This window comes from Vibrio sp. Makdt (genome assembly GCF_027587015.1).
Classification (GTDB): domain Bacteria; phylum Pseudomonadota; class Gammaproteobacteria; order Enterobacterales; family Vibrionaceae; genus Vibrio; species Vibrio chagasii_B.
Genome location: NZ_JAPPTH010000018.1, coordinates 1 through 57,671, shown reverse-complemented (window position 1 = coordinate 57,671; position 57,671 = coordinate 1). Strand labels below are relative to the sequence as shown.

Genomic DNA, 57,671 nt, shown 5'->3' with positions numbered 1-57,671 from the left:
CACCGGCACGTGAAAACTTACAAAGCCCTGATGAGCGTGCTCATTTAGATGGACTGTACGAATGTATCATGTGTGCATGTTGTACAACGTCATGCCCATCGTTCTGGTGGAACCCTGACAAGTTCATCGGACCAGCAGGCCTACTTGCCGCGTACCGTTGGCTAATTGATAGCCGAGATACAGCGACAGATGAACGTTTGTCTGATCTTGATGATGCATTTAGCGTTTTTCGTTGCCATGGCATCATGAATTGTGTAAGTGTTTGTCCTAAGGGATTAAATCCGACGAAAGCGATTGGTCACATCAAGACCATGTTAGTGAATCGTTCGGTTTAAGTTACAAAAAAATTGCCGCCCTAGAAGTTTTGGGGCGGCCTTTTAATAGCTCGGCATAGACCGCAGCAAACGTGAAAACTACTGGTTAAGGGAAAATATGCACAACGGCGTGATGAAGGCATGGCTCGAGTCTTCACACTTGGCTGGCGCCAATGCAACGTACGTAGAAGAACTCTATGAACTGTATCTAAGTGACCCCGATTCGGTAAGTGACGAATGGAGAAGTGTTTTTGAAGAATTGCCTGTGCAAGCTTCAGAAGCGGTGGAACAACCACACTCTCGTGTTCGTGAATACTTCCGTCGACTCGCTCAAGAAACAAAGCATTACAGTGTCCAAGTTAGTGATCCAGATGTCGATGCGAAACAAGTAAAAGTTCTGCAACTGATTAATGCTTATCGATTCCGAGGGCATCAAGCAGCAAATCTAGACCCCCTAGGTTTATGGAAGAGAGCGACAGTTGATGAACTGGACCCTTCTTTCCACACTCTTACCGAAGAAGACCTCAATGAGACGTTTAACGTCGGCTCTTACGCGATTGGCCAAGAGACGATGGTGCTTAAAGATTTACACAAATCTCTAAAGCAAACCTATTGTGGTTCAATTGGTGCTGAATACATGCACATGACTAATACAGAGCAAAAACGTTGGATTCAACAACGTTTAGAGTCTGTGTCTGGTCAACCCTCTTTCAACAAAGAAGAAAAGCAAGCTTTCCTAGAAGAGCTAACCGCTGCTGAAGGTCTTGAGCGCTATCTTGGTGCGAAATTCCCAGGCGCGAAACGTTTCTCGTTGGAAGGTGGTGATGCACTTATCCCAATGACGAAAGAGATCATTCGTCACGCTGGTGGACAAGGCATGCGTGAAGTCGTTGTTGGTATGGCTCACCGTGGTCGTCTAAACATGTTGGTTAACGTGCTTGGTAAAAAGCCGCAAGACCTGTTTGACGAGTTCGCGGGTAAGCACGACGAAACGTGGGGTACTGGTGATGTTAAATACCACCAAGGCTTCTCTGCGGATTTCGCGACACCAGGTGGCAACGTTCACTTAGCACTAGCATTTAACCCATCACACTTAGAAATCGTAAACCCAGTGGTTATCGGTTCAGTACGTGCACGTCAAGATCGCCTAGGTGATACTGATGGTAGCCGTGTACTGCCAATCACTATTCACGGTGACTCAGCAATCGCTGGTCAGGGTGTTGTGCAAGAGACGTTTAACATGTCTCAAGCTCGTGGTTTCTGTGTAGGTGGTACGGTTCGTATCGTTGTAAATAACCAAGTTGGTTTTACAACGTCTAACCCTCGCGACACACGCTCTACGATGTACTGTACCGATATCGCTAAGATGGTACAGGCTCCGATTTTCCACGTTAATGCTGATGATCCAGAAGCGGTTGCCTTTGTTGCTCGCTTAGCACTGGATTACCGTAATACTTTCAAACGTGATGTTGTTATCGACCTAGTTTGTTACCGTCGCCACGGTCACAACGAAGCCGATGAGCCGAACGCAACTCAGCCTTTGATGTACCAAAAAATCAAGAAGCACCCAACACCACGTAAGCTTTACGCTGACGTGCTAATGGAGCGCGGTGAGTTTGGTATTGATACGGCAACTCAGCTGGTTAACGAATATCGTGACGCACTTGATCACGGTGAAGTTGTGGTTAAAGAGTGGCGTCCAATGGCACTTCACTCTGTAGACTGGTCTCCTTACCTAGGTCACGACTGGAATATTGATTGGGACAACAAAGTTGATATTGAGCGTCTAAAAGACCTTGGTACTAAGATTTGCCAATACCCAGAGAGCCACAAACTGCAAAGCCGAGTAAATAAACTGTACAACGATCGTACTGCCATGGTGGATGGTGAGAAACAAGTCGATTGGGGTATGGCTGAAACTCTGGCGTATGCAACACTTGTTGATGATGGCAAGCGTATTCGTATCTCCGGCCAAGATTCAGGCCGTGGTACCTTCTTCCACCGTCACTCAGTACTGCACAACCAATCAGACGCAAGCACGTATGTTCCTCTTGCGAACATTCATGATAAGCAGGGTCCATTCCAAGTATTTGACTCGGTATTGTCTGAAGAAGCAGTGTTAGCGTTCGAGTATGGTTACGCAACAGCAGAGCCAAGCGGTCTAACCCTTTGGGAAGCACAATTTGGTGATTTCGCAAACGGTGCGCAAGTGGTTATCGACCAATTTATTTCGTCAGGTGAGCAAAAGTGGGCACGTCTATGTGGCTTGACTATGCTGCTTCCTCACGGCTATGAAGGCCAAGGCCCAGAGCACTCTTCTGCGCGTCTTGAGCGTTACCTTCAATTGTGTGCTGAACAAAATATGCAGGTTGTTGTTCCTTCAACACCGGCTCAGGTTTACCACATGATTCGTCGTCAGGTAGTTCGACCAATGCGTCGTCCTCTGATTGTAATGTCACCTAAGTCATTGCTTCGTCACCCGCTGTGTACGTCTTCTCTAGAAGACCTAGCAGAAGGTACGTTCCAACCAGCTATCGCAGAGATTGACGATATCGCTCCTGAGAACGTAAAACGCGTCGTATTCTGTTCAGGTAAGGTTTACTTCGACCTACTTGACCAAAGACGTAAGAACGAGCAAGACGACGTTGCTATTGTTCGTATTGAGCAGCTATACCCATTCCCTTACGAGGATGTTCGCGCTGCAATTGCACAATACACAAATGTCGTTGATTACGTTTGGTGTCAAGAAGAGCCTCAGAACCAAGGTGCTTGGTACAGCAGCCAACATAACTTCCGAGCTGCTATCCCAGTAGGCGCTGATATTCAATACGCAGGTCGTCCTGCATCAGCATCACCAGCTGTAGGCTATATGTCGGTACACTTGAAACAACAAAAAGCGTTAGTAGATGACGCTCTGACCCTACCAAAGAACTAGAAGTAAAAGGAAAATACAGACATGACAATTGAAATTCTGGTTCCAGATTTACCTGAATCTGTGGCTGATGCAACAGTTGCGACTTGGCACAAAAAACCAGGCGAAGCGGTTGCACGTGATGAAGTCATTGTAGATATCGAAACAGACAAAGTAGTTCTAGAAGTACCTGCGCCTGAAGCGGGTGTTCTGGAAGCTATCATCGAAGACGAGGGTGCTACGGTACTTTCCAAGCAGCTTATTGCTAAGTTGAAGCCTGGCGCGGTTGCAGGTGAGCCAACAACAGATACCACTGAAGACACAGAAGCATCTCCTGACAAACGCCATAAAGCAGCGCTTACAGAAGAGAGCAACGACGCACTGAGCCCAGCTGTTCGTCGTCTTCTTGCTGAACACAACCTACAACCAGCTGACGTGAAAGGCACTGGTGTTGGTGGTCGTATTACTCGTGAAGACATCGACGCACACCTAGCGGCAGCGAAAGCAGCGCCGGCAGCAGTTGCACCAGCGGTTGAAGCGCCAGCGGCGGCTCGTAGCCAGAAGCGCGTGCCTATGACTCGCCTACGTAAGACAGTTGCAAACCGTCTTCTAGAAGCGAAGAACAGCACAGCAATGCTAACGACTTTCAACGAAGTAAACATGAAGCCAATCATGGACCTTCGTAAGCAGTACAAAGATCAATTCGAGAAGCGTCACGACACGCGTCTTGGTTTCATGTCTTTCTACGTGAAAGCGGTAACTGAAGCGCTTAAGCGTTACCCAGAAGTAAACGCATCTATCGACGGTGATGATATCGTTTACCACAACTACTTCGACATCAGCATGGCAGTATCTACGCCACGTGGTCTAGTGACTCCAGTTCTAAAAGACTGTGACACACTAGGTTTCGCTGACATCGAAAAAGGCATCAAAGAGCTAGCGATCAAAGGCCGTGACGGCAAGCTAACTGTTGATGAGCTAATGGGTGGTAACTTCACTATTACAAACGGTGGTGTATTCGGCTCTCTAATGTCTACGCCAATCATCAACCCACCACAAGCGGCTATCTTGGGTATGCACAAAATCCAAGAACGTCCAATGGCAGTTGATGGCAAAGTAGAAATTCTACCAATGATGTACCTAGCGCTTTCTTACGACCACCGTCTAATCGATGGCCGTGAATCAGTTGGCTTCCTAGTGACCATCAAAGAGCTACTAGAAGATCCAGCACGTCTGCTATTAGACGTTTAGTATCGCTAAAACGTCTAGTTAGCCCAGTTAGCTAGACGTAAAAAGTTTCAAAGGCTAGGCTGCTCAACGTCTGGCCTTCACTTGAGCTGTTAAGCCATTACAAAATGGACAGCAGTTGATTTGAGAAGACCCTACAGACGTAACACAGGAAACTGTGTCGTTATGGAAATAATAATCCCTTAAGGGAAAATAAACGGAATATCAAAATGAATTTGCATGAATACCAAGCCAAACAGCTGTTTGCAGAATTCGGTTTGCCTGTACCAGAAGGTTTCGCATGTGATACTGCACAAGAAGCTTTCGAAGCTGCTGGCCGTATCTCAACTGAGAAAAAAGTCGTTAAGTGTCAAGTACACGCTGGTGGCCGCGGTAAAGCGGGTGGCGTAGAGCTACACGACACAAAAGAAGGCGTTAAAGAGTTTGCACAAAAGTGGCTAGGTAAAAACCTAGTGACTTACCAAACAGACGCTAATGGTCAGCCTGTAACTAAGATCCTAGTTGAAGAAGCGTCAAACATCGCTAACGAACTTTACCTAGGTGCTGTTGTTGACCGTGCAACTCGTAAAATTGTATTCATGGCGTCAACTGAAGGCGGTGTGGACATCGAGAAAATCGCTGAAGAAACTCCAGAGTTGATTCACCAATCTGCGATCGATCCTCTAGTAGGCCCTCAAGCTTACCAAGGCCGTGAACTGGCATTCAAACTTGGTCTAGTTGGCGACCAAATCAAACAGTTCGTTAAGATCTTCATGGGTCTTGGTGAAATGTTCGCTCAGTACGATCTAGCTCTACTGGAAATTAACCCACTTGTTATCACTGGTGAAGGCAACCTGCTTTGTCTAGACGGCAAGATCAACATCGACTCAAACGCGATGTACCGTCAACCTAAACTGCGTGAAATGCACGATCCATCTCAAGAAGATGAGCGCGAAGCACACGCAGCACAGTGGGAACTAAACTACGTAGCACTAGATGGTAACGTTGGCTGTATGGTTAACGGTGCAGGCCTTGCGATGGGTACGATGGATATCGTTAACCTACACGGCGGCAAACCAGCAAACTTCCTTGATGTAGGCGGCGGCGCAACTAAAGAGCGTGTAGCTGAAGCATTCAAGATCATCCTTTCTGATGACAATGTTAGCGCAGTACTAGTAAACATCTTCGGTGGCATCGTACGTTGTGACATGATCGCTGAAGGTATTATCGGTGCGGTTAAAGAAGTAGGCGTAACAGTACCTGTTGTTGTTCGTCTAGAAGGTACAAACGCAGACCTAGGTCGCGAAGTACTTGCTAATTCTGACGTTGATATCATTGCAGCTGAATCTCTAACAGATGCTGCTCAGAAAGTTGTTGCTGCTGCGGAGGCGAAATAATGTCTGTATTAATTAACAAAGACACTAAAGTAATCTGTCAGGGTTTCACTGGCGGTCAAGGTACATTCCACTCAGAGCAAGCTATCGCATACGGTACGCAAATGGTTGGTGGTGTATCTCCTGGTAAAGGTGGTCAAACTCACCTTGGTCTTCCTGTATTCAACACTGTACGCGAAGCAGTAGAAGTAACTGGCGCAACAGCAACGGTTATCTACGTACCAGCACCTTTCTGTAAAGACGCAATCCTAGAAGCGATTGATGCAGGTATCGAACTGATCGTAACGATCACTGAAGGTATCCCAACAACAGACATGATCGACGTTAAAGTGAAGCTAGAAGAAACTGGCGTTCGCATGATCGGTCCTAACTGTCCAGGTCTTATCACTCCAGACGAGTGTAAGATTGGTATCATGCCTGGTCACATCCACAAGAAAGGTAAAGTAGGTATCGTATCTCGTTCAGGTACTCTTACTTACGAAGCAGTTAAACAAACAACAGATGAAGGCTTCGGTCAGTCTACATGTGTTGGTATCGGTGGTGACCCAATCCCAGGTTCAAACTTCATTGATATCCTAAAACTGTTCCAAGAAGACCCTGAGACTGAAGCAATCGTAATGATTGGTGAGATCGGTGGTACTGCGGAAGAAGAAGCGGCAGCGTTCATTAAAGCGAACGTAACTAAGCCAGTTGTTTCTTACATTGCAGGTGTTACTGCTCCTCCAGGTAAACGTATGGGCCACGCTGGCGCAATCATCTCTGGCGGTAAAGGTACTGCTGAAGACAAATTCGCAGCACTAGAAGCAGCAGGCGTTAAGACAGTTAAGTCTCTTGCTGACATCGGTAAAGGTCTACGTGAGATTACTGGTTGGTAATCAGCGCGTTAAGCGATGAATAATAGAAAGGCTTGGTCGATGACCAAGCCTTTTTTGTATGCTTTCAATGATACGAGATACGAGATACGAGATACGAGATACGAGATACGAGATACGAGATACGAGATACGAACCGTATGACTACGCTCGGGTTTTCACCATCTGAGATAACATAAACATTGCAGCAGCACTGATCACAACAGATGGGCCTGCTGGTGTGTCGTAGAACCAAGATAGGCTCAACCCACCACATACTGCGATAGAGCCAATAATCGAAGCGAGCAACGCCATTTGTTCAGGTGTACTTGAGAACTTTCTTGCTGTTGCAGCAGGGATAATCAGCAGTGATGTCATGATTAACGCCCCAACAAACTTCATACCAACCGCAATCACGATGCCGACCAGTAGCATTAGAATCAGGCGCATTAAATCAATGTTGATGCCATCAACCGCCGCAAGATCTTCGTTCACTGTTGTTGATAGCAGTGGCCGCCAGAAGATAGCCAACACTAAACCAATAACACCAGCGCCTGCATAGATGAACACTAAATCAGTGGGAGAAACGGCAAGCAGGTCACCGAATAGGTAACTCATTAGATCAACACGAACGTTATCTAAGAAGCTAACAGCAACCAAGCCGAGCGAGAGTGCACTGTGGGCTAATATGCCGAGCAACGTATCGGTCGCGACCAGCTTTTGCTTTTGTAAGGTCACGAGTAATACAGCCAACATTAAGCAGCAAATCAGCAGCGCGAAGTACAAGTTAATATTGAACAGGAAACCAAGCGCTAAACCCATTAAAGAGGCGTGAGCCAATGTGTCGCCAAAGTACGCCATCTTACGCCACACTACGAACGACCCCAGTGGACCAGCAATAAGCGCGATGCCTAAGCCTGCGAGGATAGAAGGTAAAAGAAACTCAAGCATTAGTGGTGATGTCCGTGTTTATGGTTAGAACAGTTGTGCACATCTCCAGATACAGGTTGGCCTGCTAAGTCATGGTGATGATGGTCATGTTGGTGATGATAGAACGCCAAACTTTCTTGAACCGCAGTACCAAATAGAGCGATATAAGAAGGATGTTGCTTAATATCAGCGGGTGCACCAGAGCAGCAGATGTGGTGGTGTAAACAGATCACGTCGTCTGTTTTTGCCATCACCAAATGTAAGTCGTGTGAAACCATAAAGACTGCACAGCCAAAGCGGTGACGAATAGAATCAATCAGTTCGTAGAGATCGATTTGACCTTGTACATCTACGCCTTGTGCAGGTTCATCAAGAACCAATAGGTCTGGCCTTCTCAAGAGAGAACGAGCAATTAGTACGCGTTGGTTTTCACCACCTGATAGCTGATGCATGTTGCTTTTCATCAGATGCTCAGCGCCAACGAGTTTTAGAGCTTCCAAGATCTCTTGTTTACTGAATCTACCGGTGAGCTTAAGGAAACGCTCTACATTGAGAGGCAGAGAATCATTCAGCTTTAGCTTTTGAGGAACATAACCAATTTTTAGTTTTTTTGATTTGGTAATCTTTCCAGAGTATTTGTGTTGGAGCCCAAGTAGTACTTTTACTAGGGTTGATTTTCCCGCACCGTTTGGCCCAATTAGGGTAGTGATTCTGCCACGCTCTAAATTTAGAGAGATATTGTCTAGGACTTTTCGACCGTCAAACTCGACGCTCACAGAATCTAGTTGGATTAAGTTATCCATGAATAGAACTCATTTGCAATTCGCTAATGTTATAATGTAACATTTACCTCAAGCCTAAGCTACTTTTCTATTATCGAGGAATTATGTCACGTTCATCTTATATACTTGCTACTTTGCTTTTAGCGCCAAGTGTTGCAAGTGCCAATACTATTCTAACAAGCTTCAAACCAATTCAAATGATTGTGACAGAATTAACGCAAGGCGTTAGTGAACCGGATGTGTTGATGAACAGCAATGCTTCGCCGCACGATTATGCGCTTAAACCGTCTGATGTCAAAAAAGTTCACGGTGCAGACATGGTTGTTTGGTTTGGTCCTGATTTAGAAGCGTTTCTGACTAAGGTGATTGAATCGAATGATAACGTTATCGAAATCGGTAAAATCCCTGGTATCAACTTACGAGAGTTCGGCCACGATGAGCATGACCATGACGCGCATGAAGGTCACCACCACGGCAGCCACGACCCGCATTTTTGGTTGGGGATCGATCAGGTTGCAGTTGCTGCGAAATACATTTCAGACAAGCTAATTGAAACTGACCCAGACAATGCAATGGCATATCAAGAAAATCTCGATTCATTCCTGATTGAATTGAAAGAGAAGCAGCAGTCTATTCGTGAGCAACTTGCTCCGGTGAAAGACAAAGGCTACTACGTTTTCCACGATGCATATGGTTACTATGAAGAAGAATTTGGCCTAAATAACTTGGGTCATTTCACCGTGAGCCCAGAGCGTAAACCGGGTGCAAAAAGCTTGATTGCGATTAAGAAAACGATAGTACGTGAAAACGTTCAATGTGTATTTTCTGAGCCTCAATTTACACCGGCTGTAATTGAATCAGTGACTCGTGGAAGTAATGCGAAACAAGGTCAATTGGACCCAATTGGCTCTACAGTTGAAGTGAAGAGTGGAAGTTATTTCGATTTTCTTCAGCAACTTACCGATAGCTACACAAGCTGCCTAAACGCAAAGTAATCAATAGTGAGTAACCTTTACTCCACTTTGCTCTCGATATGATTATGAATAATGCCGCTTTTTGCGGCATTTTCGTGACCGCTAAGATAAAACCTTTCAACAAACAATAAACCTTCTTTCTCCTTCGTAGATTTCCGCTAAAATGGAAAGATAATAATAAGCACAAAAAAACTCAGTTTCTGGTCGAGCAAGGTTAAGACATTGCGGTAGCCGAAACTTCATACGTTGTTGCTGTTCAGGATTAGAAGTTGTATCGAATTGTCTTCCGAATGTTCATGCTAATGAGCATTTCATTTAGCGCTCTTGCGTTAAATACATCACCGTCTGTCTTTTATCCTTTGCCTGTTCAAGCGCAAGGGAATTTTCTCGCGGCTAAAAATCTTTATCTAGGCGCAGGTGGTGGGCTTTGGGTTCATGATGTTCATGGAAAAGTGCTTTTTTATGATGGACGAACTCTGCTTCCGAGAAAGGGCAGTTTGTTGCAGTTTTCCTCTGAAAACGTGGCGTTCCTTAATGATGAATTTTGGACGTTTTTTGATAATGAGGTATATCGACATACTCCTGGGCTTGGTAACGAGCTCGCATTTAGTCTTAGCCCTGGTTCAGAGATAACCAATATTGGTGCCTCTGACAATTATATCTGGGTGACCGACGGCAATAATTTCTACACCTATAACACTCAGTCGTTAGAATTTAATACCTATTCACTTCTCAAATTGTACCGATACAACAACAGCAGCGACATTACGATTAATGATGCTGAGTGGGTATTATCAAAATGGGTATTGGCAACCAGTTCCGGCACTTATCTATCGGAAAATCAAGAGTTTACCCATGTTGCTGCCTCCGATAAACACTACATCGAGACCGTGTACTTTTCGAATGCGCGACGTGAATTACTGATTGGTACATTAAATGGTGTTGTGATTGTTGATTTGGCTAATTCTGAGAAAGAGACCAAGATCAATGGCTCGCATGTGCTCTCTGTTGCTGAAACCACGAATCAATATTGGATTGGTACTGAGCACGGCTTGATTAGCTACAACTTTATTACCGGCGAAATCACTCGTTTTGAACAAGCTGCTAACCAAGACTTTTCGTTACCGGGCGAGAAAATTTACTCACTAATTAACGATCATGCTGGTGGGATGTGGGTCGCGACCAACAACGGTATTCGGTATTTTTCTTTGTTTAGTAAGACATTCTCAAGAACGCCACTCACCGGAATGGGCATGCACTCCAGCAGTATGGTGATCAATAAAGTTGAGCCAATTGGTGAGCATCTATCTTGGGTGGCATCTTCGATGGGCCTCTACCTCGTTGATTCTGAAACTGAAGAGAGGCCTAGGCGCGTATATCCCAAACCAGTACAGGACTTTCAGGTTTTTGGTAGGTCAATTTGGTTGGCGACCGAAGAAGGGATTATAAGCTTCAATACCGAGACGTTGGAGTTTGAAGCGCTGAATTTGCCAAGAGCCATTGAAGGCGTCCACATCGAGAATTTTGCTCTTCAAGGTGATAACACCCTTTGGATGACCTCCGGTCAAAGCCTCTATTCATTATCGATCGACCATATGGAGCTTACGGGCTACGGAATGGATTGGTTGGTGGATAAGTTCCTGCCAGCAAAAATTACAGATCTAAATATTGGTTTACAAGGTCGCGTCTACATCGGCACCGACCATGGCTTCTATTCCTTTGTTGATAAACGGATCAGCTTTAGTCGTTCCAGCGAACGATTTGGCAAAGTGGTTGATATAGAAAAAGCCAATGATGGCTCTCAGTGGTTTGCGGGTAGTTATGGCGTTTATCGGATCCCTTACGATGGTTCTATGATAGAAGAGATCGCCTTGGTTGAAGAGAATATCAGTCCGAGTTGTCTGATTAGCGATGAGAATGGTGTGTGGTTGGGGTCTTCAAAAGGACTTAGCTATTATGGACTGGATGGTCAGCTGCACAAGCACATAGGTTCACCATTTGGTTTGATCACCAATGAGTTGGCAGCCGGTGCATGTGAACTCTTTTATAGTGAAGATAATCAATCCTCACGGTTAGTTTTAGGTTCCAAGTATGGTGTGGTGAGTGCATTGTCTAATGAGTTGTTGGTATCTACCACGCCTCATAGCCGAGCATTGCTGAGTAAGATAAGTGTTAACCAAAAGACCGTATCATTGGGTGGGAAGGCCGCGGATTTAGCCGAGATCCCTTATGGTTCATCGATTGGTTTTAAGCTAGGCATTTTGCCTGCTACATTTGCTCCTGCGATGGAGTATCGACTCAACGATGATGAACCTTGGAGTGAGTTTGAAGGTGGCTTATTAACACTCGACCACTTGCTTCCGGGGGATTATACGCTCGAAGTGAAGCCGGTAAAGGATTCACACTATCGTTTTGTCTCAACCAATCAAAGCTTCTCTATAGCGGAACCTTGGTATCTCAGTAATTGGGCTGCTGCGAGCTCTCTTATCTTACTGATTTGTGTGGTGACCATTTTGGTTTTTTGGCGTTCGCGTTACGTCACTTTTGCCAACAGACATCTTAAAGCACAAGTAGCTTTGAAAACTGATCAGTTGAGGCACCAAAGTAGGATACTATTGACGACTAATCAGCAACTTAAGAAGCAGTTATCGGTTAAGAATGCGCTTGTGTCTCATACAGCCGACGAACTCTCTTCAGAGGTTAACCAAGTTGCAGCCATGCTCCCTAATTGGAGTGATGAACAAGGTAAATCGCCGATTCTTGCGTTAAAGAATGGTTTGGCTCAATTGAGTAATCGCCGGCAAGGTGGTGGTGCCGTTGGTTACGATATGATCTTAATCTTGGAGTCGGTGCTTAAGGCGTGGCAAGAAGACTTAGCTAAAGCCGGTATTGAGCTAGAGATAAAAGTAGAGACGAAACATAGACATGTCTCTTTGCTGTATTTTAATCTCGACATCATCTTCAATAGCCTGATCGCGAGCATCATCAAGCGTAACTTTAAGTCGCAGAGTATGGTGGTCATGGTGGAGGAGCTGAAAGAACACCTGGTCGTTACCATCTTAGATCATGGCATGCCTTTCCCTAAGTTAACTTCCAGTATTAGTGACAACAGTGGTAAGTCGACCGACTTAAACATAGAAAAGTTGCCGTTGCTGATGAATCAGAGCGGTGGCGAAATCAATGCCTTTGTGTCGGATTCTCAAAACAAGGTTCAGCTTACTTGGCCAATCGACTATCAGGTATTAGATAATCTCGAAACCAATACAATAGAGCAGATTGAGACTATTAAGCTCGCTAATACCTCACCTGAGCAGTTAAAGCTTAGTGCAGAGCAAGAGTGGAAGAACCGAGTGTCTCAGCTTGTTAGTGAGCACTACGCTGATGCTGAGTTTGGTACTGCTACTGCTGCTAAGTATCTATTTATGTCTGAGAGAAGCTTACAAAGGCGCTTTAAGATGGCTTATAACAAGACCTTTAAAGAACATTTGAATGAGGTTCGCTTGGAGCATGCGTGTGAGCGGTTACTCGCGGGAGAGAAGATATCAGACGTTGCTTTTGACTCTGGCTTTAATGACCCGTCTTATTTCAGCCAAAGGTTCAAACATCACTTTGGTATGTCTCCATCTAAGTTTGCTGAAAACAGTGAAGACTAGAGTGAACAATATTAACCAGCCAGCCTTACGTTAACGACAGATAGTTTTATTGAAGCCTCGACATTCGTGTTGGGGCTTTTTTTATGCTTCTGCGAGATGCGAGATGCGAGATGCGAGATGCGAGATGCGAGATGCGAGATGCGAGATGCGAGATGCGAGATGCGAGATAATTGGGGTATTTACGATTGAGTTGTTTGAGTATGGTTTTGTTGAGGGAGATAAGAAAAAAAATATCGTGGTATAGCCGGGGGGACTATACCACGGGTGCCAATGACACCTTCGCTTGCTGCCGGAGTGATATGGCAAGCCACATCACCTCTGGAATTAAATTAAAGAGAAGGAGTTTCTCTTCGATGGAGTAACTATACGATTAGTGACTTATTTTACTTATAAAATTAACGACAGAAGGCTATGAGAAAAGCGACATTTTTATAAGTTGTTGATATTTAATTATTTGTTGAGTTTTTGATTGTGATGTACTAGTGAGGTAGTTCTCACTGGTTGTTGAAAGTAACGGTTTTGACGTAAACGTTTTTAACGAAATTTACGAGTATGTATTTTCGAAAACATTGATTTCACACAATAGAATTGTGGTCATGTATGTGTATCATGGTGTTAATAACAATCTTTCTCATTATCAGTCACGAAGTTGGGTATATATGAAACTCTCACAACTAGAGCAAGGAAAAGCGGCTTCTATAGTTGCGCTAACTGGTCTAACACCAGACGTTAGAAAAAAACTCATGGTCATGGGTATGTTGCCAAAAACAGAGGTAACACTAATCCGCCGCGCACCGATGGGTGACCCGCTTCAAGTTGAGGTGAGAGGTGTCTCTATCGCCATTCGTGAAAGTATCGCAGAACAAATCGAGGTTAGCTAAATGGATTATCAAGTTCTTACCGTTGGTAACCCGAATAGTGGCAAAACAACGTTATTCAATGCACTAACAGGCGCGAAGCAGCATGTTGGTAACTGGGTAGGTGTAACCGTTGAAAAGAAAACGGGTGTCTATTCACATGCGGGTGACCAATTTCAGCTAACTGACTTGCCTGGTATCTACGCACTAGATAGTGGTAATGATGCAAATAGTATTGATGAATCTATCGCGTCGCGAGCTGTTCTGACTCACCCTGCTGACGTGATCATTAATGTCGTTGATGCAAGCTGCTTAGAACGAAGCTTATACATGACATTGCAATTGCGAGAGTTGGGTCGCCCGATGATCGTTGTATTGAACAAAATGGATGTATTAAAGCGTGAGCGTCAGGTGATTAACCTTAAAGCGCTAGAGAAAGAGCTAGGTTGCCCGGTTCTTAGCTTGTCTGCGAACGATAAAGGCCAAGTGGCTCGTTTCAAAGAACGCCTGCATAAGCTTCTTGTTCAAGGTGTTAGCCTTGATCCTATCTCTATTAACTATGACGAAGCATTAGAAGCACTTATTCCTTCTGTTGAATCACATTTTGATGATGCTGATGTTTCTCACCGCGCGCTTGCAATTCGTGCTCTAGAAAATGACTACTTAGTGCTAAACGGATTAGCTCCGCAAACACGTACTCAAATTGATAATGTGCGTCTTAGCGCCGAGTTTGATATCGACCTTGCGGTAGCAGACGCGAAATACACCTTCTTACACGACTTGTGCAAGCGTGTGCGTCGCAGCGAAGGTAAGCTAAGCCGTAACTTCACAGAGAAAGCTGACCAATTCATTTTGAACAAATGGGTCGGTATTCCTTTCTTCTTTGTCATCATGTATCTAATGTTCATGTTCTCTATCAATATCGGTAGTGCGTTTATCGACTTCTTTGATATTGGTGTTGGTGCAATATTGGTTGATGGTGGACACCACTTATTAGACGGACACCTACCAGTTTGGTTGGTTACTGTTCTTGCAGATGGTATCGGTGGTGGTATTCAAACTGTTGCAACCTTTATTCCGGTTATCGCGGCGCTTTACTTGTTCTTAGCGGTACTTGAAAGTTCAGGCTACATGGCACGTGCTGCTTTTGTACTTGATAAAGTTATGCAAAAGATTGGTCTACCAGGCAAAGCATTTGTACCGTTAGTTCTTGGTTTTGGCTGTAATGTACCGTCAATCATGGCTACTCGTACTCTTGATCAAGAGCGTGAGCGTAAACTGGCTGCCTCTATGGCACCATTTATGTCATGTGGTGCTCGCCTGCCTGTATACGCACTGTTTGCAGCGGCGTTCTTCCCTGGTGCGGGCCAAAACGTAGTATTTGCTTTGTACATCATGGGTATTCTAGCTTCTGTATTTACTGGCCTGTTCCTTAAAAACACTATCTACCCAGGTAGCAGCGATAGCTTGGTGATGGAGATGCCAGACTACGAGTTGCCAACCGTACAAAACGTGATGCTGAAAACATGGCAGAAACTGAAGCGCTTCGTGCTTGGTGCCGGTAAAACGATTGTGGTTGTGGTGGCAATCTTAAGCTTCTTGAACTCTCTAGGTATGGATGGCAGTTTCGGTAACGAAGACAGCGAAAATTCAGTACTTTCTAAGGCAGCTCAAGTTGTGACTCCTGTATTCCAACCAATAGGTATTACCGAAGAAAACTGGCCAGCAACGGTAGGTATCATTACTGGTATCTTCGCGAAAGAAGCGGTAGTGGGTACCTTGAACAGCCTTTACACAACGCCTTCTGATGAAGAAGCTGCTGAGTTTGATTTGGCGGCGAGCTTACAAGAAGCGGTGATGACGATCCCTGAAAACCTATCAGGCTTGAGCTACTCGGATCCTCTAGGTATTGAAGTTGGTGACCTAAGCGATTCAGGCGCTGTTGCTGAAGAGCAAGAGGTTGACTCGTCTATCTTTGGTAACCTGAAAGACAAATTTGTTTCTGGTCACGCTGCGTTTGCTTATTTAATCCTTATCTTGCTTTACACACCTTGTGTGGCAGCAATGGGTGCTTATGTTCGTGAATTTGGTCAAATGTTTGCTCGCTTTATTGCGGTTTGGACAATGGCGCTTGGCTACTTTGGTGCGACTTTCTATTACCAAGCGGCAAACTTTGCAGCGCACCCTGTGACAAGTGCAGTGTGGATGGTTGCGATTGCTGGTGGCTTTGTGATCACCTACCGTGTATTCAAGAAGGTTGGCAGCAAGCAAAAAGCATTAGAGGTGCAAGTAGTATGATTTTAACTGAACTTCATCAGTACATAGATAGCCAAGGTGTCGCAGCTCGTAAAGAGATTGCAGCGAAATTTGGTATGAGTGAAGATGGCGTGGATGCGATGTTGAGCGTGTGGGTCAAGAAGGGCAAAGTATCTCGCTTGGTCGACACTAACAAACATGGTCATACGACGCGTGTTCGCTACACCATCAGCAAACAAGATGGTCTGTCGCTGAATGTGATGATGTAGTTCGGTCAATATCTAATAAAAAACCGCAGCCTATGAGCTGCGGTTTTTTTGTTTGTGTTTACCAACTTAAGACTCTTTGGTTTCACCTAACCCAAGAACTTTAAGGCCGATACTCAGTAACAGTATGGATACTGGAAGAACCAATATGTCCCACCCAATGCTGTCGAAATTGACGAGCACAAGCTCCAAAAATTTCACGAAGAGAATGATGATAATCACTTCAGCCAAAATGTTTTTCAGGTGGCCAATGTTGGGTGTTTTTATCCAGCTAAGTACTTTGCTTTTATTGACTTGTTGGTCACTTTTCGCGGCATGGCTTTTATCCGAGATGAATAAAGTGAACACACCGTGAGAAAAGATGAAGAGTACAAAAGCAATCAAAAACGTATCCAGAGACTTAATTAAGTATGAGATCGCGATGTCTGTGGTGTCTAGGTGTGCCAGTGATTCTGGCGGTACCTGGTTGAGCATAAAGATCGCAAAAGCAGAGTAAGTCTTGGTTGCTCCCATAAAGAATAAGAGTAGGGAAGCAAGCATAGAACAGATGATGGCGATCCAGCTGATATGACGAAATAAGTTGAAGGTTTGTTTCATGATGCTCTCTCTATGTAGTGTGCGAGAGAGTATACGCGGGAGTCTTTGTTGTGATAATGGGGTGTTTTTGTGAATTATTATTACGCATTGGTAATAATGGTAATGCCTAGAGGTTAGGCATCACCTATGTCAGAAGGTTAAGCTTTTTTAAATATAGAGCTGAGTGACAGCACATTTTGAATACGAGTTAGGATGGCTGCTTGCTCTTCTTCACTGCGTTGTTCGCCTGCGGTGTTGCCCCACACTGGGCCAGGCCATGCCACATCATCTTTGAAACGTGCGATATGGTGGATGTGCAGTTGTGGAACCATGTTACCTAGTGCGCCTAGGTTTAGCTTATCCGGTTGGAACGTAGCTTCTAGTGCTTGGCTCACTGCTTGAGATTCATGTAAGAACTGCTGTTGCTCTTTCATTGGTAAGTGATGCAGCTCTTTTAGGTTGGCACGTTTTGGGACCAGAATAACCCAAGGTACAGCGTTGTCTTTGTGCAGTAGCGCAAGACTAAGTGGGAATTCGCCAATAACGGTGGTGTCTTTTGCCAATTGGGGATGAAGTTCGAAGCTCATGATCTTTCCAATTAATTGTTTTACATGAGTATAAGGGCGGAGTTTGAATGTGGCTAGGGCTTACGTTCTCAATAAGCAGATTCCCTATCACGTTCGTGCCTCACTGTAGGGAATGACGGTGGGGAGAGGATGGTACATTGATTTGCTGTGCTTACCTGCTTTAGGAGGTTCCGTATCACGTATCTTCATCACTATAAGGAATGGCTAGTTAGGGATAATGATAACGCGTCTTCGATGCTGTTTTAGATTCACTACCTCTATTTTCGTCATCTCCTAGAGCGACGAAGGAGCGTAGTAGGAGATCTCTTGTTGAGTCGGACTAGGGCGGCTAGCCGTATAAATAATCGAGTAAAACTAAACCTCCAGATAAAACAAAAGGTTGACGCTTTCACGTCAACCTTTCTAATTATCTCGAATCTCGAATCTCGAATCTCGAATCTCGAATCTCGAATCTCGAATCGCTTACATGCGTTCTAGAGTCTCAATGCCTAGAAGTGACAGACCTTGTTTGATTGTCTTCGCTGTTAGGGCAGCAAGCTTCAGACGGCTCTGTTTAACCGCTTCGTCTTCTGCTACTAGGATAGGGCACGCTTCGTAGAAGCTAGAGAACTGACCTGCTAGTTCGAATAGGTAGCTACACATGATGTGTGGTTGACCTTCACGAGCAACAGATTGAACTGCTTCTTCAAACTGCAGAAGCTTCGCGATAAGTGCTTTCTCTTTCTCTTCAGTGATTTTGATTTCACCTTCAAGAGAGTCCATAGAAACGCCAGCTTTCGCAAATACAGAAGCTACACGAGTGTATGCGTATTGCATGTAAGGTGCTGTGTTGCCTTCGAACGCAAGCATGTTGTCCCAATCGAACACGTAGTCAGTCGTACGGTGCTTAGAAAGGTCTGCGTACTTAACCGCTGCCATTGCAACTGTGTTAGCGATCGCTTTCTTCTCGTCTTCTGCTAGCTCTGGGTTCTTAGATTCGATCAGTTGTGCTGCACGAACTTCTGCTTCATCAAGAAGGTCAGCTAGACGAACCGTACCGCCTGCACGAGTCTTGAATGGCTTACCGTCTTTACCTAGCATCATGCCGAACGCGTGGTGCTCAAGAGAAACAGATTCAGGGATGTAACCTGCTTTACGAACGATAGTCCAAGCTTGCATTAGGTGTTGGTGCTGACGAGAGTCGATGAAGTAAAGAACGCGGTCTGCGCCTAGCTCTTCAAAACGGTATTTTGCACAAGCAATATCAGTTGTTGTGTAAAGGAAACCGCCGTCGCGCTTCTGGATGATAACGCCCATTGGGTCACCATCTTTGTTTTTGTATTCGTCTAGGAATACAACTTGTGCGCCGTCATCTTCTTTAGCAAGACCTTGCTCTTTAAGATCAGCAACGATGCCTGGAAGCATGTGGTTGTACATGCTTTCGCCCATTACGTCATCACGCGTTAGTGAAACGTTTAGACGATCGTAGTTGCGTTGGTTTTGAATCATTGTTACGTCAACAAGCTTCTTCCACATCTCTGCGCAGAACTCGTCGCCGCTTTGTAGTTTCACTACGTAGCCACGTGCTTTAACTGCGAACTCTTCGTCTTCGTCGTAAAGCTTTTTAGATTCACGATAGAAGCCTTCAAGGTCAGCAAGTTCCATTGAAACTTCACCTGATTCAGCCTGAACGCGCTCAAGGTTTGCGATAAGCATACCGAATTGAGTACCCCAGTCACCGATGTGGTTTGCACGGATAACTTTGTGGCCTAGGAATTCCAGTGTACGAACAACGGCATCACCGATGATCGTTGAACGCAGGTGACCAACGTGCATTTCTTTTGCAACGTTTGGCGCTGAGTAGTCAGCAACAATGGTTTGTGCTTCAGCTGCCGCAACACCAAGGCGAGAGTCAGCAAGTGCTGCGTCTGCTTGTTTTGCTAGGAAAGCCTCATCTAGGAAGATGTTAAGGAAACCTGGACCTGCGATCTCAACTTTAGAAGCGATACCGTCTAGGTTTAGAACGTCCAATACTTTCTGAGCAAATTCTCGCGGGTTAGTGCCTAGTCGCTTAGCAACGCCCATTACGCCGTTTGCTTGGTAGTCACCAAATTGTGGTTTTGCAGATTGGCGAACAGCAGCAGGAGAGCCTGCAGGTGCGCCAGCGGCTTCTAGAGCCTGAGATACTTTGTCATTAATAAGTGCTTGGATATTCACACGCGTTTCCTTCAATTCAAGGATGATAAGAGTGGCCGTTATTTCGAGGTCATTAAATTTGGTTAATTATGCGTCTAGTTAACGATTTAATGCCGAAATGAACAACAGACACTGTTTAAGTTCACAAAAATGGCAGTAATCATACCAATTTTGTGCGGTTTCTTATAGGTCGAATTGATAGAAAATTAACATTTCCTGAGGGGTTTTTGACAATCAATTTTCGTCATGCAGCGTTTGTGTATTTAGGAATGTGAGATAGGGTGCTTATCGGCTGTCTTTTTGCATACGCAGTGCTTGTTGAACAAGGTAAAACTGATACCATGCAGCCATTATTTGGAGAACGCAGACAATGACAATGAGCCTCAAGCAAGCTGAATTAGAACCGCAACAAATGATTGCCCGCCTTGATACGTTTATGGCGAAAATTGAGAACCTAGGTAACGTACTGGGTTTGGATCTGAGTTTTGCTCAAGCGGATCATATCGCGCTAAGAATCAATGAAACGGAATTAGCGAAAGCGGCACATCAAGCATGGTCTGAATTCGGCTCTACGATTTCACAAGCGATGATCAATGGTCGTCCAATTGTTGTAATTGTTTTTGATGAGCCTTTGCAAAGCCGTGGCTGGAGCATTGAGTGTTTAGAGTTACCATACCCCGCAGAAGGCAAGATTTACCCGAGCCAAGATTGGGAACACGTAGAGTTCGTAATACCGTCTCATGCTCAAACGGCTGACGAGTACTTAGCGGATCTGAAAGACACTTACCCGCAGTTCGCTGCTAACTTTGAAACGCTGGCTGAGCAAGGTGTTAAGATCAAGCTATCTAGCCCGAAAGGAGAGGGTGAGCGTTTGAACAACCCAACCGTTGCATTCAAGCATCAAGGGATTTGTATCAAGCTGCACCCACATTCGCTGAAGAAGATTGTTGAATCCGAGCAGGCATAACCTAAGGTTGTTCTAAGAAGAGATTCCTGATCTCGCCTAGGCTCGTCGGAATGACGAGGTTGCCGGTTAGTGAATGTGTTGGTCTACCAACTGTAGTGAACGCTTGATTTGATATTAAAATTTTCAGATAGAGCGCGGATGTGTGCAGTGGTTGTGCCTTACTATCATTCGGTTTGACTGTATCTCTTCTGAGTCATCGTTTTTACTAGCAAGAGAACACCGTCATTCCCGATAGCGACGAAGGAGCGTAGTCGGTAATCTCACAAAGCTGGTCTGACTATCAGATACAAAAAACGCGTAATGGGGCTATCCTATTACGCGTTTTTTATTGGGTTCTAATCGTTGTTGAACCTACAGAATGACAGTCTTGTTGCCGTAAACAAACACGTGATCATTGATCACCTTGTTTAGCGCCTTACTTAGAACATTCTTCTCTACGTCACGACCTGCTTGCGCCATGTCTTTCGCACTGAAGTTGTGATCGACAGGGATAACGTCTTGCTTAATGATTGGGCCTTCATCCAAATCGTTAGTCACGAAGTGCGCTGTTGCACCAATGATCTTCACGCCGCGCTCATAGGCTTGTTGGTAGGGTTTCGCACCGATAAATGCAGGCAAGAAGCTGTGGTGAATATTGATGATCTTGTGGTTGTACTTTTCAACAAATCCCGGAGTAAGCACTCGCATGTACTTAGCCAAAACAAGGTAATCAGCCTCGTATTGGTCAATCACTTCCAGCATTTTTTGCTCATGCTCTTCACGGTTCAGACCTTCGTGTGAAACATGATGATAAGGGATATCAAAACGCTCGGTTAGGCTTTGTAGAATATCGTAGTTACCGACAACCGCTGCGATTTCAACGTCTAAGCTACCATCGAAGTTCTTCATGAGAATGTCGCCAAGGCAGTGTGCTTCTTTCGTCACGAGAATAACCACACGTTTGCGAGAAGAGTCTACTAGCTTACGTTTCGCGTTTTCTGGCAGGGCTTGATCTAGGTCTGCTAGAAAGGTTTCATCATTGAAATACCCTTCAAGCTCTGTGCGCATAAAGAAGTGACCACTAGTGTTATCTACGAACTCGTTATTGTGAACAATATTGAGTTGGTGCTTGTAACAAATGTTGGTGATCTTTGAGATGAGGCCTGGGGCATCAGTACAATGTGTTAGTAATGTTTTTCTTTCCATTTGCATCTTACTTCCATGAAATATTTTTTATTCTTCAAATTTAATGCAGGCCGTCGAACGGTGAACTGAGCCGCAATATCACCGTTATAATTAATCTATTATCAATTTGGTTTCAACAAATTCTGCTGCACATTTATCGCTTTGATAAATTGTTTGATGTCGAAATATCAGTTTTCAGATAGAAAAACAGGCAGAAGCTTCATTTTTAAAGTTTTGCCGTAGTACGCATTTGAACTTCAACCGAGGCATTTTCGCCTTGGCCAAAAATAGAGGTGATACTTATGGATAAAGAGTTACTAGCAAAAAAACTGTACTGCAAACGCGTGAGTTCATTGGCTGGCAGCACAGAGCTAGATGGAAATGTTCTCGATGAAATGTGGGAAAGCAAAACCCCGCCAAGCGATGCAGTAAAAGCCATACAGCCAAATGATAATGAATTTGAAGGCGCTCCTTGGCTATCTCGCTATCTCCACCGAAAATAACAACTCGATCGCAAACTACAGCAGCAAGCTCTAGTTTCATTCCCGCTCTCTAAATCATTTGAAATAACCCAGACACCTCCGGTGCGAAGTCATTCTTGATTCGCGTCGGCTCACTAAACCTGCCATAATTCGCCTTCACTTTTTCTAAACTTCGTACTCTATGATATCTAAAACGTTTTCTGCTGATGGCGCACTGGGTAAAGCAATCCCAGGCTTTCAACCAAGACAAGCTCAGTTAGACATGGCTGAAGCAGTTTCACAGGCCATTCAGCAACAGAGCCAATTGGTGGTAGAAGCAGGGACGGGTACCGGTAAGACATTTGCTTACCTTGTACCGGCACTGCTTAGTGGCAAGAAAACCATTATTAGTACGGGGTCTAAAAACCTTCAGGAACAGCTGTTCCACCGTGATCTGCCTTTGATGACCGATGCCCTTGGCTTTCATGGTCAAGTTGCTCTGCTCAAGGGCCGTTCAAACTATTTGTGTTTGGATAGGCTGAGCCGCCAAATGATCGAAAGTCATGGTACTCATACGGATCCAACGCTGCTCGCTCAGTTAGTCAAAGTTCGTAGCTGGTCGTCATCCACGCAAACCGGTGATTTGGGTGATTGTGATGATATTGCGGAAGATAGCCCTGTAATCCCAACGATTACCTCGACCAACGACAATTGCTTGGGCAAAGAGTGTCCAAGTTATACTGATTGCTTTGTACTTAAAGCGCGTAAAAAAGCGATGGATTCCGATGTGGTGGTCGTAAACCACCACTTGTTCTTAGCGGATTTGGCGATCAAAGAGACCGGATTCGGTGAGCTTATCCCAGAGGCAGATGTGTTTATCTTCGATGAAGCGCATCAACTTCCCGACATTGCGAGCCAATATTTTGGTCAGTCTGTATCGAGTCGACAAATTCACGAGCTCGCCAAAGACATTGAGATTGGCTATCGCACCGAAGCGAAAGACATGCGCCAATTGCAAAAGGTCGGTGATAGGCTGGTTCAGTCATCATCGGATTTAAGAATCGTGCTCGGTGATACTGGTTTTCGTGGTAACTGGCGCGAGGCACTAAAATCAGAGTCGATCGCCAGAGAATTAGTTCGCCTGCAAGATGCATTGCAGCTGGCCGTCGATGTATTGAAATTAGCACTCGGACGAAGCCAACTATTGGATACCGCTTTTGAGCGTGCAAACATGATTAAGTCACGCATTGAGCGTGTATGTGATGTGTCGATTACTGGTTACTCCTATTGGTATGACACCACACCGCGCCACTTTGCTTTGCACATTACGCCGCTTTCAGTTGCTGACAAATTTCACGAGCAGATTGAGCTGAAGCCGGGCGCTTGGGTATTCACCTCAGCAACCTTGGCGGTATCGGACGATTTCGACCACTTCACTTCGCGACTAGGCTTAAAGCCCTCGGCTCAGTTTTCACTGCCGAGCCCATTCGATTATCCGAATCAAGCGCGTTTATGTGTGCCTCGTTACCTTCCAGAACCGAATAGCCCGGGCTTAGCCGATAAACTGGTTCGTATGCTGACACCGGTAATTGAGCAAAACCAAGGCCGCTGTTTCTTCTTGTGTACTTCGCACAGCATGATGAAAGAGTTGGGCGAGCGATTCCGAGAAACCCTCACGGTTCCAGTTCTATTGCAAGGTGAGACAAGTAAGCAAAAAACCTTAGCCGAGTTCATGGAATTGGGTAATGCCTTGCTGGTGGCGACAGGCGCTTTCTGGGAGGGGATAGATGTTAGGGGCGATGCATTAAGCTGTGTTATCATCGATAAATTGCCCTTTACGGCCCCTGATGACCCTTTACTTAAGGCTCGCATTGAGGACTGTAAGTTGAAAGGGGGTGACCCTTTTGCACAGGTACAATTGCCAGATGCCGTGATTACCTTGAAACAAGGTGTCGGCCGATTGATACGTGATAAGCGTGATAATGGTGCTTTGATTATTTGCGATAACCGATTGGTGACTCGCGATTACGGTGGCATCTTTTTGGCGAGTTTACCGCCTATCCCTCGTACACGTGACTTAGGGGTCATTAAAGAATTCTTAGCTAAAGACCATTCAACCGCTGCCGGGTAACTGGCATTGTTGAGCTTAGCCATTATTTTTAGATTAGATAACGAATATTTGAGACACAAATGAGCGCGAAAATTCTTGCAGTAGATACCGCAACTGAAAACTGTTCAGTTGCATTAGTAATTGGTGACCAGGTGTTCGCTCGTAGCGAAGAGGCACCTCGAGACCATACGAAAAAAATTCTACCTATGGTTGATGAAGTACTGAAAGAAGCGAATATCGCTTTAACCGATATTGATGCTATCGCGTTTGGTCAAGGCCCAGGCAGTTTCACGGGCGTACGTATTGGTATTGGTATTGCTCAAGGCTTGGCTTTTGGTGCAGATTTACCAATGATCGGTGTCTCTACATTAGCAGCGATGGCGCAAGGCAGCTACCGTAAATTTGGTGAAACTCATGTAGCAACCGCTATTGATGCGCGTATGAGTGAAGTTTACTGGGCTCGTTACAGCCGTGAACAAGACGGTCGTTGGACTGCGGTTGATGCTGAGTGTGTTACACCGCCAAGTGAATTGGCTGCGCAGCTTGAAGCTGACTCTGAAACATGGGCAAAAGTGGGTACTGGTTGGGAAGCTTACGCCGAGCATATGGATACACTCGCGATCAACACCAAAGCGTGTGAAGTGCTATTCCCAGAAGCTCAAGATATGGCGTTCCTCGCTCAATTCGCTTACGCAGAGGGTAAAGCGGTTGCTGCGGAAGAGTCTGAGCCAGTTTATCTGCGTGATAAAGTGACGTGGAAGAAGCTGCCAGGTCGCGAGTAATTTTTTACAAGGTTCTGATGCAAATTTGATCTAAATGCGTACTATTTAGATTTGAGAGGGCAGATATTTAGTCATGGTATCAATTAATAACTTACCTCCTTCTTCGATAGGCAATACGTCTAAGCCAAATCGAGTTAAAAAGAAGGAGCAGGCAAAAAAATCTGATGCTAGCACTGCGGTTGGGCAGCCAACCAAAGTGGCCAATGCTGTCTCTCATTCTATTCGTCAAGTTAAAGAGTCTGAGTTACACAAGGCTCAAATCCAGTATGATCTTCCAGAAGGCCGAGGACGTAAGGCTATGGAAGAATACATGGATGTAATGAACCAGGCGAAAAAAGAAGAACTTGCAAAGCTTATCGGTGTCGATATCTACATCTAAAGCGTTTTATGAATGCCTGTTTAAGGACCAGAACCATGCCTAATTACTTATCTAAAATACGCTTAATTGCCCTTTCTATTGGTATCTTGGTGCTTGCAGGGTGTTCATCACTTCCTAGCGAGCTTGAAGCAAAATCAGAGCCTGTTATCAGCGACTACCAGCAATGGGTTGACCAATTACCAGACGCTAAAAGTGTTCGGTTAGGCGGCGTCATTTCTAAAGTGACCAACTTAAAAGACAGAACTCGAATTGAAGTTGCTAACATGCCAATTTCAAGCAATGGTAAGCCAGATCTCGATGCCGAACCGAGTGGGCGCTTTGTTGGTTATATTGAAGGGTACGTTGAGCCGTTAAGCTTTGCTGAAGGCCGTTTGATTACGCTAGTTGGTCAATCAGACGGTAGTGAAGATGGTCAAATCGGCGAGTACCCTTACACCTTCCCAGTGATGAAGGTAGATAACCAACGACTGTGGAACATTACGGAACGTGTCGTTGTTAACGATTTCGCACCAACCTACTATTCGTGCAGAAGCCTACATTGCCGTAGCTTCCAAACTATGCCAAGGCACGGTCGAGTTATACAGGACGTAGAGTAGCTCACTTTGCTAGGCCTAGATTGTACAGTCAGATGGAATGAGATGTTTGATGATTGAAAAGTCATACTCCCTTGCGAGCGGGACGCTTGCCACACAGCAGATGGGCAATCCAGAAACGACCGTTACGACGGTCGTTTTTATTCATGGGTGGTTAGATAATTCTGCGAGTTTTTCTTCTGTTATTGCCAACCTACAAACCAGACTACCCGATTGTCATCTGATTGCGATTGACCTCTTTGGTCATGGTCTTTCGTCGCATAAGTCGGGAAGTTACTACCCATTTCATGACTATATCGATGATTTACATCAGCTTGTGACTAAATTATCGCCAAACAGACTGGTGCTAGTAGGACATTCACTTGGTGCATTGATAGCAAGTTGCTATAGTGCCGCCTTTCCTGAAAAGGTGTCAGGATTAATTCAAATTGAAGGTCACGGACCTCTTTCTGAAGCTCCCCAAGAAACGGTCTCTCGTCTAAGAGATGGGGTACTCAGTCGTCTTCGACAGCGGAGAAAGCCTTCACGTCCTTTAGCAAGCCTAGAGGATGCTATTAAGCTGAGAGCACACGCCAACCAAATCAATGCCGAACTTATAGCTCCTATTGTAGAGCGAGGTATTGCCGAGTTAGACGACTCCTGGCAATGGCGATGCGACCCTAACCTAAAATGTGACTCTTTATATCGAATGTCACAGGCGCATGCTGAAGCGATTATGGCGGCTATTGAATGCCCTCAATTAATAATATTAGGCAATGATGGATTTAGACATTTGCAGCATAATCGCTACAAATCAGCCCATAGTCCTCTAATTATAGAGACTGTTCCCGGCGGACATCATTGTCATTTAGAGAGCCCAGAGCTAGTTTCAGAGCTAATTCTTGGTTTAGTTAACAAAATTTAAACAAGTGTTTGAGCCTTTTAGTGCTCATGCACTAAAGCTGTGCTGTAATACCGCAATGATAAAAAGCGGCGAAGCAGTCGTCAGCTGATAAACGAGGAGTAACATAGTGGATAAACCTTGGCTTTCACGTTATCCAAGTGACGTACCAGAGACGATCAACCCAGATCAGTACCCATCTCTTGTTGAAATGTTTGAACAGTCGGTACAGAAGTACGCAGACCAACCAGCATTTGAGAACATGGGCTCAGTAATGACATTCCGTAAGCTTGAAGAGCGCAGTCGTGCTTTTGCTGCTTACCTGCAGAATGATTTGAAGCTGAAGAAGGGCGATCGCGTTGCACTGATGATGCCAAACTTGCTGCAATACCCAATTGCACTCTTTGGTGTATTGCGCGCTGGTATGATCGCAGTGAACGTCAACCCACTGTACACACCTCGTGAGTTAGAGCATCAGTTGAACGATTCTGGTGCAAAGGCGATCGTTATTGTTTCAAACTTTGCTAGCACGCTAGAAAAAGTGGTCGACAACACTCCAGTTAAACACGTTGTACTTACTAGCCTAGGTCAAATGCTACCTCGTGCAAAAGGTACTATTGTCGACTTCGTTGTGAAATACGTGAAAGGCATGGTTCCTAAGTACGATCTACCGGGTGCTATCTCATTCAGAAAAGCGCTGCACAAAGGCCGTCGTCTTCAATATGTGAAGCCGTTTATGGCAGGTGATGATATTGCATTCCTGCAGTACACTGGTGGTACAACAGGTGTTGCGAAGGGCGCAATCCTAACGCACCGCAATATGATCGCGAACGTACTTCAAGCGAAAGGGGCGTATGGTCCTGTTCTGCAAGAAGGCCGAGAGTTGGTGGTCACAGCACTGCCGCTTTATCACGTGTTTGCACTGACAGTGAACTGCTTGCTGTTTGTGGAGATGGGTGGTCGTAACCTTCTTATCACTAACCCTCGTGATATTCCTGGCTTCATTAAAGAGCTGCAAAAGGTTCCGTTTACTGCAATTACCGGTGTAAACACACTGTTTAATGCACTAGTAAACAACGAAGACTTCCATGAATTAGACTTCAGTAATCTGCGTCTCTCTGTTGGTGGTGGTATGGCAGTTCAACGCGCTGTCGCTGAGCAATGGAAGAAAGCGACAGGCATTCACCTATTGGAAGGCTATGGCTTAACCGAATGTTCACCACTGGTAACAGGTAACCCATACGATCTTAAAGACTACACCGGTGCTATTGGCCTACCTGTACCATCGACAGAAGTTCGAATTGTTGATGATGAAGGCAAGGTTATTGCTAATGACCAAGTAGGTGAGCTGCAAGTTCGTGGTCCTCAAGTGATGCAAGGTTACTGGCAACGTCCAGAAGCGACCAAAGAAGTGATTGACCAAGACGGTTGGTTGTCGACGGGTGACATCGTTAAGTTTGACGATGAAGGCTTGCTGCACATTGTTGACCGTAAGAAAGACATGATTCTTGTGTCTGGCTTTAACGTTTACCCGAATGAGATTGAAGACGTAGTGGCGCTACACGGCCAAGTGCTTGAAGTAGCGGCTATCGGTCAACCTCATGAAGTATCTGGTGAATTGGTTAAGATCTACGTTGTGAAGCGCGACCCTAGCCTGACTAAAGAAGACATTATTGCGCACTGTCGTGAACACCTAACGGGTTACAAAGTGCCTAAACTGGTTGAGTTTAGAGAAGACCTTCCAAAGACCAACGTAGGCAAGATCTTACGTCGTGTACTACGTGAAGAGAATGATGCTGAGCTTGCTAAACGCGCGAGTGAGTAACGAACACAGTTTCACCTGAAACCATTGAAACGCTTAATCTAAGCGAGCGTGATAAAATGGTGTTAGAATGCCGACAGTTAATGTCGGCATTTTTGTATCCGGCGATCAAATAGAAACCAGTGAGAGTTTTTGTGGATTATCAAATCATTACCCAATTGAAAGACCTTGAGCGAGTTTGCCAACAAGCACGTGAAGCCGATGTCGTTATGCTTGATACGGAGTTTGTTCGTACAAGAACCTATTACCCTCAATTAGGCTTGATTCAGTTATTTGACGGCGAAACGCTGTCTCTGATTGACCCTATTGCTCTTGATGAAATGACACCGTTCGTTGGGCTATTGAAAGACGCTTCAGTACTGAAAGTGCTACACGCATGTGGTGAAGATTTAGAAGTATTCCAGAACGCATTTGATTGTACACCAACCCCAATGGTCGATACTCAAATCATGGCGGCGTTCTTAGGGCATGGCTTATCAACAGGCTTTGCTGCTTTGGTTTCAGAGTTTGTTGGTGTGGATTTAGATAAGAGTGAATCTCGTACCGATTGGCTGGCGCGTCCGCTTTCTCAAAAGCAACTCGACTACGCCGCAGCAGACGTTCATTACTTAATGCCTATGTACAATAAGCTTCTTGAGAAAGTGATGGAAGCGGGCTGGTGGGAAGCGGCGCAACAAGAGTCTGACTTACAAGTAGCTAAGCGTATCCGCAAAGTAAACCCAGACACGGCTTACCTTGATATCAAAGGTGCATGGCAACTTAAGCCACAGCAACTTGCTATCTTAAGACCACTTGCAACGTGGCGTTTGAAAGAAGCGATTAAGCGCGATCTCGCATTGAACTTTATCTTTAAAGAACAAGATCTTTGGGCTGTCGCGCGTTTTGCGATGAAGAATCCGAAGCGTATGGAAGAAGAAGGTTTTGATTTCCGCTCTGTACGTCGTCATGGCGCGAAGATCAGCTCAATCGTTAAGCTAGCAGAGCATACGCCAGAAGAAGAGTACCCAGCACCAGTTGAACGCCTGATGGACTACCCGGGCTATAAGCAAGTCTTTAAAGTGTTGAAAGATGAAGTGAAAACCGCCTCGCAACACAGTGGCCTAGCGACTGAATTTTTGGCATCGAAGAAGCAACTAAACCAAATGTTGAGTTGGGTTTGGAAGCACGATCGTAATCCAGAAAAACTGCCGGATGTGATGCAAGGTTGGCGTTTAGATCTGGTTGGCGAGAGGCTGAATAAAGCAATCAAATAGCCTGACTGTGTAATAACAAAACGCAGACACAAAAAAGAGAGCCTAGGCTCTCTTTTTTATTCAATCTGCTGACGAGATAGTGATGATTACTTGTCGTCTTCAGGCAGTTTAACGTTCAGCTCTAATACTGAGATATCGTCATCTTTGTGTTCGAACGTAAGGTCAACCATTGATGGATCCACTTCTACGTACTTAGCAATACACTTCAAGATGTCTTCTTTTAGTTGCGGCAGGTAAGACGGCGCTGGGTCGTCATGGCTGCGTCGTTCTGCAACAATGATTTGCAAACGCTCTTTGGCTAGGTTTGCAGTGGTCTTCTTCTGTGGTCTGAAAAACTCTAGTAATGACATTGCGTATTAGCCCCCGAACAGTCGTTTGAAGATGCCTTTCTTCTGTTCCGTTAAGAAGCGGAAGTCAACTTGGCTACCTAGTAGTCGCTCTACAGTATCATTGTAAGCCATACCTGCGTCGGTTGCTTCGTCAAAGATCACTGGAACACCTTTGTTCGATGCGTTCAGTACCGCTTGGCTTTCAGGGATTACGCCCAGTAGAGAAATGTGTAGGATCTCTTCAACATCTTCCACACTCAACATCTCACCTTGATTTACGCGAGCAGGGTTGTAGCGAGTCAGTAGAAGGTGAGTTTTCACAGGCTCCAAGCCGTCCTCTGAACGACGAGATTTAGAGTCAAGAATACCTAGAATACGGTCTGAGTCGCGTACAGAAGAGACTTCAGGGTTGGTCGTTACAATTGCTTCATCAGCAAAGTACAACGCCATTAGAGCGCCTTGCTCGATACCCGCTGGAGAATCACAGATGATGAAATCAAAGCCCATCTCATCCAGTTCATCAAATACGCGACGAACACCGTCTTTGGTTAGTGCATCTTTATCACGAGTTTGAGAAGCAGGGAGAATGAATAGGTTTTCTGTGCGCTTATCTTTGATCATCGCTTGGTTAAGCGTTGCTTCACCATTGATAACGTTAACGAAGTCGTAAACAACACGACGCTCACAACCCATGATTAAATCAAGGTTACGCAGACCGATATCAAAGTCGATAACTGCGGTTTTCTTTCCTTTTAGAGCCAGACCAGAGGCAATAGCTGCACTAGAGGTCGTTTTGCCTACCCCGCCTTTACCTGACGTTACAACGATAATGCGTGCCATTATTTTTTCCTTTTATTTCTCTTATATTGCGAGGACGTCAACGTGTAATACATCGTTTGCCATACTGAACATGGTTTTCTTCTGCCAGTACTCGCTTTCAATTTGATCGCTGAGCCAGTAATTTCCTGCAATAGAAACCAGCTCGGCTTGTAAATCATTACAAATTATTTTTGCTTCAGTTTGACCACTTGCGCCCGCAATCGCGCGGCCGCGTAACGTGCCATGAATATGGATGCTGCCATCGGCAATTACTTCTGCACCTGCACTTACGTGGCTTAGGATTAATAGGTCGCCATCTTTTGCGTATACCTGCTGACCAGAACGAATTGGGGTTCGAACCACTTTAATTGGTGCCATCTTAGCAGGTGCTTGCGATGGAGACTTACTTGCTGTCATTACTGCAAAGCCAGCTTCCCTCGCGAGGTTTTGCATACGTTTGTCAGAACAGCCAGCGACGCCAACCGGAATCATACCCGCTTGAGAGATACCATCTTTGAGTTTTACGAAGTCGATATCGCCAGCCACTTTACTGATGTTGATAACCACAGGTGCGGCAGCAAAAAAAGTGGGCGCTTGGTCTACCTTCTCTTGAAGAAAAGAGACTGCATTTTCGACTTGATCATCGGATAAGTGCAAAACAGATAGCGTAAAGCTGCTACCTTTTAGATCTGGATTACTAGACATCGAAAAACTACAGGACCTCAATAGCGAATTGGTACAATTTCTTTATGAATAAAATAAAGGGCATTGCCTGAAACTAGGTTTATCATGTTATATTCCCAAACCAAGCACAGCAAGTAATCTTGTTGTCAAATGGACGTTTTGTTCCCAATATTTCCCTAACATAAACTATTGATCTCGCATGTGAGAGTTTTGTAGTCATAATCAATTAAAAAGGTTTGTCATGCTGTGTTCTATATATAAAAGCTCAAAGAAAGAAGGAACATACCTTTATATCCCAAAGAAGGATGATTTTTCACAAGTTCCTGACGCATTGATGCAAATGTTTGGTAAACCTAATTTTGTAATGGTAATTAAAATGGATGGCCGCAAACTGGCTCAAGTGAACATCGATAAAGTGAGAGAATCACTGAACACCGATGGCTTCTTTTTGCAAGTTCCGCCTCCACCAGTAAACGAACTTGAGCTGTACAAAGAGCGCAAAGCTCAGCAAAACAATCAAGACGAAGAGTGATAACTATCTCAATTCAGGGAGGAGTGATCGTTGAGTAAATTTTCGAAAAGCATATTGGCGGTGTCGGCATTACTTTTAGGTAATAGCCTGACCATTGGCTCAGTACAGGCTCAAGAACTGAGCTTTGAGCAATATGTAGAAAAACTAAAGCAACAAGGCCGTGAAGAAGGCATTTCTGAAGCGATCATTGATGAAGCCTTTGATGGTGTAACGTTTAAGCCAAGAGCGGTCAAAGCGGATAAAAACCAACCTGAAAAGAAACTGACTCTGGATGAGTATATTCCACGAGCAGTGCCAGATTGGAAAGTGAAGCAAGCAAGATCACTGTATAAGAAGCATTACAAAGCGTTAAAGCGCATTGGTGATGAATATGGCGTTCAGCCGCGATTCATTGTCGCTTTATGGGGCGTTGAGAGTAACTTCGGTAAATTCACCGGTAATTACAGCGTTATCGATGCTTTAACAACTATGGCTTACGAAGGGCGCAGAGAAGCGTTTTTCCGCAGTGAAGCGATGGCGGCGTTAACTATTCTTGACCAAGGCCATATCACACCAAAAGAGATGAAAGGCTCTTGGGCTGGTGCTATGGGTCAACCTCAGTTTATGCCTAGCTCATTCTTAGCGTATGCCGCTGATGGCAATGGCGATGGTAAGAAAGATATCTGGGGTACGGAAGAAGATGTATTTGCCTCGGCGGCGAATTATCTGAGCCAATCCGGTTGGGACGACAAGTACACTTGGGGCCGTCAGGTTCACGTACCATCAACGGTGTCTATTGATTTGCAAGGTCGTTCTGAAGACAAAGCGAAATACCTAAAAGAGTGGTCTGAATTGGGTATTAAGCGTTATGACGATCGCCCATTGCCTAACCTTGATGAAGACATTAAAGCTTGGTTAATCATGCCAGATGACGAAGCGGGTCGTTCTTACCTCGTTTACAACAACTACAATGTGTTAATGAGGTGGAATCGTTCTTACTACTTTGCTTTGGCTGTTAGCCATCTAGCAGACAGAATCAAGTTTGATTAGTAGACCTAATTGTATTAATCGGTATGGCTTGCTTTGATAGCATTTGTCCTACCATAGGCAGAACGAACTAAAGGACTCTTCGGAGTCCTTTTTGATTTTATTTTTTAGAGTTTTAAGAAGGTGGTCTTGTGCTAACAGATAGAGCTGCACAGATGGTGATATTCCATGCATTAATTAAGCATGATGGCTTTACCAGTGCTGCAAAAAGCTTGAACGTTTCGGTGTCTCATATCAGTAAGCAAGTTGCTTTGCTCGAAGACTCCATTGGAATCAAGCTAGTACAAAGAACCACACGTAGCCTAACGCTAACGGAAGCGGGGGAAGTATTCTATCAGCACTGTGAGCAACTGTTTAACACGGTAAAAGCGGCTCAAATGGATATGGACAGCCAGCGTGATGATATCTCAGGAATACTGCGTGTTGGGCTGTCGCAGTCATTTGGCACCTTACATATCATTCCCGCGATTGATGAGCTCAGACAGTTGTATCCTCAGTTGAGAATCGAAGTCCACCTGTTCGATTACAAAGTAGATATGATTGAAGAGCGTCTAGATCTTTGGATCACCAATAATGAAGACTTGCCAGAAGGGTACATTGCGCAGCGATTAGCTGATAGCCAGTTTGTGGTAGCCGCATCGCCCGATTACCTGATTAAAGCCGGGACACCACACGTACCGTCTGATTTGATTGACCACAACTGTCTTATCTATCGCAGCCGAGAGCGAGACTACACATCGTGGGCGTTTGATAACGGACAAGAGAATCTTAGTGTTAAAGTGGCCGGGGATTACTCGGTGGATTTAGCTGAGGCAGTTCGAGACGCAGCGGTATCCGGGTGGGGCGTGGCTTACTTGGCCACTTACTTAGTGAAGGAAGAGTTCAGAACGGGCAAATTAATCCAAGTCTTGCCGGAATGGAGAGCGAGTCAGCTGATGCCGTTCTATGCTGTGTATCCGAGTCGAAAGAACATGCCGAAGAAGCTTTCTGCGGTGATTGAGTTCATCAAAGATCATATCGGATCGCCAACCTACTGGGATGAAAACCTAAAAACTTGCGTTGAACTGCATCGTTAACTGTTTCCAAATCTATAAATATAATTTCCATATGGAAAAAGTACGCTTTTTAATCAAAGTTAATTATTAAAATTCAATAACTTAATTAAAATCATTACTCAAGAGTGATTACCCCAACATCACATTAACAACCGCCGCTTGCCGCAAACGATTTCCTCTATAGAATGCGTCGCCTTTCCTAACTACAACTTTTAGGTTGACGCACATGGCTTCGCTACTTGGAATTATTACTATTTTAGTTGCCGCTTGGTTACTATCTACGGACAGAAAAAATATTCCACTAAGAACAGTCTCTTTGGCTTTCTTATTACAAATCTCATTCGCGCTATTGGTTCTGTATGTACCAATGGGTAAAGAAGCGTTGAATGCAGCCACAGGTGCGGTATCTAGCTTGATCAACTACGGTCAAGAAGGGATTAACTTCCTATTTGGTGGCCTTACGAACAACGGTTTCGTTTTTGCGATTAATGTTCTGGGCATCATTATCTTTTTCTCTGCGCTTATCTCTGGTTTGTACCACATCGGCTTTATGCCAAAAGTGATCAACCTTATCGGTGGTGCGCTGCAGAAGTTCTTGGGCACAGGGCGTGCTGAATCACTGTCTGCAACTGCAAATATCTTCGTTGGCATGATTGAAGCACCATTGGTGGTTAAGCCTTACCTGAAACACATGACGGACTCGCAACTGTTCGCAGTGATGGTGTGTGGTTTGGCATCTGTAGCGGGTGGCACGCTGGTTGGTTATGCGTCACTAGGTGTAGACCTAAACTACCTGATTGCCGCGGCATTCATGTCTGCACCTGCAGGTTTGTTAATGGCTAAAATCCTAGTTCCGGGCAGTGCTGACGATGTTCAAGAAAACATTGAGTCTGATGTTGAAATTCCACGAGCAACAAACGTAGTTGAGGCAATGGCAGATGGGGCTATGTCTGGACTTCGTATTGCCGTTGCGGTGGGTGCGACACTTCTTGCCTTTATCAGTGTGATTGCAATGCTGAATGGTTTGCTAGGTATTGTTGGTGGTTGGTTTGGCGTAAACCTAAGCTTCGAGCTTATCCTAGGCTATGTGTTCGCACCCGTTGCATGGCTGATCGGTGTGCCGTGGTCTGAGGCTATCGTTGCAGGCTCACTGATCGGTAACAAGATCGTTGTGAACGAGTTTGTCGCTTTCATCCAGTTAATGGACGCGAAAGAGGTACTTAGCGAGCATTCACAAGCGATCGTTACCTTCGCACTGTGTGGTTTTGCCAACATCTCTACCATGGCGATTCTTATCGGTGGCTTAGGTAGCTTGGTACCAGAGCGTCGCTCTTTCATCTCACAATACGGCTTTAAAGCGATTTGTGCAGGTGTGTTTGCTAACCTAATGAGTGCCGCGATTGCTGGTGTGGTACTTTCACTCTAGCTAGATGATAAGTACCGAGTGAGCGAGTCAGTCACTTTATTCCCCTATAGTAAAGTGACTGATTAATCACAATAATATTCGGTCAGCACGAAAAAGAGAGCCTATAGTTTAATGATGTAGGCTTTCTTGTTTTAGCAAATAGGTTTGTATCACAGGGTGTGGCACAAATTATTTAGGGGCATAAATGGATTTGTCGATTACTTCTTCTTTGGCGCTAATTGGACTCTTGTCTTTAGCCTGTCAGCTTCTGGGCTGGCGTTTGCGTCTTCCCGCTATTCTCCCTCTTCTCATTGTCGGCCTGCTATTGGGCCCCGGTTTAAATGTCCTTAACCCAGATGTCATTTTTGGCGAAGTGCTATTTCCGCTGATTTCATTAGGTGTTGCCATCATTCTGTTTGAAGGCGCATTGACGCTTAATTTCAAGGAGATCAGAGGCCATGGTCGCATGGTGACTCATCTAGTGAGTGTCGGAATGCTGATTACATGGGCGTGTATCGTGGTCGGTGCTTATTACTTTGTTAACTTTAGTTGGCCATTAGCAGCGCTATTTGGAGCCTTGGTAGTGGTGACGGGCCCGACAGTGATTGTGCCTATGCTGCGTAGTATTCAGCCCAAAGCTTCTCTTGGCAGCATTTTGCGCTGGGAAGGTATTGTGATTGACCCAATAGGCGCTCTGTTTGCGGTTCTGGTTTACGAATACATTGTCTCTTCAGCCGACCCTACCGGTCACGTGTTGTCTGCGCTTGGGCTGACTCTGGCGATTGGTTTAGGCTTAGGGATCATCGGTGGCCATTTGATTGCCAAGATGCTGCAAGGGCATTGGGTGCCACACTATTTGCGTAATGTGGCAGTGCTGACGTTAATGTTGGCGGCGTTCTCGTTTTCTAATGACTTGAGTGAAGAGTCAGGTTTGTTAACCGTGACCATCATGGGGATCTGGCTTGCCAATGTGAAAGGCTTGGATATCGAAGACATCATCGAATTCAAGGAAACTCTGACTGTGCTGCTCATTTCTGCGCTGTTTATTTTGTTAGCCAGTCGGCTCGATTCGGGCGCGTTTCTGTCGATAGGTTGGGGCGGTATAGGGTTGTTAGCGGTGGTTATGCTGGTGGCTCGTCCGTTAAGTGTGTGGATCAGCGGGATCGGCACGGATCTTAGTTCTGCAGATAAATGGTTTTTGAGCTGGATGGCGCCGCGCGGGATCGTGGCTGCAGCGGTTTCTTCTCTATTTGCGATCAAACTTCAAGAGAAGCAATTGATTGACGGGGCAGATCTGCTGGTGCCCATGGTGTTCTTGGTCATTATCGGAACGGTTGTTATTCAGAGTTTAACCGCAAGTTGGTGGGCGAGAAGGCTAGGTGTCACTCAAGAGAAAGCGCAAGGGGTGATTTTCTTCGGTGCCACCCACTTCGCAAGGCAGTTTGCCAAGGTGCTCGCGACGCACAACATAAATAGTGTGCTTGCGGATACCAACTGGGAGAGCATTCGCTTGGCGCGTATGGATAGCTTGAATGTCTACTTTGGTAACCCCGCTTCCAGTCATGCGGAAAACAATTTGGAACTGGATGGGATAGGGCGAGCGATGATTGTCTCGCCTTACCGTCAAACCAACCCGTTAGTCAGCATGCATTATCAAGACGAGTTTGGTGCCAACAAGGTATTTGAACTTGAGTCACCAGAGAGCAAGCATGAAAGGCATCAAGTGAGCCGGGATGGCAATCGAAGTCTATTTGAGGAAGGCGTGACCTATTCCAAGCTTAATTCGTTAATGGCTCAAGGCAGTCAAATTAAGAGTACAGGGCTGACAGAGGCATTTGATCTGAATGAGTTTAATGCTTTGTATCCTAAAGCGATTTTACTTGGAGTTATCAATGGCGGTGATTTCCGTTTAATTACTCAAGGGGCTGACTTGGAAAAGCTGATATCGACAGAGTGTGAGATCATCAGTTTACTGCCGCCTTCAGAGCCGGTTGAGAAACTCGAGACTCCAGATAAGTAGTAAGTGTTCTTTATCAAAAAAGCCGCAACGTTTTTCACGTTGCGGCTTTCTCATTTAATTTATACTGCGTTACAGATTACTTCGAGTGAAACTGCTCGCAAGCGATCATCGTATTCTCGATTAAGCTCGCCACTGTCATTGGGCCAACACCACCCGGTACAGGAGTGATGAAGCTTGCGCTCTCTTTCGCGACATCGTATTCAACGTCACCGACTAGCTTGCCAGATTCTAAACGGTTGATACCAACATCGACCACAACTGCACCTTTCTTAATCCAAGCACCAGGAATGAAGTTAGGCTTACCTACAGCAACCACAACAACGTCTGCTTGACGTACGTGGCCTTCAAGGTCTTTGGTGAAACGGTGGCATGTCGTCGTCGTACAACCCGCTAGAAGCAGTTCTAGAGTCATTGGGCGGCCTACGATGTTTGAAGCGCCAACAACAACCGCGTGCTTGCCACGTAAATCGATGTTGTAACGGTCAAGCAGCGTGATGATACCTTTTGGCGTACAAGAGCGAAGCTTAGGCATACGTTGAGCCAAACGGCCGACATTGTATGGGTGGAAGCCATCAACGTCTTTCTCTGGTGTGATGCGCTCAAGAACGTGAGTGCTATCGATACCAGCAGGTAGAGGCAGTTGAACCAGAATACCGTCGATCTCTGGATCTTGGTTCAATTGGTCTACTAGGTTTAACAGTTCATCTTCTGTTGCAGTGGCTGGCAAATCGTAAGATTTAGATACGAAGCCAACTTCTTCACACGCTTTACGCTTACTTCCAACGTAAACCTGAGAAGCAGGGTCTTCACCCACTAAAACAACCGCTAGGCCCGGAGCGCGTAATCCAGCTTCAGTACGAGCTTTTACACGTGCAGCAACTTCGGAGCGAACCGTTTGAGAAATTAGCTTTCCATCAATATTTTGAGCAGTCATGAATTTCCTTAGTATTGATATTCAAGTTAGTGGCTGATGTTTTTGGCGCATTATTCCAGAAAATCTTTTTGATTACCATCAAGCAAACGATTGCTTTGCTCTATTTTCCAACACTTATATGTTTGTTGCCCTTTTTTTACTCACTTAGATCAGAATGTTACATAAAGCCGTTGCTTTCATGATTCGAATTCGTATAATTCCTTCCTGTAGCGCGCCCTTAGCTCAGCTGGATAGAGCACGTCCCTTCTAAGGATGTGGTCGTAGGTTCGAATCCTACAGGGCGTGCCATTATTTACGGGGCGTAGCAGGTTAGTACTTGCTACGCCCTTTTTCGTTTTTATCATTTGTGGTCAAGTATATGGTCAAGTAACGATGAACCTGCAGGCTACGACCTGATACGGCATGAAACACACTCAAAGTTACTCCCGGCTATAGGCTTTCCTATCTTCTCCCTTTGCCTCGATGTATTTTTTTAAGTTCTACTAATGCATCCCGCATTCGCAGCCATTTAAGTCAATCCGACTCAAGTTATCGATCATTACACCTGCATGGTGTATACATTAATTATAGATAACTACATGTTTATTAAAAGTTTTTATATTGACTGATCGTTTTTTGTGCTGTATTTTTATTTCAAATAGCGAAACATAGCCAGTATTTGGTACAGATCCATCCTGGAGTCGGTATCAGTAGGTTATGAGAGGTAAAATATGAATGAGCAAACTACTCACGATTGAAGATATTATTTACACCTTTGATATTAGTCGAACTACCTTTTGGAGAATGAGGCAGGATGACACGTTCCCAAAACCGATCATGGTTTCTAAACGCTCTCCCCGTTGGAGCGAGCAAGAGGTATATATGTGGTATGAAGCTAGTAGATAGATTAATGTTGAGGCGGCATAGTCTGTTTTGTAGTTAGCAAGGACGCTAGCTTGTAATCGGTATTCAGAGTATAGGGCAAGCTTCAGATATTTACTTCTCTACTAGCGAGCTCATTCCAATCGCATACCTATATACTATAAAGGGTTAGCTCTCTCTTTTTGTGTCCCCGGTCTGTTATTAAAGAAGGCAGCGCTTTATGCTTGCGGAGTTAACTAGTGCTAGTTGATATTTCTTGGAAGTCGAAGAGAACTGCTTGTTATCCACGCAAACATCTAAGCGTTTGAGTAAATATTTAATCAGTGCTCGTCGGCAACTAATTGTGAGTGGAGAATCATGCATTCCGTAATCGGCTTTTACTATGTGTTGCTGTGCTGTGGTGATATGTGGTGATAGATGTGAGTTTGGAGTGATTTCATTTGTTTCTTCTGTTGTCCAATCTGAACGGCTTCAATGCAAATATCTGATTCATTGAGCAGCTCTGGCTCTCCTCTAAATCGGATGAACACGAAATCTAAGAACATTGTTCTTTATTCAAAATATGCTCGTACATACCAACGGAACCCATCAAATACGATGGTGTGTGGAATGATGTTTCGACCTCGCACTTCAGGGTTATCCATCGAAACATACTCAATATCAACTCTGCGCCTTTCTCGTGCTGCTTGTAGAAGTCTACGAACGATCATAGTGGCAATCTGCCTATTTGGGACTGAAAGGAAAATAGAGTCAGCAAAGCCAAGATCTTTCAAGTTGAAGCCATCTACGTGGTCGCTGTTATACTTGTGCAGCAGCGACAAGTATTCGTTTGGAGTGCCTTTCGTAGACTTTGGCGCAAAATGATCAGTAAGTCGATATCATTTTATACTAAGGTCGTGCACGAGTGGCGGGGTTGGAAACTGTTCTTGATAGGCCTTTGAACCATTAAACGCTGTAATTCGGTATTAGAAAGCTCATTCGTTACGTTGCTACCCAAATTGCCGGGTTGCTTGTGTTTATGCCAGTTAATCAGTGTGTGGCTCATATTCTTACCTAGAAGTATCGCGCTCTTACTATATTTAACGAACGACAACAGCAAAATCAATGCAATCTGTAGGCTATGTATGTTGTTCATTCTCGCTTTGCTCTGCATTTTCTTACTAGGGTATCTCGCCCAAACCACAGGTCTTTGTATGGTGAGAGGAGTAAAAGAGGCGACGAAAGGAGCACCAATGTTCATCTTTGCGATTGTGTTTAGTGGATCGTTGGCTTGGGTATCAATGGGGTTAGGTGCAGTGATTGAGGGGCGCCAGCTGTCTACGGCTTTTTGGCCGAGTTTGTTCTTACTGTTTGGTGGCTTTCTATTTGGTGTTGGCGCGGCAATCAATAGCGGCTGCGGGGGTCTACAGTGAGTAGATTAGCTTTGTTATATATTTCGGGAATTGCACTCTGTTTGTGTATTAAAATCTTGAATGTTAACAATCGGCGCAGTGCTCCGATTGGATATGTTGGCTTGTCACTATGCAGTAGAATTCAGCAGTACGCATACTCCAGTAAACGATTTGGCATAGTATGATCAGAGATGGGTAAGCGATGGTGTTCCTCCTAGCCATATAACCTGTGCTGGTCATATTTAGCCTGATTGCTTTGAAACGATGCCTGTAACACCTCTGATATGTTCTGCGCTATAGCAGGAATGGTGATACGTTTTGTTGTACAATGTTTGTAATGTTATACAAAGCGTATCATTTAAAATGAACCCCTCACAACTAGATAAACTTAAAAAGTTATCAATGTTTACTACCTCAGATGCCGCGAAATTCAACATCACTCGTGCAGCGCTTTCTCGCGCCGTGGAAAAAGGCCATTTAGAAAAACTTCAGAGAGGGCTTTATGGATATGTAGGGCGAGAAGAGTCAGAAATGCAATCTTATGCGGAGGTTAGTGCTAGAGCGAAAAATAGCGTTATTTGCCTTTTGTCGGCTCTTAGATACCACGACCTCACCACCCAAGCGCCATTTCAGGTGTGGATCTGCATTAGTAAAAACGATAGAGCGCCTAGTATTGACTGCCCAAACATACGAATTGTTCGCACCAGAGACATGGCAAATTTTGGAGTTGTCTCAAGACAAGTTGATGGTGTTCCTATTTTGGTGACTGATGTTGAACGGACTATTGTTGATTGTTTTAAGTTCCGTAATAAAATCGGGATTGACGTTGCGATTGAAGCATTTGTGGAAGCAAAACGAGCTAATAAGCTCAATCACGATAAGCTCTGGGAATATGCCAAGTATTACCGAATGACTAATATCATTATGCCCTACCTTGAAGCGCTGAGTTGGAATTAATAAGCTCTTTTTTGCTTCTGAATGCTGATACTAAAATTCCCATGATTTTTCACGCCTTTTTACACTTTTTTTCATCAAGATATTGTCCTCTTTTCCTGTGAATAGGTGGTACATCTGCGCCAATAGGCAGTACTAGTGCGCCAATAGGCAGTGCTAATGCGCCAATAGGCAGTACTAGTGCACCAATAGGCAGTACTAGTGCGCCAATAGGCAGTACTAGTGCGCCAATAGGCAGTACTAGTGCACCAATAAGCAGTGCTAGTGCGCCAATAGACAGTACTAGTGCGCCAATAGGCAGTATTAGTGCGCCAATAGGTATTGCAACTGTGCCTTTCTTAGTCTTTCATTTACTAGATTTTCACTGCAAAGTGGGCTAGGCGGTGGGGCCTGTAAGGGCATTTAGTCAATACGACAAGTTTCAGGCATACCTAACCACATGTCCCGTGCTTTTTGGTTTTCTGTTCACCTTCGCCATAAACCTTAAGACCAATAGCATTAAAGGGCTAGGTGCTGGATTCCTCCTCTTGTTTTAGTCTAAAAAGAGGCCTCAATTTGCTTAGATCTACGATTGATGTAAGTGTAATGCGGGCAACTTAATGAAATGCAGGCAAGTCTAAATATCGAGTCGATAAATCTTTGTAGCGCTCTCAGTGGCATAGAAAAAACTCGCTTCACCCTGAGCGTTGTCGTTATAACTAAATCTCTGAATCGATGAGGCCTCTCACGCTTATTCCATTTTCTTTGTGCTCCCCCATATATCGCTTCGTCATCAAGCCAAAAGGTCAGAGAACCACGGTTAATGATTGGTTGTATTGCTTCCTGGTTGTTTTGTCACGAAGTTGAGGTATTGGGCTACGAGAGGGAGTGGACGGAAGTGAGCAGATAGTAGGTTCAGGATTTAGATCCATTAAATTACGCAACAAAGCAGCTACGCTATCAAAAATTAGTTCCAATTAATTTAAAATAAATTAGAACTACCATGAAATATATTGAAACATCGTGATTTAATATGATTAGATATTTTTAATTTTTCTTGTTTAGTGTGATTTCTTCGGTGTTTACACAATGTGAAATTATTTGTTAATGTAAATAAAAAACAGGTTTAATTATGAATAATTATGTGTCTAGTCAGATGAAGGGATTTAAAAAAACTCAATTTCGTGGTCTTAGAAAACATCACGTAAGAACTATTGTAGATGACAAGAATGTCTATCCGGAGTTGAGTTGTGGAAATGTTCATATTCAAGAGGTTGTTTCGTTCGCTAATTGCGAGAAGAGAATGAAAAAATTGAAGGAATCTGCAGGAAAGCGTACTTGCAATATTGAATTCTCTAAAAATTCCAATGCCTTCGTTGATAATGTTGTTGTTCTTTCTCGAGACCAAGTTCTGGTTGTAAAGTCAAAATATCCATTCAATTGGAAAGAGAAAATTATAGATTGCTGTAAGAAATTGGCAAACTTTATTCATAAGAAATTTGGGCTTTTTCCAATGGCGATTGATCTTCATGTTGATGAGGGCCATTTTAAATCCGAAGAGTTCATTGAAAATTTTCACGTGCATATGACCTTCTTTAATTTTGATTTCGAAAAGTTGGTTCACCCTTTTCGCCTAATGGGTAAGGGAAATATGATGGAGCTTCAAGACCTTACAGGTAGAGCATTTTTTCAGCTAGGGTTTGTCCGTGGTAAATCCAAGGAGTTCACCAGTGCTGAACATAAGGATAAATTAGAGTATTTAGAGGCCCTTGTTGAACGAAAGAAGATGGACTTAGAGTCTCTTAATGCTTCTTATAGCCAAGTTGAAAAAGAGTTAAGTGTTAAACGAACTGAGCTTTCAGACATAGAGTTAAAAATAATAGTTCAAGAGTCTAAATTTAGAAAAGAAGAATGTAGGTTAGTTTCACTAAAAGAAGAAGTAATAGTCGCTAAAGAAGATATTGTTAAGTCAAAAGAATACCTAAATAAAATAAATCGTGACATAAATGAAAATGAATTAAATAAAAAATTAGAGAGTGAGATTGTTTATAATAAAAAGTTAGAAAGATCCAGAATGGAAAATGAATTAACTGTGATTGAAGGTGAACTGATAGAACTGAGAAAGGAATATAGAGAAGTAATTAGATCTAGTAACCCGACAGAAAGAGCTTTGCAGATTAAATTAGGTGTTGAATATGATAAAAATATAGAGTTGACCAAAAAGTTGGATGCTTATGAAGGAAGTGGAAAAGATAGTTTGGAGGATGGTAATAATAGGGAATGCACGAAGAGTATCGCACCGTAAATTAATGACTTTTTAGTATAAAAAACAGATTTCGATCATAAGAGAGTAATTATTATTGTCTCTAAATGGGGATAAATCCACCAGCAATGCTGGTGGATGCAAACAAACTAATGCAGATAGTTTTTTTAAGTATAAGAAGCCTTTAGCCATCAATGACTTTGCTAATGATATCGACAGCAAACTGAGATTTTGAATCCAGATAGAACATCCTTAGCACCCTTTAAAGCTCATTTGATTACTTTAAAAAGTACTCTAAATCAGTCCCGACATTTTCCCTCGGCAGTTAGTGTAATGACAAAGTCGCTTGGTAATTAAGGTCCGACAGAATCGCTTGGTGATCACAAACGGGTAAAGATTCAATCTGAGAAGCTAATTAGATGGTACGCCCCACACCTAAACTACATTCAAACACTGACAGCTCGCCTCATGGGTTCATGGGGCGGATACTTATTACTTGGTATGAAACTTTATTACTCTCCCACACTGACCTTTGCCAATACGTGTAAAGGAGTGAACCATTGGCGAAAGCATGGTGAGCTGCGAAGGGGGGGAAGCACACTCTAAGACTTTGATGAATAGTTGAAGTTTGTCATTGATACACAAGCCGTCTGATCAACGGGACAAGTCAATTTGGTTCACTAGGAATAGTAATGTCTGAATAAACAGGTCGTATGAGGGAAGTAATTGGAGTCAAGTTTGGTAGATTGCCTTTGTGCTAGAACGCCAAACCCTGCAATGAACGTCACCACAATGATAAAATCAAACTGTCCCCACAAAGCGTACAGTACAACGCTCATCGAGCTAGTACTGTGCTACCCAATGGTGATGTGGAGTATGCAGGCGCCGTATACGAGGTCCGTACGTACGTTTCTCTGAGAGGGGGGAGGCGGTAACGCCTCACCCTACTCGATTCCAAAACAGCTTAGCAAATACCGTTAATCAATCTGGCTTTTCTTCGACATTAAACTAAATGTCTTAACCAATCTTCACCGCCAGATACGGTAGTGCCAATCATAAGGAACATAGCCTTGATAAGGTTCAAACTGGCTAGATTTTGGAGAATTTAATGAAATTCGATCAGATTTATAAATCAAAGCAGGATCCCGCCTAGCAAACCCTCTGTATATTAGGCCTCAAGAAGCAAAGCCTTCAACATTCTAAAGAGCATTTTTAAACACCCGGCTCTTGTAAATTCAAAGTGTGCATATACTTTTTGATCGTATCAAGGATACTGTTTTCGTCTAGCATTAAGTCTCGATATAGTTCCTGGTTTGTACCATGTTCTATGAATTTATCTGGAACAGCAATGTGTAACAAATTCGTTTTTAAATTTTCTGACGCCATAAATTCGGACACCGCGCTGCCTGCCCCACCTTTAACACAGCTATCTTCAACCGTTACTATCAACTCGTGTGAGGCCACAAGCTTTTTCAACAAGTCGCTATCTAGTGGTTTGACAAATCTCATGTCTACTAACGTTGCGTCTAGCTCATCTGCTGATTTTTTCGCATTATGTAGAATAGGGCCAAAAGCCAAGATCGCAACTTTTTTACCTTCCCTTAACATTGCAGCAGTACCTAGTGGTATCGGTGTAAGATCGTCAATATTAGTTAAATCATCAGGAGTACTCCCTTTTGGATATCTAACAGCTGCGGGGCCTTTGTGATGGTAGCCAGTGTTAAGTAAACGATAGGTTTCCTTGGCACCAGAAGGTGTCATAATTACGAGCTGTGGTATACACCTTAGTATTGGAATATCATACAACCCATGGTGAGTTGGGCCATCAGCTCCAACTAACCCTGCTCTGTCAATTGCTAACAGTACATCTAACGATTGTATGCATACATCATGAAGTATTTGATCATACGCCCTTTGAAGAAACGTCGAATATATAGCAACAACGGGTTTTAAACCTTCACACGCAATACCTGCTGCGAATGTTACTGCATGTTGCTCTGCAATCCCAACATCAAAGAAGCGTTTTGGGTATAGTTGAGCGAACTGAATTAGATCGGAACCTTCTTTCATTGCAGGGGTTATAGCAGCTAGGCGACTATCTTGGGAAGCTGTTTTACAGCTCCACTTCCCAAATACGTTGGAAAACGTCAAAGCTTTGATGACATTCATGTCTGGTTCGATTTTGTTTACAGTGTGGTATTTTACGGGGTTATTCTCAGCTTCATAAACCCCCTTTCCTTTTACAGTTTTTAAATGTAAAAAATGTGGACCATCAAATTTCTTACATGAATTTAGAGCGTTTACAACAGAGTCAATATCATTTCCATCGACAGGCCCAATATAGTTAAAGCCAAGCTCTTCGAACATAACGCTTGGCACAAACAAACCTTTAGTATGTTCTTCAACGTGCTGTGCGATTTTTGTAGCGGGGTTATTTGAAGATAGGATTTTTTTGCCAGCAGAACGAATTGAATTATATAACTCACTCGAAAGTACCTTGCCGAAGTGTTTAGACAGACCACCGACATTGTTGGATATAGACATTTCATTGTCATTGAGGATCACAATGAAATTTTTCACATCTAGCTCAGAGCAATGGTTTAATGCTTCAAACGCCATACCCGCAGTCAGAGCTCCATCACCAATGATTGCAACCGAATGATTATTGGCCCCTTTTAATTTAAAAGCAGTAGCCATGCCTAAAGCTGCACCAATAGATGTACTCGAATGACCTACACCGAAAGTATCGAATTTGCTTTCTGTTCTTTTTGGAAAAGCTGAAAGGCCATTTATCTGCCGATAAGTCAAAATCTTACGTTTTCTTCCCGTTAGTATTTTATGTGGAAGTGACTGGTGACCAACATCCCAGACTAGCTTATCGTCAGGTGTATTGAATACATAATGCAATGCAACGGTCAACTCAACTACTCCAAGACTTGAGCCAAAATGCCCTCCAGTTTTGCCTAGTACATAACTCATATAGCATCGCATTTCATGCGAGAGCTTCTTTAGATCACTTCTCTTAAGCTCCCTAATATCAGTAGGGTTTTCAATGATATCTAATAATGGAGTTGTTGGGCATTCTGTTGGAAGCAGGCCTTTCATTATTCATATTCCTTTTTAGTTTCAGGATCGATTCACTTTAGATTGTAGCCATCTGCTTAACTTCGAATATCCGAGCTAAAAGATCATATCTTTTAGTTCTAGGTAGAGTCCTTGATGACGCATTGTCTAAAATGTACTAGTAACAAGCAAACAATCCATTTCATTATTATTAAAATGAGATATTTCTGCTCTAAACGACTTATATAAAAGCGGTTATTGTAATACAGAACTGTGTTCTAAGTATGTCACAATATGAGCTGTTCCAATCGGGCTGGAGACCTCGCCGCGTGACATACTGTTTTCAGAATCAATTTAGCCAAGGTACCCAAGTGCATTTTGCCTTCTTGTTCGGTTGTAATCAACCTAGATGTATTTGAAGAGTGCTTCGCGCATACCTTCTCTCCTAATCATGGTACCGTTATCGGGCTTCTTGTATGGAAACGATTGTGATTTAATCCCTCTTCGCTGAAGTAAATATCAAATTCAACCTCTAAATAAGCGGTGTTCTCCTCCTTTTATACCCGTTCAACTTGAAGATGCAGGCTTCAATATCTGAAAATTATCCGTAATTCTGGACACAAGTGAGCCTGCAACTTCTGGTAGCGTCACATCAAAAAACTTTTTGATAGCAGAGGTGAATGCTGCTTTGGAGGAAAAATAAACATTGTTCCTCACATGTTCATCCATTACTTTCCAAAGCCGCTCTATTGGATTTAAGTTTGGGCTGTATGCTGGTCAGTAATGAAGCTCTATATTGAGCACTTTTGCCGCATTTCTCTCCATTTCTGAGCGATGGTAGGCTGCACCATCAAGCACAATATGTACGGTTTGCTCTAGTGGATAATTCTCTTTTTTGAGTTTCCAAAAGAAGCGAACAATGCTCTCGCTATCTATCGCTTCATAAGTATCTGTAATCGTTGTGCTAATGTCTTTCAGTGACAGAGCACCAATTAAATTCACTCGAGTACGGCTACCTGTCGTTTCAATAAGCTTATCCTTTCCTTTTCGGATCCAGCCTTAGCTGAACTTTGTTGATTGAGTCGGATGAACGGCATCCATGAAAAGCACAGGTGCATTATTGAACTTAAGTACCACATTGTAATACTCGATAAACGCTTGTTGCTCTTCAGGTTTTAGCATGTGCGGCACACCTTTGGGCTTTTTGTATGAAAAACCGTGGTGATGTAACCACTTGTTCATGCCTGCAACGGTGTAGCTCACGCCGAATTCCGTCTCGATGTAAGCAACGATTTGACGCGTATGAAAGTAGGTTCTCTCTGTCAAATGCTCGATGAGCTGCATCGTCTGAATTATAGAAAGTCGGCTCTGGCTACCACCATTCTCAGGTTTAAGTTTTTCAGAGAGAACATAATCACTAAGATAGCGGGCAACGGTCGATTCATGAATACGAAGAGCTTGAGACATCATAACCTGACTCCAACCCTCGGAAGCCAGTAAAACGGCTTTTATACGGTCACACACACGACTATCACGCTCAGTGTCGTGCATCTGTTCGAGTTGCTGCTTTTGTTCAGGAGTCAGTACAATTTTCATGGTGCGTAGCATGATCCTGAATTCATGAGAAATCAAGCATCTTCAATGATCACGGGTATAGTAAGCTGCATGGATTGCTTATTGTACATGCAACTCTTGTTACCACCGCTTTCAAGTTTTACTTCTCTAACAGGAGTATTCATCGATATTACGTGCAACCGTAGTTTCATGAATACGACTCAGCTGAGAAATCATCGTACTGTCCTAGCGTTCGGAAACAAGTGGAATCCAAATTTGATTAAGTTCTTGTTTCTTGATGGAGTTATACGGCGGCAGGCTCGAATCAAGTCTATACATGGGATATTACTTACGAGCCTTCAATGGTTCGAGGCCGGCACTATTATCTGTATGCTATAGAGGATATCTACAGCCGAAACATCGTGGGTTATGAGGTGTATGAACGCGAATGTGGTAAATTAGCGTCACAACTCCTGCAACGACCCTTGATGCGAGAAAAGTGCGCCGATGAAGTTCAAAGCGAAGAGGGGTGAGTTAGGTATTACTTCATTATAGAACCGTCCAAGAGTCAGTGATGATAACCTGTATATCGAGTCGTCGTTCCGCTCGATAAAGTATATACCATACTAGCCGACAAAAGGCTTTGAAACTCTCGACAGCAGTCGACGTTGGGCTGAAACCTTCGTGCACTGGTACAATTCACAGTAAACTTAATTATGTCAAGTCTTCACAGCGCGACAATGGAAAAGACAAAGAGATCTTGAGGCGTCGTGTTAAGGTATTATACCAATCTAAGTAAAAATATGATCTAATTGAGGTTGTTACTTTATCGTCAAAGGGATGCGATGGACAACCTCGACAACACTGATTTTAAAAAGCTTGCTAGCCAACAAAAATCTATCCAGATGAAGATGCGATTACTCGCATTGGCACACTTTAAAGATGGCCACTCTCGCACCCAAATCGCCAAGTTCCTTAAAGTCAGTAGAACCAGTGTGAACAAATGGGTACAAGCATTCTTTGAAGAAGGGCTTGAAGGACTGCAAGAGAAACCAAGAACGGGTCGACCAGTATTCCTCAATACTCACAACGTGAACAGCTAAGCCTGTTTATAAAGGCACGTGCCGAAGATTCATCTAGAGGGAGGTTAACAGGTACTGATATTCGTGCTTATATCGTGAAAGAGTTTGGTAAACACTACCACCCAGACTCTATCGACTGTTTGCTTAATCACATGGGCTTCTCTTGGATAACATCACGCTCCAAGCACCCTCGTCAATCCCAGCAAATCGAAGACGATTTTAAAAAAATTCAAAACTGAAACGATCCTTAAGATCCCCGGTTACATGGGGCTTGATAACGTCGATGTCTGGTTTCAAGATGAAGCAAGATTTGGTCAGTAAAACACGACCACTCGACTTTGGGCTAAGCGTGGGTCAAGACCAAGAGCAGTTAAACAGCAGCAGTTTGAATATGCGTATTTGTTTGGCTCAGTATGTCCCGCTAGAGGTATTGGCGAGGCGCTGGTCGTTCCTTGGGTTAACAAGGACATTATTGTTGAGCACCTTAAGAAGATATCCGCGGTGACCGAAAAAGGTCGTCACGCAGTGGTCATTATGGATGGTGCTGGCTGGCATACAAATGACATTGCAGAACAGTTCAGTAATGTCAGTATCATCAAACTCCCGCCATATTCACCAGAGCTAAACCCAATAGAACAAGTGTGGAGTTGGCTTAGACAACACTATCTTGCCAATCAGAGTTTTACCGACTAGCAAGATATTATGTCGAAAGTATGCACTGCATGGAATCGATTCTTGGAGCGTGCTGATAGGGTTACCCAAATGTGTACAAGGGATTGGATTGACCTGATCAGCTAATTTCCCAGATTGGTATTACTCGCTGCAAAACAGCGACACCCTGAACGCTGGCATGATGATGTCAGGAACTGTAAGCCAGTTGGTGACGTACACCTGAATCCAGAAAGAGAAGCTGGTTAATAAGTAACCAAATGATAACAACTATCTTGAAAAACGCCGATAATCACACAAATAAAGTCATCAACATTTCATCTTCTAACGAATAAACCCCATAGAATTGAGCTCCTTTCTTATATGTTGATGTAAGGTCTCGAGTTAACTCTAATGTGATAGTTTTATCGATACAGTTAATATTACTGACCTTAGCTGCCTCAAATCCGAAAAAATTACGCACTTTGGGATATAGAGACTTGTATAAGCTCTCTTTTGCAGAAAATGTGATGAGAAGAGCAATTTCATAATGCAAAGCACAAGTTTTGAGTATTAAACGTTCTTCATTAGTTGTAAAAATATCTGCTGTCTCTCTCATGACGGAAGGCTGTAGCATCTCGATATCTATGCCTGGTGAAACATTACACTCTTGTCTAGAAACTAAAGCAATTGCTTTGTCATTTGTATGGGAAATACTACCACAAAAGCCCAAAGGCCAGATCGGCTCTCGGTCAGGAGCTGTACCAACATTCTTAGCACTCCCTAGCTTCCTAAGAATAAGCTGTGCTGCATATCTAGCAGCAACATACTCTGCTCTACGCTTTATTACAGAGGAACCCAAAACGGCAGGGAATGGGACATTCAGAAGTTCAAATAAGGAATCATCATAATAGTTAGAATCAAACAAAATACAGCAGTAATGTAAACTACGATTTTCCTCAGTAGTACCTATATCTATGAGAGGCATGAAAGGATCTAGAGAATGTTTTGATGAAGATATTAGCATACTGGCAATTTCAGTTGTAACAAAGAGAGTTGTGATGTCTAGTTACTGGAGTTTAAGTATTCATGAATGATTGAATTAAGCATTCTTTGAAAGTGTTGATCTTGGGCACGTAAATACTACACGTATTTGCAAGTATTATGCTGCTGAATCTACTTGCAACTCAATACTACCATTGTAACAGATTTTATTCACGGCAAGATCATTATAAATTGGAACTTTTAAGTGAAGAGGCGATCAGATCAATGAGTAATCACTTATTGTAGCGTTTAAAGTATGACCGACTCTTTTCTCCAACATTTTGAAGTCATTGAAGACTGTAGTTGTCAACTAAAATTGGCCACGGTTTTAGAGTTTTCCCAATATAATATTTCTGATTCGTTGGGAGTTAGGCCACCGTTATACTGATGAGGCCTGAGTTGACAGTAATACCCGATAATATAGCGGGTGATTTCTTGTTGAGCTTCAGCAAAGCTACGATAACCTACTGTTGGCACCCATTCTGTATACAAGCTTCTAAAGAAACGCTCCATCGGCGCATTATCCCAACAGTTTCCTCGGCGAGATAGGCTCTGTTTCATTTGAAAACGCCATAGAAGTTGACGGTATTTTCGACTTGTATAATGGCTACCTTGATCGCTGTGGAACATGACGCCTTTAGGCTTACCACGCGACTCATAAGCCATTGAAAGAGCTTTGCCTGTAAGACTGGAATCAGGTGATAAAGACATCGACCAACCAATCACTTTACGGGCAAAAAGATCAATAACAACCGCTAAATACATCCAGCGATTTCCTATCCAAATATACGTAACAAAACCAACCCAAACTTCATTCGGGGCGGTAACAGCAAACTGTCGGCCCAAGTGATTTGGGATCTCAATATGTTCTTGAGGAGCCTTTCTGTATCGATGCTTTGGCTGTTGGCAACTGACTAAACCAAGAGCTCTCATGAGCTTTGTTGCTCGATAACGGCTGAGTTTTACACCCTGATTTATGACTATACCTGCAATAGTCCGTGCACCCGCAGAGCGATTGCTTGCTGCGTGGGCCTCACTAACCAAACTGCGAAGTTTGACTGTTTCCGCCTTAATCGCCGTTGGACGTTTTAACCAATAGTTATAACTACTTCGATGAACATTGAAGACTTCGCAGGCTTTGTTGCTTAATTCAGATCGAAGACATGCCAGTCCCATTATGCTTGATTCTTAAACAATATACTGAGTTTCAGGCATACCAAGCCCTGTAAGCTTGTTCAGCGCTTTAATCATTGCGTAAGTCTCGCCAACCTGAGCGTTGTAGTTCCTCAGGCTTAATTTTCCACCTAACAACTGTTTCACCCGATACATTGCTGTCTCTGATAGCGAGCGCTTATGATAGCCATACCGCATTTTCCATTTCTTGTTGGAGCCGTAGAGCTTCTGACAACCTACTGCTAAATTGCGAGGGTGTCCTTGTTCCCAGAAGGCAGCCCGTTCTCGTGGCGGGATAAGCGAAACCGCTCGCTTGAACCGTATAGCATCATGGCAATTTCTTGTGTCATAAGCGCCATCACCTGATATCTCAATGATTTTACGACGTGTCTGCTTGAGTAAGTTGGGGAGCACTTCGGCATCGGTTACGTTAGATAAGCTCAGCTCTGCTGCGACTATTTCGTGGGTGCTGGTATCGACTGCGATATGCAGTTTACGCCAGACTCTGCGATTCCCATCAGTACCATGCTTCTTGACCTTCCATTCTCCTTCTCCATAAACCTTGAGGCCAGTGGCATCAATTGCCAGATGTTGTATTGCTCCTCTGGTTTTGGTTTTAAATGAGACTTCAACTTCCTTAGCTCGGCGGCTTATACAGGTGCTGACGGATCCCCTCATAATTTCCCTAGTCCTGCGTTGTGTGTGAGCCTTTGATATTCGAACATTCCCCATTGATATTGGGATTCATTAATTTGATATCGCCGATGATTTCGAACCTCTCTCCCTAGACGAGGTATGGAGAGAACTCGACGGTGTTTAATGCTGTTGGCTTGGAAGTCAAAATGCCATTTGGCCTGTACTGCAATGAGGCCATTCCACCACATCAAGATTTCAGCGAGCAACGCAATAAGAAGCAGGATATCTAATCGCTTAGTACAACGAGTTCTGTTGTGACGAAGTGCGATCCCATAGGCGGTACTCTTTAGATCGCGGAAGGCCTCTTCTATCTGCATACGCTTGGCGTACAGATTGGTAATTTGTACTTCATTTAAGATATGTCTAGGGACATTCGTCGCGAGTAGCCACGGCTCCTTCGCACTGCGCTGGTAGAGATGTGTAGCGGAGTGTTTTTGGCTAGTTCTACTATGGCGCTGGGCTTTTCGGCCTTTTTCTAATCCCTTGTCTCGTCCTGAAATGTGTTTACACGTTGAGGACGAATTATGACTACTTCGAATAATACCTACGTTAAGCGCACTCAGCGTGATTACACACTAGGCTTTAAATTACAGGTCGTCGCCGCTGTAGAAAGAGGCGATATGACCTATAAACAAGCCCAAACCATTTATGGTATCCAAGGCCGTTCAACCGTTTTAACCTGGCTTCGAAAGCACGGTAAGATGAATTGGGCGAAAAATCCAAGGATGAATGTCATGAGCCAATCACCGAAGCCTAAAGAGTCGCCTGCACAGAAAATAAAACGTCTTGAGAAAGAGTTGGAAGACGAAAAAATCAAGAACCTCTTCTTAAATCGAGTGGTTGATATCCTTGATGCTGAGCACGGAACCAGTCTCAGAAAAAAGTATCTAGCCAAGGAGCAAGAAGCCTTCAAAAACAGGAAGGAATAAGTTTAGTTCGAGTATGTAGGCTTTGCGGCATAACAAGGCAGAGTGTTTATCAACGAGAAAAGCGAGCTCATCATCGTCGGTTAGAGCTTAAACCGATTAAAAAAATGGTGTTGGATATTAGGCGTTATATGCCTCGGGTTGGTACGAGGAAGCTCTATTTTTTAATTAAACCCAGACTACAAGAGCAAGGTATCAAGTTAGGCCGAGATGCGCTTTTCAACTACTTACGCGCTGAGCGATTGCTGGTAAGACCTAAGCGTAGTTTTACAAAAACGACCAATAGTCGGCATTGGATGAAGAAACACCCGAACTTATTAAAGGACTACAAGCCATGTAGTCCAGCGAGTGTGTTGGTGAGCGACATAACCTATGTTCAATCTGATGAAAGAGTTCACTACCTATCATTGGTTACGGATGCGTTTAGCCGAAAAATAATGGGCTATGAGCTGAGTAATGAAATGAAAGCGACGGATGTCGTGAAAGCACTAGATATGGCTATCAAAGGACGTCAATATCATCGTTCTTGTATCCATCATTCGGATCGTGGTCTGCAGTATTGCTCAGGTGTATATCAAGATAAATTGAAAATTAGCGGCATAATGCCTTCGATGACAGATGGTTATGACTGCTACCAAAATGCCTTAGCAGAAAGAATAAATGGGATCCTGAAACAAGAGTTCTTACTTGATAGGTGTAAGAATCTTGAGGAGCTTAAACGACTAGTAAAAGAGTCTATCAATATCTATAACAATATGAGGCCGCACCTCAGTCTCATGATGAAAACTCCAAATGAGGTGCATGAAAAAAGCCAACAGCTGGCGCTGTTGGCTTAGTACAAAACTGTCAACGTATTTTAGGACAAGACACCTTATAAAAATAGGCTTCACAAGATATCGGTGATCTCTTTGCTAGTAAGCAGTGGCCAAGATATTTGGGTTTATGGACAGCGGTTGGATAAAAGGTTTTATTTGAGACCCAAGGTTTATGAGGTTGTTTGATTGATACTTCACCTCGGACACGACCTAACCAAAACCAGCCTTTCTCTTGAACTTGTCGGAACCAAGTATTTCGAAAACCCGCATCAGAAACGATGATTGGACTGGTTTTACTGGGTAAAATACTCTGCAATTTATCGAGGAATGTTTGGTGACTTTTCGGTGAATTATATTGGCCATACTCAAAAACTTGTTCAAAGATTGTGATGGCTCGACCATCAAGTGCAACGGATGCTCTTAACGTCATATAACGAAGTTGTTCACGAACATCAGACCAATCCACAAGGATCACCGGGCATGAGTTGGCGCCCGTTATTAAGTAGGCATGCCATTTATAAATTAGGTCTTTTTCACGATGTAGTTGGCGATTTCCAAGCAGTCTATCAACGCGTTTGATCGCATGTTTTACCGTGGTATTAGTTTCCAGTTTGCGACCTAGTTTAGTCAGCGTTAAGTCTGAGCCGTCAAGTACACTTTTTGTAGCAAGTATCAGAGAACTAACGCGTTTTTTGTGAATGGAGGGGCATTGGTTTTGTATGGTTTGTTGTAGAATCTGAATGTGGCGCATTGTTAACCCACTGGTTCGAAATGTGTGTTCAGCGATATTCATTAGATCAAAGACGGCGATGCGCGTCTACCTCATTGTTTTTACGCCTGATTATGAGGGGATTCGTAAGATACAGGTGTAGTGCGGACAAACAAGCGGGATGTTAGCCAGCTTAAATACTGAGTCTAGAAAACCTTGTAGCGCTCTCAATGGCATAGAAAAAACGCGTTTCACCATCAGTGCGGTAGTAATGGCTAAGTCGCTGAATCGGCGAGGTCTACCACGTTTACCTTGTTTGTTTTGCTTCCACTCGGCTATCGCTTCCTCATCAATCCAGAAAGTAAGTGAAGCACGGTTGATTAGGGCTTTGTTGTACTGTTTCCAGTTAGTTGTTTTGTAACGAGGTTTAGGCATGAGGCTGCGATGATCAAAGGGTGTAGCCGATCAGATCGTAGCTTCTTGATTTAGTTCCATCGATTTAAGCAACAAAGCCGACTTCGCATAATGTTTTTACGCTATAGCTCTGCTTGAGTTTTTTGATTATCAAGGATTGTTCAGTGAGTCCGACATCAACAGAGCTGTTGCTTTTTATAATATTTCATTGTGCTCTTCAAGGCGAGCCAGCTTCTTTTTTAATTCCCAACTTTCTATTTGCTCAGGAGTCATAGGCGAAGCTTTTGGTGTTTTCCCTTGTCGTTCTTCTCTAAGTTGGCGAACCCATTTATCTATCGTGGACTTGCCCACATTCATGGCTTGAGCTGCTTCAATCACAGAGTAGTTTTGATCTAGAACTAGTTGCGCTGATTCTAACTTAAATTCTGCGCTGAATTGGCGTCTTGCACGTATTGTCATTATGTCACCTGTTTAGTTAGAGGTGATGATATCACCTCTAACTAAATGAACAAATTCACTATGCCACTACAGTCTAAGCTGGCCGTTTACCCAATAACATATCTAGTAATCTCTTTCTGAACCTGAGAAAAGCTTCTATAGCCCATAACGGGCATCCTTGCTGTATTTAAGCCTAGGAAGAGCCGCTCTATAGGGCTGTTATCTGTGCAGCTAACTCGCCTAGATAAGGTTTATTTTTATTTTATAGGTGGCGGTAATGATGACTCGTATAGTTACTGCCCCGAACATAATCCTCTTTGATTTTTGCCGTGCTGTTGCCATTACATCGACTATTTGGGAGCAGATCACAGAGTTTCGGGATCACTCAATTGGTTTAATAAACAATGACTCAATGAGTATTTACAATTGTTAAAATTGCTTGTAGTGTGTGCATGTATTTGAAGTGCAACTGGGTGAGTATTTTTGGAAATTTATATACATAAAACAAACAACTTTTGTGCAGGTTTTGAGTTGATATCTCAATTATACCCAAAAAAAATAGCGGTTATACACGGTAAAGTGAAGATAAGCTACGAGGAGCTAAATAAAAGAGCTAATAATGTTGTATTTGGCCTGAAAGAACTAGGATTGAAACCTGGTGACAGGGCTGGTGTATGTATTGAAAGAGGAGAG

Annotated in this window: 44 protein-coding genes, 1 tRNA gene and 8 pseudogenes (1 of these 53 running past the window's edge); 32 read left to right on the top strand and 21 right to left on the bottom strand. The window is 43.9% G+C overall.

What is annotated here, in order from left to right; all coding sequences use genetic code 11:
* The 5 genes from OH460_RS19640 to sucD form a co-directional block, all read left to right on the top strand.
* Nucleotides 1-335, top strand: the end of a protein-coding gene (locus OH460_RS19640; protein ID WP_008221173.1) for a succinate dehydrogenase iron-sulfur subunit. Its footprint begins 376 nt before the window's first position; the window shows 335 of its 711 coding nt (coding positions 377-711); the start codon falls outside the window, past its left edge; its stop codon occupies nt 333-335.
* Nucleotides 336-432: 97 nt separating this feature from the next.
* Nucleotides 433-3,249 (top strand): 2-oxoglutarate dehydrogenase E1 component, encoded by a 2,817-nt coding sequence (sucA, locus tag OH460_RS19635; RefSeq protein ID WP_269999229.1) that lies wholly within the window; start codon nt 433-435, stop codon nt 3,247-3,249.
* Nucleotides 3,250-3,270: 21 nt separating this feature from the next.
* On the top strand, nt 3,271-4,476 hold the full coding sequence (gene odhB, locus OH460_RS19630; RefSeq protein WP_269999228.1) for a 2-oxoglutarate dehydrogenase complex dihydrolipoyllysine-residue succinyltransferase: 1,206 nt from the start codon (nt 3,271-3,273) through the stop codon (nt 4,474-4,476).
* Nucleotides 4,477-4,682: 206 nt separating this feature from the next.
* Nucleotides 4,683-5,849 (top strand): ADP-forming succinate--CoA ligase subunit beta, encoded by a 1,167-nt coding sequence (sucC, locus tag OH460_RS19625; RefSeq protein WP_004737918.1) that lies wholly within the window; start codon nt 4,683-4,685, stop codon nt 5,847-5,849.
* Nucleotides 5,849-6,721, top strand: coding sequence for a succinate--CoA ligase subunit alpha (sucD, locus tag OH460_RS19620; RefSeq protein WP_061034155.1), 873 nt, complete (start codon nt 5,849-5,851; stop codon nt 6,719-6,721). The genes sucC and sucD overlap by 1 nt, the downstream gene beginning before the upstream one ends.
* A gap of 141 nt (nt 6,722-6,862) precedes the next feature.
* Here the strand turns inward: sucD and znuB are convergent, their stop codons facing one another.
* Together znuB and znuC are read right to left on the bottom strand one after the other, a co-directional pair.
* Nucleotides 6,863-7,648, bottom strand: a complete 786-nt coding sequence (znuB, locus tag OH460_RS19615; RefSeq protein WP_186171902.1) for a zinc ABC transporter permease subunit ZnuB — start codon at nt 7,646-7,648, stop codon at nt 6,863-6,865.
* Nucleotides 7,648-8,430, bottom strand: a complete 783-nt coding sequence (gene znuC, locus OH460_RS19610) for a zinc ABC transporter ATP-binding protein ZnuC (protein ID WP_269999227.1) — start codon at nt 8,428-8,430, stop codon at nt 7,648-7,650. The genes znuB and znuC overlap by 1 nt, the downstream gene beginning before the upstream one ends.
* A gap of 83 nt (nt 8,431-8,513) precedes the next feature.
* On the opposite strand from znuC, the gene znuA reads away from it, so the two are divergent.
* From znuA to OH460_RS19585, 5 genes are all read left to right on the top strand, one after another.
* On the top strand, nt 8,514-9,404 hold the full coding sequence (znuA, locus tag OH460_RS19605) for a zinc ABC transporter substrate-binding protein ZnuA (protein ID WP_269999226.1): 891 nt from the start codon (nt 8,514-8,516) through the stop codon (nt 9,402-9,404).
* Nucleotides 9,405-9,673: 269 nt separating this feature from the next.
* Nucleotides 9,674-13,036 (top strand): helix-turn-helix domain-containing protein, encoded by a 3,363-nt coding sequence (locus tag OH460_RS19600; RefSeq protein WP_269999251.1) that lies wholly within the window; start codon nt 9,674-9,676, stop codon nt 13,034-13,036.
* A gap of 659 nt (nt 13,037-13,695) precedes the next feature.
* The gene (locus OH460_RS19595; protein WP_269999225.1) at nt 13,696-13,917 is read left to right on the top strand and encodes a FeoA family protein; all 222 of its coding nucleotides are present in this window, start codon (nt 13,696-13,698) and stop codon (nt 13,915-13,917) included.
* A complete protein-coding gene (gene feoB, locus OH460_RS19590; protein WP_269999224.1) occupies nt 13,918-16,191 on the top strand; it encodes a Fe(2+) transporter permease subunit FeoB in 2,274 nt (757 codons plus the stop codon).
* The gene (locus OH460_RS19585; RefSeq protein ID WP_004737929.1) at nt 16,188-16,418 is read left to right on the top strand and encodes a FeoC-like transcriptional regulator; all 231 of its coding nucleotides are present in this window, start codon (nt 16,188-16,190) and stop codon (nt 16,416-16,418) included. Before feoB ends, OH460_RS19585 begins: the two co-directional genes overlap by 4 nt.
* A 66-nt stretch (nt 16,419-16,484) precedes the next feature.
* Here the strand turns inward: OH460_RS19585 and OH460_RS19580 are convergent, their stop codons facing one another.
* The 3 genes from OH460_RS19580 to argS all read right to left on the bottom strand — a co-directional run bounded on the left by OH460_RS19580 (nt 16,485) and on the right by argS (nt 19,774).
* The gene (locus tag OH460_RS19580; RefSeq protein WP_008221198.1) at nt 16,485-17,012 is read right to left on the bottom strand and encodes a YqhA family protein; all 528 of its coding nucleotides are present in this window, start codon (nt 17,010-17,012) and stop codon (nt 16,485-16,487) included.
* Nucleotides 17,013-17,149: 137 nt separating this feature from the next.
* Nucleotides 17,150-17,578, bottom strand: coding sequence for an HIT family protein (locus OH460_RS19575; RefSeq protein WP_269999223.1), 429 nt, complete (start codon nt 17,576-17,578; stop codon nt 17,150-17,152).
* Between the two features lie 462 nt (nt 17,579-18,040).
* On the bottom strand, nt 18,041-19,774 hold the full coding sequence (argS, locus tag OH460_RS19570; protein ID WP_116871769.1) for an arginine--tRNA ligase: 1,734 nt from the start codon (nt 19,772-19,774) through the stop codon (nt 18,041-18,043).
* 349 nt (nt 19,775-20,123) lie between these two features.
* Between argS and OH460_RS19565 the strand changes: the two genes are divergently transcribed.
* Complete coding sequence (locus OH460_RS19565; RefSeq protein ID WP_269999222.1) at nt 20,124-20,720, top strand: VOC family protein; 597 nt, start codon at nt 20,124-20,126, stop codon at nt 20,718-20,720.
* Between the two features lie 351 nt (nt 20,721-21,071).
* Here the strand turns inward: OH460_RS19565 and purU are convergent, their stop codons facing one another.
* Entirely contained in the window at nt 21,072-21,905 is an 834-nt protein-coding gene (gene purU, locus OH460_RS19560) for a formyltetrahydrofolate deformylase (RefSeq protein ID WP_239931335.1), read from the bottom strand.
* 281 nt (nt 21,906-22,186) lie between these two features.
* Between purU and OH460_RS19555 the strand changes: the two genes are divergently transcribed.
* From OH460_RS19555 to rnd, 8 genes are all read left to right on the top strand, one after another.
* Entirely contained in the window at nt 22,187-22,387 is a 201-nt protein-coding gene (locus OH460_RS19555) for a hypothetical protein (protein WP_269999221.1), read from the top strand.
* A gap of 160 nt (nt 22,388-22,547) precedes the next feature.
* Nucleotides 22,548-24,476 (top strand): ATP-dependent DNA helicase, encoded by a 1,929-nt coding sequence (locus tag OH460_RS19550; protein WP_269999220.1) that lies wholly within the window; start codon nt 22,548-22,550, stop codon nt 24,474-24,476.
* A gap of 59 nt (nt 24,477-24,535) precedes the next feature.
* Nucleotides 24,536-25,237, top strand: coding sequence for a tRNA (adenosine(37)-N6)-threonylcarbamoyltransferase complex dimerization subunit type 1 TsaB (tsaB, locus tag OH460_RS19545; protein ID WP_061033714.1), 702 nt, complete (start codon nt 24,536-24,538; stop codon nt 25,235-25,237).
* Nucleotides 25,238-25,310: 73 nt separating this feature from the next.
* Nucleotides 25,311-25,616, top strand: a complete 306-nt coding sequence (locus OH460_RS19540) for a hypothetical protein (protein ID WP_004737940.1) — start codon at nt 25,311-25,313, stop codon at nt 25,614-25,616.
* Between the two features lie 35 nt (nt 25,617-25,651).
* Nucleotides 25,652-26,212, top strand: coding sequence for a Slp family lipoprotein (locus tag OH460_RS19535; protein WP_269999219.1), 561 nt, complete (start codon nt 25,652-25,654; stop codon nt 26,210-26,212).
* A gap of 49 nt (nt 26,213-26,261) precedes the next feature.
* On the top strand, nt 26,262-27,113 hold the full coding sequence (locus tag OH460_RS19530) for an alpha/beta fold hydrolase (RefSeq protein ID WP_061033717.1): 852 nt from the start codon (nt 26,262-26,264) through the stop codon (nt 27,111-27,113).
* Between the two features lie 106 nt (nt 27,114-27,219).
* Entirely contained in the window at nt 27,220-28,914 is a 1,695-nt protein-coding gene (gene fadD, locus OH460_RS19525; protein ID WP_269999218.1) for a long-chain-fatty-acid--CoA ligase FadD, read from the top strand.
* 131 nt (nt 28,915-29,045) lie between these two features.
* The gene (gene rnd, locus OH460_RS19520; protein WP_269999217.1) at nt 29,046-30,164 is read left to right on the top strand and encodes a ribonuclease D; all 1,119 of its coding nucleotides are present in this window, start codon (nt 29,046-29,048) and stop codon (nt 30,162-30,164) included.
* 86 nt (nt 30,165-30,250) lie between these two features.
* Here rnd and minE read toward each other — a convergent pair whose 3' ends face one another.
* Genes minE through minC form a run of 3 tightly spaced genes read right to left on the bottom strand, consistent with a single transcriptional unit; the run spans nt 30,251 to nt 32,017 of the window.
* Nucleotides 30,251-30,514: a cell division topological specificity factor MinE gene (minE, locus tag OH460_RS19515; RefSeq protein ID WP_004737949.1), complete on the bottom strand. Its 264-nt coding sequence runs from the start codon at nt 30,512-30,514 to the stop codon at nt 30,251-30,253.
* Between the two features lie 6 nt (nt 30,515-30,520).
* Entirely contained in the window at nt 30,521-31,333 is an 813-nt protein-coding gene (gene minD, locus OH460_RS19510) for a septum site-determining protein MinD (RefSeq protein ID WP_008221225.1), read from the bottom strand.
* A gap of 21 nt (nt 31,334-31,354) precedes the next feature.
* Nucleotides 31,355-32,017, bottom strand: coding sequence for a septum site-determining protein MinC (gene minC / locus OH460_RS19505; RefSeq protein WP_061033720.1), 663 nt, complete (start codon nt 32,015-32,017; stop codon nt 31,355-31,357).
* 220 nt (nt 32,018-32,237) lie between these two features.
* On the opposite strand from minC, the gene OH460_RS19500 reads away from it, so the two are divergent.
* The 5 genes from OH460_RS19500 to OH460_RS19480 all read left to right on the top strand — a co-directional run bounded on the left by OH460_RS19500 (nt 32,238) and on the right by OH460_RS19480 (nt 38,034).
* Nucleotides 32,238-32,528, top strand: coding sequence for a YcgL domain-containing protein (locus OH460_RS19500; protein ID WP_269999216.1), 291 nt, complete (start codon nt 32,238-32,240; stop codon nt 32,526-32,528).
* Between the two features lie 30 nt (nt 32,529-32,558).
* Nucleotides 32,559-33,557, top strand: coding sequence for a lytic murein transglycosylase (locus tag OH460_RS19495; protein ID WP_269999215.1), 999 nt, complete (start codon nt 32,559-32,561; stop codon nt 33,555-33,557).
* Nucleotides 33,558-33,709: 152 nt separating this feature from the next.
* Nucleotides 33,710-34,630: a LysR family transcriptional regulator gene (locus tag OH460_RS19490; protein WP_080566522.1), complete on the top strand. Its 921-nt coding sequence runs from the start codon at nt 33,710-33,712 to the stop codon at nt 34,628-34,630.
* Between the two features lie 205 nt (nt 34,631-34,835).
* A complete protein-coding gene (locus tag OH460_RS19485) occupies nt 34,836-36,035 on the top strand; it encodes a NupC/NupG family nucleoside CNT transporter (protein ID WP_008221236.1) in 1,200 nt (399 codons plus the stop codon).
* Between the two features lie 184 nt (nt 36,036-36,219).
* Nucleotides 36,220-38,034 carry a cation:proton antiporter gene (locus OH460_RS19480; protein ID WP_269999214.1) on the top strand — a complete coding sequence of 605 codons (1,815 nt, stop codon included), beginning with the start codon at nt 36,220-36,222 and terminating at the stop codon, nt 38,032-38,034.
* Between the two features lie 76 nt (nt 38,035-38,110).
* Here the strand turns inward: OH460_RS19480 and folD are convergent, their stop codons facing one another.
* Nucleotides 38,111-38,968 carry a bifunctional methylenetetrahydrofolate dehydrogenase/methenyltetrahydrofolate cyclohydrolase FolD gene (gene folD, locus OH460_RS19475; protein WP_008221243.1) on the bottom strand — a complete coding sequence of 286 codons (858 nt, stop codon included), beginning with the start codon at nt 38,966-38,968 and terminating at the stop codon, nt 38,111-38,113.
* 211 nt (nt 38,969-39,179) lie between these two features.
* Between folD and OH460_RS19470 the strand changes: the two genes are divergently transcribed.
* Together OH460_RS19470 and OH460_RS27460 are read left to right on the top strand one after the other, a co-directional pair.
* A tRNA-Arg gene (locus tag OH460_RS19470) sits at nt 39,180-39,256 on the top strand.
* A 426-nt stretch (nt 39,257-39,682) separates the two neighbouring features.
* Nucleotides 39,683-39,853 carry a helix-turn-helix transcriptional regulator gene (locus tag OH460_RS27460; protein ID WP_137407928.1) on the top strand — a complete coding sequence of 57 codons (171 nt, stop codon included), beginning with the start codon at nt 39,683-39,685 and terminating at the stop codon, nt 39,851-39,853.
* Nucleotides 39,854-40,380: 527 nt separating this feature from the next.
* Here the strand turns inward: OH460_RS27460 and OH460_RS19465 are convergent.
* Nucleotides 40,381-40,650: a WYL domain-containing protein gene (locus OH460_RS19465; RefSeq protein ID WP_269999213.1), complete on the bottom strand. Its 270-nt coding sequence runs from the start codon at nt 40,648-40,650 to the stop codon at nt 40,381-40,383.
* Between the two features lie 372 nt (nt 40,651-41,022).
* Between OH460_RS19465 and OH460_RS19460 the strand changes: the two are divergent.
* A pseudogene (locus OH460_RS19460) lies at nt 41,023-41,252 on the top strand (YeeE/YedE thiosulfate transporter family protein); the annotation flags it as partial.
* 286 nt (nt 41,253-41,538) lie between these two features.
* Nucleotides 41,539-42,177 (top strand): type IV toxin-antitoxin system AbiEi family antitoxin domain-containing protein, encoded by a 639-nt coding sequence (locus OH460_RS19455; protein WP_269999211.1) that lies wholly within the window; start codon nt 41,539-41,541, stop codon nt 42,175-42,177.
* 431 nt (nt 42,178-42,608) lie between these two features.
* On the opposite strand, the pseudogene OH460_RS19450 reads toward OH460_RS19455, so the two are convergent.
* Nucleotides 42,609-43,025: pseudogene (locus tag OH460_RS19450) on the bottom strand (transposase); the annotation flags it as partial.
* Nucleotides 43,026-43,285: 260 nt separating this feature from the next.
* Here OH460_RS19450 and OH460_RS19445 point away from each other — a divergent pair.
* A complete protein-coding gene (locus tag OH460_RS19445; RefSeq protein ID WP_269999210.1) occupies nt 43,286-44,458 on the top strand; it encodes a hypothetical protein in 1,173 nt (390 codons plus the stop codon).
* Nucleotides 44,459-45,628: 1,170 nt separating this feature from the next.
* Here OH460_RS19445 and dxs read toward each other — a convergent pair.
* Complete coding sequence (dxs, locus tag OH460_RS19440) at nt 45,629-47,521, bottom strand: 1-deoxy-D-xylulose-5-phosphate synthase (protein WP_269999209.1); 1,893 nt, start codon at nt 47,519-47,521, stop codon at nt 45,629-45,631.
* Between the two features lie 525 nt (nt 47,522-48,046).
* Nucleotides 48,047-49,075, bottom strand: a pseudogene (locus OH460_RS19435) (IS630 family transposase).
* Between the two features lie 803 nt (nt 49,076-49,878).
* Here OH460_RS19435 and OH460_RS19430 point away from each other — a divergent pair.
* A pseudogene (locus OH460_RS19430) lies at nt 49,879-50,913 on the top strand (IS630 family transposase).
* Nucleotides 50,914-51,076: 163 nt separating this feature from the next.
* Here the strand turns inward: OH460_RS19430 and OH460_RS19425 are convergent.
* From OH460_RS19425 to OH460_RS19410, 4 genes and pseudogenes are all read right to left on the bottom strand, one after another.
* A complete protein-coding gene (locus OH460_RS19425) occupies nt 51,077-51,751 on the bottom strand; it encodes a 4'-phosphopantetheinyl transferase family protein (RefSeq protein WP_269999208.1) in 675 nt (224 codons plus the stop codon).
* A 362-nt stretch (nt 51,752-52,113) separates the two neighbouring features.
* Nucleotides 52,114-52,941 (bottom strand): annotated as a pseudogene (locus OH460_RS19420) (IS3 family transposase); the annotation flags it as partial.
* Between the two features lie 54 nt (nt 52,942-52,995).
* Nucleotides 52,996-53,640, bottom strand: a pseudogene (locus OH460_RS19415) (IS5 family transposase); the annotation flags it as partial.
* A gap of 14 nt (nt 53,641-53,654) precedes the next feature.
* Nucleotides 53,655-54,176, bottom strand: coding sequence for a transposase (locus OH460_RS19410; protein WP_333482713.1), 522 nt, complete (start codon nt 54,174-54,176; stop codon nt 53,655-53,657).
* Nucleotides 54,177-54,200: 24 nt separating this feature from the next.
* On the opposite strand from OH460_RS19410, the gene OH460_RS19405 reads away from it, so the two are divergent.
* A protein-coding gene (locus OH460_RS19405; protein WP_269999207.1) for an IS3 family transposase occupies nt 54,201-55,438 on the top strand; the annotation gives its coding sequence in 2 pieces (ribosomal slippage) (nt 54,201-54,573 and nt 54,573-55,438; 1,239 coding nt in all).
* Between the two features lie 10 nt (nt 55,439-55,448).
* Here OH460_RS19405 and OH460_RS19400 read toward each other — a convergent pair.
* From OH460_RS19400 to OH460_RS19390, 3 genes and pseudogenes are all read right to left on the bottom strand, one after another.
* Nucleotides 55,449-56,168, bottom strand: a complete 720-nt coding sequence (locus OH460_RS19400; protein ID WP_269999206.1) for an IS4 family transposase — start codon at nt 56,166-56,168, stop codon at nt 55,449-55,451.
* Nucleotides 56,169-56,270: 102 nt separating this feature from the next.
* Nucleotides 56,271-56,561, bottom strand: a pseudogene (locus OH460_RS19395) (transposase); the annotation flags it as partial.
* Nucleotides 56,562-56,640: 79 nt separating this feature from the next.
* Nucleotides 56,641-56,999: pseudogene (locus OH460_RS19390) on the bottom strand (transposase); the annotation flags it as partial.
* A gap of 462 nt (nt 57,000-57,461) precedes the next feature.
* Between OH460_RS19390 and OH460_RS19385 the strand changes: the two are divergent.
* Nucleotides 57,462-57,671 (top strand): AMP-binding protein (locus OH460_RS19385; protein WP_269999205.1); only part of this gene is annotated, 210 nt, incomplete at its 3' end.

Bases quoted from the DNA above. Each gene is read 5' to 3' on its own strand.
- minE (WP_004737949.1), bottom strand. From the start codon at position 30,514: ATGTCATTACTAGAGTTTTTCAGACCACAGAAGAAGACCACTGCAAAC.
- OH460_RS19600 (WP_269999251.1), top strand. From the start codon at position 9,674: ATGTTCATGCTAATGAGCATTTCATTTAGCGCTCTTGCGTTAAATACA.
- folD (WP_008221243.1), bottom strand. From the start codon at position 38,968: ATGACTGCTCAAAATATTGATGGAAAGCTAATTTCTCAAACGGTTCGC.
- feoB (WP_269999224.1), top strand. From the start codon at position 13,918: ATGGATTATCAAGTTCTTACCGTTGGTAACCCGAATAGTGGCAAAACA.
- OH460_RS19445 (WP_269999210.1), top strand. From the start codon at position 43,286: ATGAATAATTATGTGTCTAGTCAGATGAAGGGATTTAAAAAAACTCAA.
- OH460_RS19490 (WP_080566522.1), top strand. From the start codon at position 33,710: ATGGTGATATTCCATGCATTAATTAAGCATGATGGCTTTACCAGTGCT.
- OH460_RS19550 (WP_269999220.1), top strand. From the start codon at position 22,548: ATGATATCTAAAACGTTTTCTGCTGATGGCGCACTGGGTAAAGCAATC.
- znuC (WP_269999227.1), bottom strand. From the start codon at position 8,430: ATGGATAACTTAATCCAACTAGATTCTGTGAGCGTCGAGTTTGACGGT.
- OH460_RS19575 (WP_269999223.1), bottom strand. From the start codon at position 17,578: ATGAGCTTCGAACTTCATCCCCAATTGGCAAAAGACACCACCGTTATT.
- OH460_RS19565 (WP_269999222.1), top strand. From the start codon at position 20,124: ATGACAATGAGCCTCAAGCAAGCTGAATTAGAACCGCAACAAATGATT.
- OH460_RS19580 (WP_008221198.1), bottom strand. From the start codon at position 17,012: ATGAAACAAACCTTCAACTTATTTCGTCATATCAGCTGGATCGCCATC.
- minD (WP_008221225.1), bottom strand. From the start codon at position 31,333: ATGGCACGCATTATCGTTGTAACGTCAGGTAAAGGCGGGGTAGGCAAA.
- OH460_RS27460 (WP_137407928.1), top strand. From the start codon at position 39,683: ATGAGCAAACTACTCACGATTGAAGATATTATTTACACCTTTGATATT.
- OH460_RS19425 (WP_269999208.1), bottom strand. From the start codon at position 51,751: ATGCCTCTCATAGATATAGGTACTACTGAGGAAAATCGTAGTTTACAT.
- purU (WP_239931335.1), bottom strand. From the start codon at position 21,905: ATGGAAAGAAAAACATTACTAACACATTGTACTGATGCCCCAGGCCTC.
- OH460_RS19585 (WP_004737929.1), top strand. From the start codon at position 16,188: ATGATTTTAACTGAACTTCATCAGTACATAGATAGCCAAGGTGTCGCA.
- sucA (WP_269999229.1), top strand. From the start codon at position 433: ATGCACAACGGCGTGATGAAGGCATGGCTCGAGTCTTCACACTTGGCT.
- OH460_RS19485 (WP_008221236.1), top strand. From the start codon at position 34,836: ATGGCTTCGCTACTTGGAATTATTACTATTTTAGTTGCCGCTTGGTTA.
- OH460_RS19540 (WP_004737940.1), top strand. From the start codon at position 25,311: ATGGTATCAATTAATAACTTACCTCCTTCTTCGATAGGCAATACGTCT.
- odhB (WP_269999228.1), top strand. From the start codon at position 3,271: ATGACAATTGAAATTCTGGTTCCAGATTTACCTGAATCTGTGGCTGAT.
- OH460_RS19500 (WP_269999216.1), top strand. From the start codon at position 32,238: ATGCTGTGTTCTATATATAAAAGCTCAAAGAAAGAAGGAACATACCTT.
- OH460_RS19555 (WP_269999221.1), top strand. From the start codon at position 22,187: ATGGATAAAGAGTTACTAGCAAAAAAACTGTACTGCAAACGCGTGAGT.
- minC (WP_061033720.1), bottom strand. From the start codon at position 32,017: ATGTCTAGTAATCCAGATCTAAAAGGTAGCAGCTTTACGCTATCTGTT.
- OH460_RS19480 (WP_269999214.1), top strand. From the start codon at position 36,220: ATGGATTTGTCGATTACTTCTTCTTTGGCGCTAATTGGACTCTTGTCT.
- sucD (WP_061034155.1), top strand. From the start codon at position 5,849: ATGTCTGTATTAATTAACAAAGACACTAAAGTAATCTGTCAGGGTTTC.
- znuA (WP_269999226.1), top strand. From the start codon at position 8,514: ATGTCACGTTCATCTTATATACTTGCTACTTTGCTTTTAGCGCCAAGT.
- tsaB (WP_061033714.1), top strand. From the start codon at position 24,536: ATGAGCGCGAAAATTCTTGCAGTAGATACCGCAACTGAAAACTGTTCA.
- OH460_RS19535 (WP_269999219.1), top strand. From the start codon at position 25,652: ATGCCTAATTACTTATCTAAAATACGCTTAATTGCCCTTTCTATTGGT.
- OH460_RS19400 (WP_269999206.1), bottom strand. From the start codon at position 56,168: ATGCGCCACATTCAGATTCTACAACAAACCATACAAAACCAATGCCCC.
- OH460_RS19595 (WP_269999225.1), top strand. From the start codon at position 13,696: ATGAAACTCTCACAACTAGAGCAAGGAAAAGCGGCTTCTATAGTTGCG.
- znuB (WP_186171902.1), bottom strand. From the start codon at position 7,648: ATGCTTGAGTTTCTTTTACCTTCTATCCTCGCAGGCTTAGGCATCGCG.
- OH460_RS19530 (WP_061033717.1), top strand. From the start codon at position 26,262: ATGATTGAAAAGTCATACTCCCTTGCGAGCGGGACGCTTGCCACACAG.
- sucC (WP_004737918.1), top strand. From the start codon at position 4,683: ATGAATTTGCATGAATACCAAGCCAAACAGCTGTTTGCAGAATTCGGT.
- dxs (WP_269999209.1), bottom strand. From the start codon at position 47,521: ATGAAAGGCCTGCTTCCAACAGAATGCCCAACAACTCCATTATTAGAT.